This window comes from Xenorhabdus aichiensis, from assembly GCF_028598775.1.
Taxonomy (GTDB): Bacteria; Pseudomonadota; Gammaproteobacteria; order Enterobacterales; family Enterobacteriaceae; genus Xenorhabdus; species Xenorhabdus bovienii.
The window spans coordinates 1-44,766 of sequence record NZ_JAQRFO010000038.1; the positions used below are offsets into that span (position 1 = coordinate 1).

Consider the following 44,766-nt stretch of genomic DNA (forward strand, 5'->3'; position numbering starts at 1 on the left):
TTTAGTCTTGAAAAAAACCATCCTTATAGGGGTAGTTTTCTCAAGATTAAACAGTCCTAGTAAAACTGCTCAATCGTGGTAACAGGCTTGAACAGAAGCTGTCACCGAAAATATTCTTCTAATGCACCCTTAAAAATATTAATTATTTCAATCAGTTATTTTAGACTCACGACACGCATCTTGTACAAGCCTGTTACCGGGGCTGCTGCCAGTGGCGTTTCGTGTCTGTCGGAGTTGGGATCATGCGGCTAGTTACCTGACAAGGCGCAGCAGTCGGACTGAATGGGGGTTCGTGCATACAGGAGTCACTTGGGAAAACGGATAAAATAGCATGATAATATTTAAATAAACCTACATTTTCAATAAGTTATATGGACATAAAGAAGGTTCATTTCTTGCATAGAATACGTGTGTAATACATTGAACGAGCGTTAATGCTATTTTCAGCTCTCGACTCTTTCTCATTCTCTTTCAAATCCTTTTACGTATGTTAAGTAATTCCTTCAAAAAAACTGCAATAAATTGTTAATATTCCTTACTATCAACAAATAACATCTCTCCCTAGAATACCTGACATCAACTTATGATTAACAAATTGTGCTTTTTAGCTCACTTATTAGTCATTGAAAATATAAACAGACATTTTATTATCATTGCCTTCTGTATCTTGGAGACGTTCATGAAAAAATTTGAAGATAGTGGCCTGCTGACGGCACGCATTTTAATATCAGTCCTGTTCATTATCGCAGGATATGGGAAGCTGGGTGATGCTTATGCGGGGACACAGCAGTTCATGGAGGCAATGAAGGTTCCGGGAATTTTACTGCCACTCACTATCTTACTTGAACTGGGTGGTGGCCTTGCCGTACTGTTCGGCCTGCTGACGCGTACCACTGCGGTATTTACGTTTATTTTCTGTATTCTGACAGCACTTCTGTTCCATAACGATTTTTCAGATGGTATGAACCAAACGATGTTCCTGAAAAATATGGCTATCGGTGCAGGTTATCTGCTACTGGCGATGATGGGGCCCGGAAAATTCAGTATTGACCGCGTACTGAATAAAAACTGGTAATTACCGGCCATTTCAAAATTATCCTCTATTGCGAAAAGCCCCTGGCTGTCGATTATCAGTAAGGGGCTTCATTTCATTGATATTTTATTGCTTCATAAACAGTTTGGGTATTTCACGCAGGCACCATGACTTGGCCTCGCCCATACTATCGCGCCGCCATGCCATGATAATGTTGGTTTCATGGCTGTATTCCGAACCAATAACCCGTAGTCGTTTTTCGGCAATGTCCTGCTCTACCATCGGGTATGGCATCGTTGCTACCCCCAAACCCGCCAACAGTGCACGACGCTTGTCCTCCAGCGTACTGACAGTTAATCGCGCTTGTTTATCCAATAATTTCACTGTCAGCACAGGGCGCTCCCTTGCCGTATCAGCAACCGCTATTCCACGGTACTTGACCCGCGTGGCATCAGACAAAGGTTCGGGTTCATGGTGGATAGGATGATCCACACTGGCAACATAGACGTTATTTATGGAATAAAGCGTGCGTGAATTGATTTCCGCAGATGGCCTGAAATGGATATCTGGTGCGATAACAATATCAGCATACCCCGTTTCCAGCCGTTCCCAAGCCCCTGCCAGCACTTCCGTCATTAATGAGAGCTGTGTATTCGATTTTTTCGCCAGTTTATCCACAAGGGGGAACAGCGATACAACAGGAAACAACGCCTCACAGACGATAGTCAGGTGAGTTTCCCATCCACGGGCAAGGGCTTCTGCATCTGCCGTGAGCTTATCTGCGGCTTCGAGCAGTAACCGCCCTCGCTCCAGCAACATCCGGCCAACATTGGTAAATTTCGTGCGATGGCCCGATCGATCAAACAACACAACATCCAGCTCTTCTTCCAATTTCTGCATGGTATAGCTTAATGCAGAAGGCACGCGCCCTAATTCATCCGCCGCTGCCGCAAAACTTCCCCGTCGGTCTATCGCATCCATGACGCGCAGGGATTCCAATGTAAGCGCTCGTTCTTTACCCATCTTTTTCTCAATCAGTAATTTTGAATATAGCAACCAGATTAACTGGCTAACATTTCAACGTCCAGATAATTAAGATCAAGCAAAATTAGGTTTATATCCAATAGATTTCAAGCTGCAACTTGAAAGATGACGGGCGTATTGGCAAAGAGATGACGGTCATGATAATAACTAGAACAGCAAATCAATGCGGTAAAGCCGATTATGGCTGGCTAAAAGCGCGCTATACTTTTTCATTCGGACACTATTTCGACCCAAAATTTTTGAACTATGGCGCACTGCGTGTCCTTAATCAGGAAGTCCTTGCGCCTAAGGCTGAATTTCAGCCAAAAGCGTATCCCCACGTCGATATTCTGAATATTATCCTGCAAGGGGAAGCCCAATACCGTGACAGTGAGGGAACTCATATTCATGCACGCCAAGGAGACTGCCTGCTGTTTTCCGCCCGTCAGGGCATTCGCTACAGTGAGCATAATATCAGCGATGAAATCCCGCTGACACGCCTGCAACTCTGGCTCAATGCCTGCCCGGAACAGGAGCCACAACCGTTGCAACGCACAGTACTGCCAAACCGACCATTAACATTACTGGCCTCTCCCTCGTCAGAAAACAAGAGTATGTATCTGCGCCAACAGGTGTGGATAAGCTATCTGGTGATCAAAACCAGTGATACACAAACTCTACCTTTGCGGGGAAAAAATGCTTATCTGCAATCCATTCGTGGCAATGCAAAGATCAGCGGCAGCAATCATGCCAACGTGGAAATCAAATGTGGGGATGGGGTATTTATTCAGGAAGAACTGCTGCTAAAACTGCGGGCAGAAACACCATTTCAGGGGCTGCTAATCGATTTGGGTGGCTGATTTTCATACTCTGACAGCACATTTTCATCTGCCTTGAAAAAGAATAAGCCCTATAAAGCCAAAGCTCTATAGGGCTGAATCTGGTGGAGTTGACCGATAAGCCGGGTTCTGTCGTGGACAATCATTCATCTAGGCCAGAACTTGCGCGCTGGCTCAAGCAACCTACCCGGGTTCAGTACGGGCCGTACCATGTGAACCTCTATTTGGTCTTGCTCCGGGTGGAGTTTACCGTGCCACGGACTGTTGCCAGCCGCGCGGTGCGCTCTTACCGCACCCTTTCACCCTTACCTGATCCCACTCTTATTTTTGCAAATAAAAATGAGCCATCGGCGGTTTGCTCTCTGTTGCACTGGTCGTAGGCTTTCACCCCCCAGACGTTATCTGGCACCCTGCCCTGTGGAGCCCGGACTTTCCTCCCCTTTACTTCTCCCAAAAGAGAGCGGTAAAGCAGCGATTGTCTAGTCAACTCCGGCGCGGATTATAAGGGGTTTAATATCCGATGTATAGGTCTTTTCACGCACCTTCTTCGATTTGCTCAAGGGCATAGCGATACAGTGCGTTTTTCTTCACGCCATGAATCTCTGCCGCCAATGCCGCCGCCTTCTTCAAGGGCAGTTCTTTTTGCAGCAGGGCCAGTGTCCGTAAGGCTTCTGGCGGCAGGCAATCTTCCGCCGGTTTACGATACCCTTCAACAATCAGCACCATTTCTCCCCGGCGACGGGTTTCATCTTCTCTGATCCATGCCAAAAGCTCACCCACAGGCATGCCCTTAATGGATTCCCACGTTTTGGTCAGTTCCCGCGCCAGCACGACATAACGATCAGCGCCCCACACTTCCACAATATCTTCTAAACTGTCCAACAGACGATGTGTCGATTCATAGAAGATAAGTGTTCGCGGCTCCTGCGCCAAATCGCGCAGTGTATCTTGGCGCCCCTTACTTTTTGCCGGTAGAAAACCTTCGTAGCAAAAACGATCGGAAGGCAATCCGGCGGCAGACAGCGCTGTGATTGCCGCACAGGGGCCCGGCAATGGAACCACTTTAATTCCCGCTTCACGGCAACGGCGGACAACATGGTAGCCCGGATCGTTGATTAATGGTGTTCCTGCATCAGACACAAGAGCAATACTCAAACCTTGCTCTAATTTCGCAATTAATTGATCTGCTTTCTGCTGTTCATTATGATCATGAAGTGCGAACATGCGCGCATTAATGGCAAAATGTTGAAGCAATAGGCCTGTGTGTCGCGTATCTTCGGCTGCAATCAGATCGACATATTTAAGAACTTCAAGTGCGCGCTGGGTGATATCCCCAAGGTTTCCGATAGGGGTTGGCACAACATACAGCGTGGATGTCGTAACCACTGCTCGATTGGTTTGATTCATTGTTTCATCCGAATGACCGATTTAAAATTGAGCATCTTTGAAAAAAACATCACTGGATACAGTATGCTTCCCTCAATTTTTGTGCGTTTCAAAACTGGTTTAGTCTGCACAGCACTGCTGTCGACTATGATTATTGCAGGGTGTACCACGCCAGAACAGCAAGGGCAACCACCTTCTAAGCCACAGGACAACATCAGCGCAGAGATTAACCGCTATCAAGCCATTATTTATGCAGCCCATAATCAACCGTCTTTGGATGTTATCCGCGCTTATATTGCGCTGGAAACACATACCGCAGACGAAGCTGCCCACCAGAAAAACATTGATGATACATGGCAGGCACTGACGCATCTTTCCCCGCAACAATTGGGCGAACTGGTGATTAATGCCAATGAGTATACGCTTCAGGGCTGGCTCGACCTACTCAATGCCTATCATGTCAATAAACAAGATCTAGATAAGCTGCGTACTGCCATCAATGACTGGCGTATCCGCTATCCCGATAACCCGGCTATGCGCAGTTTGCCCACTTCGCTGCAACAAATGCTGCTCAAGCCAAAGGACAACCATGCCACTATCGGGCTATTCCTCCCCCTGAGCGGTCAGGCAAAAGTGTTCGGTGAGGCAATCCGCCAAGGCTTCCTTGATGCACAAAAAGGACTGCCACAGCCAACTTTACCTGTGAATGCTACCGATACAGCCAATACAAATTCTGCCAACACAATGGCGGCAAATATAGCGAATGCAGGCTCCGAAAACTCAGCCGTGAAAGCTACCACATCAGAGCCAGAAGCAGCAAATACGGCTGAAGCTGCACTATCATCTTCCCCAGCATCAGCCACTTCAATCTCTATTGCTGCTGTCCCCGTCAACGATCAGTCTGTGAAAGTCTATGACACCAACAGCCAGCCACTCTCTAACCTGCTGGCACAAGCTGAACAAGATGGTGTTACGCTGGTCGTTGGACCATTGCTAAAACCGAATGTGGAACAATTGGTACAAATTAATACGCCATTGAACATTCTTGCGCTCAACGAACTGGACGTATCACAATCGCGGCCCAATATCTGCTATTTCTCCCTGTCTCCCGAAGATGAAGCTAAAAATGCGGCTTTGCATCTCTGGCATCAGCAAAAACGCAATCCATTGGTATTAGTGCCACGTACCGAGCTAGGTAATCGGGTAACAAAAGCCTTTGCAGAAGAATGGCAGAAATTGGGCGGTAATGTGGCTTTGCAGCAGACTTTCGGAACACAGGATGAAATGAAGCAATCCATCAATCGTGGTATGGGCATTCGTCTATCTGGTACGCCAATTCCAGTCAGTGCATCACAGCCCAAAACGAACGAATCAGTGATCTCCACAAGCGCTCCCACAAGCTCTGCCGGTGGTGCTGTCGATGCCGTTTACATTGCCGCAACAACGGATGAATTGACCCTCATCAAGCCAATGATCGATATGGCAATCAGTTCCCGTAAAAAACCCGCACTCTATGCCAACTCACGCAGTAATAAGGCGGGTGTAGGGCCTGACTTCCGTCTGGAAATGGAAGGTATGCAGTTTAGTGATATTCCATTGCTGACAGGCGTCAATTTACCATTAATGCAGCAGGCCGCCAGCAAATTTGCCAATGACTATTCTCTGATGCGTCTCTATGCCATGGGCATAGATGCATGGTCACTGGCCAATCAGTTTACACAGCTACAGCAAGGCACCGAGTTCCACATGAAGGGTGCGTCGGGAGAGCTTTCCGTCACAAATAACTGTACAATATTACGCCAGCTAGCGTGGATGCAATTTAATAACGGACGCATCACTATCGAGAATAATGCGGCCAATAATATTGACGCCACTGTTGACAACACCGTTAACAAAAATACTGACAGCAGTAACGCAGTACAATTAATGCCATAAGTAACGTAAAAATGGGCGCGATCACTATTGCATGATGACGCGCCCTCAACGTCACTGGCTTGTTAGCTAATCAACATAATATTTTCGTTTTAATGGTCATTTCAGGATGAAAAAACCAAGCATCAATCGCTATGCGCAGGGACGCCATTACGAGCAGCAGGTTAAACAGTTTCTGCAACAACAGGGGCTTGTCTTTGTTGCGGAGAATGTGAAAATTCGGGGTGGGGAAATTGATCTGATTATGCGTGATAAACAGACATGGGTATTTGTCGAGGTTCGTTTCCGCCAAAACGCAACATATGGTGATGCCATTGCTACAATTACCCAGAGCAAGCGCAGAAAAATATTGTATACAGCTTCTGTCTGGCTGTATCAACGCAACGAGTGTCTGGAAACGGCCTCGTGTCGCTTTGATATTTGTGCAATTACAGGTCAGAAATTTGAATGGCTAAAAAATGCCTTCACCTGAATGAAAACCTATTGCTATACCCAATAGATTTCAAGTAGCAGCTTGAAAGATCAAGGGTATATAGGCTATCACTCTCTACATAAAACAGATTATCAATATATAGGTCATAACGTGCTGGATAGAATTAAAGTCTGCTTTACAGAAAGTATTCAAACTCAAATCGCAGCAGCAGAGGCATTGCCCGACGCAATATCACGCGCCGCAATGATGATGGTTCAATCACTGCTGAACGGCAACAAAATCCTTTGCTGTGGCAATGGTGGCTCTGCCGCGACAGCACAGCGTTTTGCTGCCAGTATGATAAACCGATTTGAGACAGAGCGGCCAAGCCTGCCAGCTCTGTCTCTGAATGCTGATAACGTGGTGATCACTTCCATCGCCAACAGTAAGCAGCCAGACGAAATCTACGCCAAACAGGTCAGAGCGCTGGGACATGCTGGAGACGTTCTGCTTGCCATCTCTACGCACGGAAACAGCCGGGATATCATCAAGGCGGTGGAAGCGGCTGTCACGCGCGATATGACGATTGTCGCACTGACCGGTTATGATGGTGGTGAACTAGCAGGCTTACTGGGACCACAGGATGTAGAAATCCGCATCCCTTCGCATCACAGTATCAGAATTCAAGAAGTTCATATGCTGACAATTAACTGTCTGTGCGACTTAATCGATAATACGTTATTTCCTCATCAGGATGACTAAGGAGCTAAATAATGCGGCTATTTTCTCTATTAATAGTATTTTGTAGTGCAATGTTATTACAGGGATGTATTGGTGCCGCCGTCGTGGGTTCTGCCGCGATTGCGACAAAAGCGGGTAGTGACCCCCGGTCAATTGGTCAACAGGTTGACGATGGCACGCTGGAAGCCCGCGTCAGCAATGCCATCAGCAAAGATCCGCAAATTAAGGCACAAGCCCGCATAATTGTGACTGTTTATCAGGGTAGAGTGCTGCTAACTGGACAAAGCCCGGATCTGCAACTGGCTGATCGGGCAAAACAGCTCGCCTCAAAGGTCGAAGGCACTGAAGTGGTATATAACGAAGTCCGTCAAGGTAATCCTGTTGACCTGGGTACGGCCTCTGTAGACACTTGGCTGACAACCAAAGTACGTTCCAAGATTTTAGCCAGTGATTCAGTGAAGTCATCGAATATCAAGGTCGTCACTGAAAATGGTGAAGTCTTTTTGTTTGGTATTGTCACCAGACAGGAAGGTACAGATGCTGCGAAGATAGCCAGTGAAACCAGCGGTGTTAAGCGCGTGACAACGGCATTCACTTATCTCAATTGAGATCCCGTTGAACATCAACTGTACGTATAGCGGCACAAGTCAGTGCCGCTTTTATTTGAGCATCTCATTGCTATCTCAATTTATTTTGTTTCAGATAACTTTCTCCCCCTAGCAGCCGCATTTGCCGCAAAATCCACTGCTGACGTTGCAACAAATAAGCTGAAGGCGCGTCAACTTTATAACGATGAGGATTGGGTAACACCGCTGCCAGTAATGCCGCTTCAGAGGCAGTCAAACGATTAGCCGATTTACCAAAGTAATGCCGTGCCGCCTCTTCCACACCAAAAATGCCATGACCAAATTCAGCAATATTGAGATAGACCGTCAAAATACGTTTCTTTGACCATAACAATTCCAAAACAACGGCCATCCCTGCTTCCAATCCCTTTCTCACCCAACTGCGCCCTTCCCACAAGAACAAATTCTTGGCGGTTTGCTGGGTAATAGTGGAAGCGCCACGTATCCGCTTCTGAAATTTTTTATTATGTGCCATCGCCGTTTCGATAGCCTCAAAATCCAATCCCCAATGTTTTGGAAACTTTTGATCTTCGGCCGCAATGACGGCTAATGTCATATAAGGTGAAATTTGATTCTGATCTATCCATGAGGAACGGGAAACATAAGATAAATTAATTGACATTAAGGCGCTGATTTGACGCTCTGCCATTACCATAGAAAACGGCACCGGCAGAAACGAAAACAAAATTACAGCAACGAACCACAGAATTGTGATCGCAAGCACAATTTTTTTCAACCAGGGCCACAATATTGAAAAAGGATTTTTCATCCGATTACTCAATCATTTCCAATATTTTGCGAACCAATTTATCAATTCCTTGTTCAGCCTGAGATAGAGATTCCGCAAGCATATAAGCTGGAGTTGTTACAATTTTGTTTTTAAAATCAATAACTATGTCATCGACTGGGCACTCAATGTGAATCCCTCCCATTGCCTCTATTTGTGCCGCAGTTTCTGGGTCATTACCGATGGTTACTTTTATCGGCCTGCCTAATATTTTAGCTACCATGACGGGAGCAATGCACATAAACCCCATAGGCTTGCCCTGCTGATGCATAGAACGCACTATACTTAATAAATATTTATTTATTTCACACTCTGACCCTTTAAATGCGAAATTACACAAATTCTTAGCGACGCCAAAACCACCCGGAATAATCAGCGCATCCAAGGCATTAGTATCAACCTGAGATAAAGGCTGGATATTTCCGCGTGTTATTCGAGCAGACTCCTGCATTATGTTGCGAGTTTCTTTTTGCTCCTCCCCATTAAGGTGATTAATTACATGATGTTGTACTTCATCAGGCGAAAAAAAAGACACTTTGGCACCCAAGCGACTCAAAGAGAGCATAGTCAGGACTGATTCGTGAATTTCACTTCCGTCATAGACTCCGCATCCACTTAATATAACTGCAACGCATTTCATATTTATCTCCATTTGTAGTAGATTAATGCTTAACCCCTTAGAGGGTTAAACACCAATCTTCATCACAGATTTTAATGAATCTTGTAACAAAAAATCTTATCTTTGCTATGTTGGTACCTGTGTTCAGTACGGAAGAATTTTTTAACTACTCGCGCCGAAAATAAATTTTAGATAAGCGGGTAGACAAGTTTCCCTGGTGTTGGCGCAGTATTCGCGCACCCCAACTTCGGTTGGGGTTATTTTTTTGTAGCGTCAGTTAACCAGTTTCTCAATGTTTCCGTATCACTTCTCCATTCCAATTTTAACTCATCCACCCATTCTTGAACGTTATCCCACCATGCAGGTAAATCAGGTGATTGAATCTGCTGTGCCAATTGCTGTAAGTGACGTAATCCAACAGAACCCGCCGCTCCCTTGATTTTATGGGCCTCCTCCGTGATCCCTTTCTGATCCCTCGCGGTCATATTTGAATCCAGCAAGGCAAGGTAACTTGGCATCATGGTTTCAAAAATTTTCAGGTTATCAGCAATCATTTTTGGCCCGACCAAATCGATATATTGATTGAGCATCTCTGTATCAAGTAAATCTTCGTTCTTCTTCACAACCTTTGTCTCCTGTAATGTCTGTTCAGGCTCAGGCGCCTTACCCCAGAATTTCTCCATCACGGCGGTCAGTTCCTTGATAGAGAGCGGCTTACTGAGCACATCATCCATTCCTACATCAAGATATTCTCTTTTATCCTTCAACACATTGGCAGTCAACGCAACCAACGGAGGAAGTGACTGGCTTGGATAGCGCTGGTGTAATTGGCGGGCAATATCCAACCCAGTCATATCCGGTAACTGAATATCGAGTAACACTAAGTCATATTCATCAGGATCAAACATCATCAATGCGTCATGCCCATTCATAGCAACATCGACACTATTTCCCAGTTTCTCCAGAACGGAGCGGGCAACAATGACGTTCAGTTCAATATCTTCAACCAACAGGATGTTGAGTGCAGGCAATGGCAATTCGCTCTCTTCCTGTCCTTCTGATTTTTCATCAACAGCAGGGGCAACAATAGACAATGTAAAACAGGAGCCTTGATCCACTGTGCTTTCCACGACAATATCTCCCCCCATGCTTTGGGCAAGGCGTTTAGAGACGGCAAGCCCGATACCGGTTCCGGTTGCCGGGCGCCCACCCGCACTGTCTGTTACCTGATAATACATGGCGAAAATTTTTTCCAACTCACTAGAAGGAATGCCAATTCCGGAATCGGTGACTTCAAATAACAGCCGCTCGCCTCCTTCACGCCAGATGCGAACCCGAATCTCGCCTTTCTGAGTAAATTTCACGGCATTGCCGATCAGGTTCCACAAGATTTGCCGCAAACGGGTACCATCAGTCAAGATTTTAGCTGGCAATGGTAATTCCGGTTCCAGTACAAACCGAATGCCTTTCGGCTGTGCCAGTAGCCCTGACAGATTTTCCAAATCAGCCATAAAGCCCGTGAAGTCAATCTGCTGGTTATCAAGCTGGACTTTACGGCGCTCAATTTTATCCAACTCAATAATATCATTGAAAATATTACCAAGAGTGATAGCACTGACATGGATAGTTTTCAGATATTTACACTGTTCTGGCGTCAGATCAGTGTCCATCAGGATGCGACTCAGACCAACAATGCCATTCAAAGGCGTACGAAGCTCATGGCTAATCGTTGAGATAAAGGTCGTCTTATCCCTGCTGGCATTCTCCAACGCGTCCTGATAGCGTTTACGTTCCGTTATATCGCGCCCAAACCCCATCAGACCGTGCCTTTTCCCAACGCGATCATAAAAAGGAACTTTTCTGAGTTCAAAACAGGCTTTACGCCCATCGGGATAAACCAACCACTGTTCGTAAGTCAACGATACATTGTGACGAAACACTTTTTCATCGGTTTCCATCACCTTACTGGCGACTTCTTTATCGTAAACCTCCGTCGGTGTCAGGCCGATAAGTTGTTTTTCACTTTTGCCCGTCAGCAGTTCCATCGCACGGTTACAACCGGAAAATTCATTGTCTTCATTACGGTAATAAACCAAGTCGGGAGAAGCATCAAGAAATGAACGCAGCAGAATCGATTGCTGCTCAAGTTCACTCTGAGTTTTTTCACGATGCTCCATTTCCGACTTTAATTTATCCAACAGTACCAAATGCGTTTTTTCTGCTTTTTCTCTGTCATTGATTTCATGATTTAATTGAGCAATATTTTCTTTAAGTTGCAGGTTCAATTTGGCATCACGCTGGCGCATTTCCTCCAGTTTTGCGACCAGGCTGGATAAACGCTGGCGGGATTCTTCAAGTTGCTCCACCACAATGGAAATAAAATAAACCGCCCAAGGCGTGATCAATAAACCAAAAAAGATAGAGCCAATTAAATCAGTTCGTTGTACTTCTCCACGCCAGTGTAAAGTGATCGCTATCTGTATCACCATCGCAAGGATAATGAGAACAGATGCAAGCAGTAACGAAAAACGCACAAGCCCTAATTTCATCATCAAATCGACATAATACTGGGCAAATCTCCTGATCCGCTTCATAACAACTCCAAGTAAAATCACCAGATTGAATCATAACGCAAAATAAACTCAACTTTATTGAGGGATATCACCCCAACACCCACAAGAATAAATAGTCATAAAAATAGAATATTTAATCGATATTTATTTTAAAAATTCTTTCAGAACAAAAAGCAATCAATTATTTATTCTCAGTCAACACAAAATACACAATTTAATTCCATTAAATAAAATAAAATAAGATTAAAATCTCGCAATAATGCACTTTAAAAGAATATTTAAAATAAATATTATGCAGTATTTAGTGATATAGCTCACAACATCTCAGATTAATGATTTCAGTCACAAAATACAAAACGACGATCATTTTTATTTTAATTCAAATGGATATGATTATTCTTGTTGCAAAAAACGCGATCTGGCACGATTTGACCTGCTCTATTTTTCTCGCTAAGTTGGGAATCCACTGAAAATCACCTGTCGGATAATTCTCCGACTCATATTTATGCAGTGTCCTTATGCAGTGACATAACATCATTTTGATTTACCGCTTGTTATTGCCAATAAAGCAAGTGGTGTTTAGCTGAGGGCGCAAATCAGACGCCTGTAGCAATAATATATACCTATATCACCTTGCGGGTGATGTGAGAGTCGGACAGACCTTGGGGAGCTCTACCATGTTGTATGATAAATTGCAGGAAAAAGATAACTGTGGCTTTGGATTAATTGCGCACATTGAAGGGGAGCAAAGCCACAAGGTCGTGCGCACAGCCATACATGCGCTGGCTCGGATGCAGCATCGTGGCGCAATTCTGGCAGATGGCAAAACGGGCGATGGCTGCGGCTTATTAATGCAAAAGCCAGATCGGTTTTTCCAGATGATCGCCAGCGATCAGTCATGGCGGCTCGCCAAAAACTACGCTGTCGGCATGCTGTTTTTAAGTCAGGATGCCAAAACTGCCCAATCATGTCGTGACATTGTCGAACAAGAATTACAAAACGAAACCCTGTCCATTGTGGGTTGGCGGGAAGTCCCCATCAACCGCGATATTTTGGGCGAGATTGCCCTGTCAAGCCTCCCTCATATTGAGCAGATTTTTGTCAATGCCCCGGCCGGATGGCGGGCGCAAGATCTGGAACGCCGCTTATTCGTTGCCCGACGCCGTATAGAGAAACGCATCACTGATGACGATTTTTATGTTTGCAGCCTGTCCAATCTCGTCACGATTTACAAAGGACTGTGCATGGCTGCTGATTTGCCGCGCTTCTACCTCGATTTGGCGGATTTGCGGATGGAATCTTCTATCTGCCTATTTCACCAAAGATTTTCAACCAATACGGTTCCTCGCTGGCCGCTGGCACAACCGTTTCGCTATCTCGCCCACAACGGGGAAATCAATACCATCACCGGCAATCGTGAATGGGCAAGAGCAAGGGCCTATAAATTCCGGACACCACTGATCCCCGACTTACAAACTGCCGCGCCTTTCGTCAATGAAACTGGCTCAGATTCCAGTTCACTGGACAATATGCTGGAATTGTTCCTCAATGGCGGCATGGATTTAATTCGGGCAATGCGCCTGCTGGTTCCTCCCGCATGGCAAAATAATCCTGATATGGATGATGACCTGCGTGCATTCTTCGACTTCAACTCCATGCACATGGAGCCGTGGGATGGGCCTGCTGGCATCGTGATTTCCGATGGACGCTATGCAGCCTGTAATTTGGATCGCAACGGCCTGCGCCCCGCCCGTTATGTGATTACCAAAGATAAGCTGATCACTTGTGCTTCCGAAGTGGGCATTTGGGACTACCAACCTGATGAAGTCGTAGAAAAAGGACGCGTTGGCCCAGGTGAATTAATGGTGATCGACACCTATGAAGGTCGCATTCTCCACTCCGCTGAAACCGATAATGATTTGAAAATCCGCCATCCTTACAAAGAGTGGCTGGAAAAGAACGTCAAGCAACTGACCCCATTTGAGAAGCTGCCGGAAGATCAAATCGGTCAGCGTGATTTAGATGATCGGATGCTGGCGACTTATCACAAACAATTTGCCTACAGTCATGAAGAGCTGGATCAAATTATCCGTGTGCTCGGTGAGAATGGGCAGGAAGCCACGGGCTCAATGGGGGATGATACGCCGTTTGCGGTACTTTCCAGCCGTCCACGCGTCATTTATGACTATTTTCGTCAGCAATTCGCCCAAGTCACCAATCCCCCCATCGATCCACTGCGTGAAGCTCATGTCATGTCGCTGGCGACCCGTATTGGGCGGGAAATGAACGTCTTTTGTGAAGCAGAAGGTCAGGCGCATCGGCTGAGTTTTGAGTCCCCTGTGCTGCTCTATTCTGATTTTGTGCAGCTCACGACACAGCAAGAATCCTACTATCACGCTGAAACACTGGATTTGACGTTTAATCCACAGGAAACCAACCTCAAAAGTGCTGTCGCAACGTTGTGCGGACAAGCTGAAGAACTGATCCGCAACGGGGCAGTATTGCTGGTTCTGTCTGACCGAAATATTTCACCAGAGAAATTACCTATTCCTGCACCCATGGCTGTCGGAGCTATCCAGCACTGTCTGGTTGAGAAAAGTCTCCGCTGTGATGCTAACCTGATCGTAGAAACCGCCAGCGCCCGCGATCCACACCATTTTGCCGTGCTATTGGGCTTTGGTGCCACTGCGGTTTACCCCTATCTGGCGTATGAGTCACTGGGAAAAATGGTGGACGATGGCACGATCAACACGCCATATGTCCGCGTTATGCTGAACTATCGCAACGGCATCAATAAAGGGCTATATAAGATTATGTCCAAAATGGGCATTTCCACTATTTCCTCTTATCGCTGCTCCAAATTATTCGAAGCCGTCGGCCTGCATTCCGATGTGACAGATCTTTGTTTCAATGGCGTTGTCAGCCGTATTGAAGGGGCAGATTTCAACGATTTTGAACAAGATCTGCGTAATCTCTCCAAACGGGCGTGGCTACATCGCCATACCATTGATCAAGGGGGATTGCTGAAATATGTCCATGATGGGGAATATCACGCTTATAACCCCGATATCGTCAATACATTGCAGGCTGCTGTTCACAGTGGCAAATACAGTGATTACCAGAAATATTCCCAGTTAGTGAACGGCCGCCCCGCCACGACACTGAGAGATCTGCTCGCCATTTCCTCTAAAGAAGAGTCCATCGCCATTGAGGAAGTCGAACCAGCCGAATCCCTGTTCAAACGTTTTGACACGGCGGCCATGTCAATTGGTGCTCTAAGCCCTGAAGCCCATGAAGCACTGGCTGAGGCGATGAATACGCTGGGCGGTTTTTCCAATTCCGGTGAAGGAGGGGAGGATCCTGCGCGTTATGGCACGAAGAAAGTGTCCCGCATTAAACAAGTCGCTTCCGGACGTTTCGGGGTAACACCCGCGTATCTGAGCAGTGCTGATGTGATCCAGATAAAAGTTGCCCAAGGAGCAAAACCAGGGGAAGGCGGCCAGTTGCCGGGGGATAAGGTGACGCCTTATATTGCCAAACTGCGCTATTCCGTGCCGGGTGTAACGCTGATTTCACCGCCGCCGCATCACGATATTTATTCTATCGAAGATTTGGCTCAGTTAATTTTCGACCTTAAGCAGGTCAATCCGAAAGCGCTGATTTCAGTCAAACTGGTTTCAGAACCGGGCGTAGGAACCATTGCCACGGGAGTGGCAAAAGCCTATGCGGATTTGATCACCATTGCCGGTTATGACGGAGGAACAGGCGCAAGCCCGCTGTCATCAGTGAAATATGCCGGCTGTCCGTGGGAGCTGGGTCTGGTAGAAACTCAACAGGCGCTAGTCGCCAATGGGCTACGCCATAAAATCCGCCTTCAGGTTGATGGTGGATTGAAAACAGGTGTGGATATCATTAAGGCCGCCATTTTAGGTGCGGAAAGTTTCGGCTTCGGCACGGGGCCAATGGTTGCCCTCGGGTGTAAATATCTGCGGATCTGTCATCTGAATAACTGTGCCACTGGCGTGGCAACGCAAGATGAAAAATTGCGCAAGTCTCACTATCATGGTCTGCCTGAGCGCGTGATCAATTACTTCCGTTTCATTGCGCAGGAGACACGTGAGCTCATGGCTCAACTGGGCATACGGGAATTAACAGATCTGATTGGCCGGACAGACTTACTTCAGATATTGGAAGGCATTTCTGCCAAGCAAAGTAAGCTCAACCTTGAGCCGCTGCTGGAAACAGCACAACCCCACGAAGGCAAGGATCTGCATTGCACTGAAGATAACCCGTCATTTGATCAGGGTATTTTGAATAAAGATATCATCAAGCAGGCTATGCCTTATGTGAAAAATTCACAGAGTAAAAAACTTTATTTTGATATCCAAAATACTGACCGTTCCGTCGGAGCCTCACTGTCAGGTGAAATCGCCGCGTTGCATGGTGATCAGGGGCTGGCAGCCGATCCCATAAAGTTATACTTCACAGGAACAGCCGGACAAAGTTTTGGCGTCTGGAATGCAGGTGGCGTCGAATTGACATTAACTGGCGATGCCAATGATTACGTCGGCAAGGGGATGGCGGGTGGTCAAATTGTCATTCGACCTCCGGTTGGTTCTGCATTCAGAAGTAACGAAGCGACCATCATCGGTAATACCTGTCTTTATGGTGCAACAGGCGGAAAACTGTTTGCCGCCGGAAATGCAGGCGAACGCTTTGCCGTACGCAACTCAGGTGCCATCACGGTTATCGAAGGCATCGGTGATAATGGCTGTGAATATATGACCGGTGGGATCGTCTGTGTTCTGGGCAGCACAGGGGTGAATTTTGGCGCTGGCATGACTGGCGGATTCGCTTACGTCCTCGATGAGTTTGATGATTTCCGCAAGCGAGTCAACCCAGAATTGGTCGAAGTACTCTCAATAGATACCTTGGCCATTCACAAAGAACACTTGCGTGGATTGATCACCGAACACGTCCGATTGACTGGCTCCCAGCATGGCGAAAGCATACTGGAAAACTGGTCACAATGGGTCAATAAATTCGCGCTGGTTAAACCTAAATCCAGTGATGTCAGTGCATTGTTGGGGCACCGCAGCCGTTCTTCCGCAGAATTACGGGTTCAGGCGCAGTAAGGAGTCAAAAATGAGTCAGAACGTTTATCAATTTATCGACTTACAACGTGTCGATCCTCCAAAAAAACCGTTGAAAATCCGCAGAATAGAATTTGTGGAAATTTATGAGCCTTTTTCTGAAATGCAAGTTGAGGCACAGGCAGATCGCTGCCTTTCATGTGGGAATCCCTATTGTGAGTGGAAATGCCCTGTGCACAACTATATTCCAAACTGGCTGAAACTCGCTAATGAAGGCCGGATTATTGAAGCGGCGGAACTCTCCCACCGAACGAACAGCCTGCCAGAAGTCTGCGGACGAGTTTGTCCGCAAGATCGCCTGTGTGAAGGTGCCTGTACGCTGAATGATGACTTTGGTGCTGTTACCATCGGCAATATTGAACGTTACATTAACGACACCGCCATTGCGATGGGCTGGAAGCCGGATATGTCAGACGTGATCCCGACAGGCAAACGCGTGGCCGTGATTGGAGCAGGCCCTGCGGGGCTGGCCTGTGCGGATGTCCTCACCCGCAACGGCGTACAAGCGGTAGTTTATGATCGCCACCCTGAAATTGGCGGCTTACTCACGTTTGGCATTCCTGCTTTCAAACTGGAAAAAGAGGTGATGATCCGTCGCCGTGAAATTTTCTCCGAAATGGGTATCGAATTCCGCTTAAACACGGAGATAGGCAAAGACATCACGCTTGCTGAACTCACCGAGCAATTTGATGCTGTGTTTCTGGGCGTGGGGACTTATCAGTCTATTCATGGCGGACTCAAGAACGAAGATGCTGACGGAGTCTATGACGCCCTGCCCTTCTTAATCGCCAATACCCGTCATTTAATGGGCTACCCCGCGTTACCGGAACAGCCTTATGTTGATATGAAAGATCAGCGTGTTCTGGTACTTGGAGGCGGTGATACAGCAATGGATTGCGTGCGCACTTCTGTTCGCCAAGGCGCAACCCATGTCATCTGTGCGTATCGGCGGGATGAAAGCAATATGCCAGGCTCCCGTCGTGAAGTGAAAAATGCCAAGGAAGAAGGTGTGGATTTTCAGTTTAACCTTCAGCCGCTCAGCATTGAGATCAATAGCGCAGGTCAAGTTTGTGGCGTCAAAGTCGCGAAAACACAACTTGGCGAAATGGATGAAAAAGGCCGCCGTCGAGCTGAAATCATTCAGGGCTCCGAATTTCTGATCGCAGCCGATGCCGTAATCACGGCGTTTGGTTTCAAACCTCACAACATGCACTGGCTGAATGCGCATCAGATCAATCTCGATCAGCAGGGACGTATTGTTGCTCCTGAAGCCAGCGATCTGCCCTTCCAAACCAGTAATCCTAAAATATTCGCAGGCGGGGACGCCGTTCGTGGATCCGATTTAGTGGTTACTGCGATTGCAGAAGGTAGAAAAGCGGCATCCGGTATTCTCGACTATCTTGAGGTTTAATCCCTAACCACTGTTTCTTCAATTATTTCTCCGGCCTTTTGACCGGAGAAAATTTCAAAAACTTAGCAACGAGTTCACTTTTATCTCTTCTTTACTCCCATATTAGTTGTATTTTTTTGCTTTATGCGACTATTCTTATACCCCAAAGGGAAATATTCCGATTTAATCTACTGTGTTAATACAGCAAAAAATCTTATTTCTTTTCTCAAAGAAAAGGCGGTTTTTTAGTGTAATTAGTTAAACGATGTCCAAACAAAGATTAAATAATAGTTAGTTAATTAATTAATTAATAACTATTAATTGACCATGACTGGAAGAAATAGATGCGCTTACTCACACAGATACTCTTATTCTCTTTCATATCCTTAATGAGCTCACCCTCAATTGCTCATTTATCGACACAAGAGGAGATCCTGCAACAAGTGCGAGAACGAGGCGTAAATGCCGTTGTTGCGGAATTAGGAGAAAGTAGAAAAAGAGACGAAATCGCCTATAACATTACAACAGGTGAAAGTCAGTGGCTGAGAGTTGCATTTACGCTATCCCCCAATATGCATTCCGAATTTTCGAAACAACTCCTTCGCTCTTTATCTTTTGCCTTAATTAATAACCCTGTAGAAGTCTTATCGCTGTCGAAAAAATATAATTCATTCTCATCAGATCAGATCTGCGATATACCGCCAACTTTAAAAGGCTTGGACGAAAGGACAAGTTTTATTGAAAAGCTGTCTAACAGCCTGAATGCAGCTAGAAAATCGAATTCCGGAAAAAATAAGGAAAATATAGAAAATTGCCTGTGGAGACTAGCTCAAACTTTATAGTACCTATTTTTGATTCCCAGGCGAGTGCCTCTATAAAAGCGGGTACGACTAAAAATAATAAAGGAGACCAAAATCTCCTTTATTTTTTATATTGTAACTGTACCTAGTTGCCTGTTTATTTTACAACACGCAAAGTTGGACGACCCTTTGGAGGTTGAGGGGGTTCGTCATCCGATGAACCATTATCACGAGCAATTTTAGCGTCACTGATAAGCACCAGATTATCCGCTACAGGAGCATCTGAATCTTCTGGCTTGAAGCCCACCTGATAGGCAGATTCTGGCTCAAACATCATTCCTGAGCCATTTTCACGACCATAAACCGCAATCACTGCCGCCATTGGAACAGAGACTTGACGCGCTACACCACCAAAACGGGCATTGAACCGAACTTCATCGTTAGTCAATTCCAGATTGCCAACAGCCCTCGGCGAAATATTCAGGATGATTTGCCCATCGTTCGCATATTCCATCGGGACATTCACCCCATACAGGGTAACATCCACGACAAGATGCGGAGTCATTTCATTATCCAGCAGCCATTCATAATGCGCCCTCAATAAATAAGGACGACGTGGAGACATTTGAATCATCTCCATAAATTAGCCCCGTGATGGTAAACGCATTTCACGTTCTGCTTCTGTCAGTGAAGCCAAAAATGCGTCACGTTCAAATACACGCTGCATATAGACCTGGATATCTTTTGCACCTGGCCCAGATAACTCTACACCTAATACAGGCAAACGCCACAGCAGCGGCGAAAGGTAGCAATCCACCAGACTGAACTCTTCACTCATGAAGAAAGGCATATCTCTGAAAACAGGTGCCATGGCCAGTAATTCTTCAGCAAGCTGTTTCCGGGCAGCATTGGCTTCCTGAGCATTCCCTCCCTGAATTTTATACATCAGGGAATACCAGTTTTTTTCAATTCTATGCATCATTAAACGGCTGGTACCACGTGCAACCGGATATACAGGCATGAGTGGTGGATGTGGAAAACGCTCATCCAGATATTCCATAATGATGCGAGAATCATACAGAGTTAATTCACGATCAACGAGAGTAGGAACTGTCTGATAAGGATTCAGATCAATTAAATCCTGAGGCAAATTGCCTGGTTCAACGATTTCAATCTCAACGCTGACCCCTTTTTCCGCCAGCACAATTCGCACTTGATGGCTAAAAATGTCGGTCGAGCCGGAAAACAGAGTCATTACCGAACGTTTGTTGGCAGCGACAGCCATGAAAACCTCCAAGTTTATCTAAACAAAGGAACGAACAGCCCTTCAGTGAAAAACGGCTATTCTCGCTCATATTCTCATCCTGTTTCGCACTTATTATCCGAGGGTATATTGAAACCCCTGCCAAATCAGGCTCATTCATGGATAAGGCAAAAAATTATCACTAGTCTACCAGATTTTGCACATTTTGTGAGGAAGTACATTGAGAATTAATGGTGAAATATCAGAATCTAGCCATTTATTTCTGTAATACGCTATTTTTTGGGAAAAAAGGTTATTCACCAAAGGAAGGAAAATCAGATAATAAAAAAACCCGCCATATAAATGACGGGTTTCAACTTTAACCCATCGCCACAGCAGTGGCAACAAATTAACGTTTGGAGAACTGTGGACGACGACGCGCTTTGCGCAGACCCACTTTTTTACGTTCAACTTCACGAGCATCGCGAGTAACGAAGCCAGCTTTGCGAAGATCAGAACGCAGAGTCTCGTCATAAGCCATCAGTGCACGGGTGATACCGTGACGGATTGCGCCTGCCTGACCAGAAATACCACCACCTTTAACAGTGATGTACAGATCCAGTTTGCCCAACATATCAACCAACTCCAGTGGTTGACGAACAACCATGCGTGCAGTTTCACGACCGAAGTAAACTTCGAGGCTGCGTTGGTTGATTACGATGTTACCGCTACCTGGCTTAATAAAGACACGAGCGGAGGAGCTTTTGCGGCGACCAGTGCCGTAGTATTGATTTTCAGCCATTGCCTATAATCCCGATTAAATGTCCAGAACTTGTGGTTGCTGTGCCGCGTGGTTGTGCTCGCTGCCCGCGTAAACTTTCAGTTTACGGTACATTGCACGACCCAGTGGCCCTTTTGGCAGCATGCCTTTAACCGCGATTTCAATGACACGCTCAGGACGGCGGGCAATCATCTCTTCAAAGGTCGCTTGCTTGATACCACCGATGTGGCCAGTGTGGTGATAGTAGATTTTGTCAGCACGTTTGTTGCCAGTTACAGCAACTTTTTCGGCGTTAACAATAATGATGTAATCACCAGTATCAACGTGCGGAGTATATTCCGCTTTATGCTTGCCGCGCAGGCGACTAGCGATTTCAGTTGCAAGACGGCCTAAAGTTTTGCCATCTGCGTCAACAACATACCAGTCGCGTTTTACGGTTTCTGGTTTAGCTGTAAAAGTTTTCATTAAAGCTTACCCAATTATAAGTTACACGTTGGTGAACACTCGATGTTCAGAAACTGTTTTTGAGGTTCACACGACTTTTGTCCAGCAAACCTACCCCTTCGAATAGCCTATGCCGGCACTAATGCAAGTTTTTTGGGAAAAAAAATCTTGCTGTAACGTGGGGTCGCAAGATTATAGAGAAGTCATCATAAAAAATCGACCCCCAATTCAATAATTATCCTGTCAGATAACGACAATCTCGATTTTTCTTACTGATCAAAGCCAGATATCAGGGCAAATGAGGAAGTTTCAAATACTCCTCACTCTGCATCTCCTGCAAGCGGGACAGGCAACGCCGATATTCAAATGTCAGCAATTCCCCTTGATAAATCCGCTCCATCGGCGCTTCAGCATTGATGATGAGTTTTACATGACGCTCATAGAATTCATCCACCAATGCAAGAAAACGCCGGGCTGCGCTTTCATCCAATGCAGTCAGAGCTGGCGTATCATGCAGCAGGACAGAATGATAAAGCTTCGACAACGCAATGTAATCCAACGGACTGCGGGGATCTTCACACAAGGTTTTAAAATTGATGGCCAGCACCCCGTCAACACTGCTGATGGCAGGCATACTGCGATGGTTAATCTCCAATACCGGATTCGGTTCTCCTTCCCGTCCCGCCAGACGCTGGAACATGCGATGCATTTCCTGTCGGTTATCTTCCGACAAGGGCGTGAGATAAAGATGCGCCTGAGTCAGCGTGCGCAACCGATAATCGATACCCGCATCCACATTCATCACATCGCAGTATTTTTTAATTTGCTCAATGGCTGGCAGGAACCGCGCGCGCTGCAAGCCATTTCGGTACAATTCATCAGGTGGAATATTTGATGTCGCCACCAAGGCAATTCCTCGCTTAAACAGAGCTTCCAGCAAGGTACCGAGGATCATGGCATCTGTAATGTCCGAAACAAAAAACTCATCGAAGCAGAGCACATCAGTCTGCGCCTTGAAGCCATCCGCTATCACATCCAGGGGATTTTCGTGCCCCTGTAAAACGGTTAATTCTTCATGTACCCGCAACATAAAACGATGAAAATGAAGGCGTAGTTTTCGGTCGGTTAGCAGGCTCTGGAAAAACATATCCATCAACCATGTTTTCCCACGCCCGGCACCGCCCCACATATAAAGCCCCTGAACCGGCCTCTGCTGCTCTGTTGATAAGCCGCCAAATAACCTGCCCAGTAGGCTTTTCAGTCCACTTGAAGGTAAAACCTGCTCCGGAGAACGATTACCGAGATCGTGATGAATGATATCCAGGCGGGCAACGGTATTACGCTGCACTTCATCAGGTTGGTATTGGCCTTCTGACAGTGCAGATTGATAGAGAGACGAAGGTGTAATCGGTAACATCAAAATGACAATCCTTAAAAATTTTTGTTCTCAGCACGATTCATTGTACTGGTAAAAATCGCGCTCATCTTTTCTGTTTGAGTTCGTTATATTTGTTCCCATTTTTCATACTTTTTTCCATATCCTCTCTCAATTTTGCCAATAACTCACGACGTATCATCGCAAATTTGTATAAAATTGACACATCAAGTGGTATATAAATTAATTAATAATCAATATTCCACTCTGACTTAATTAGCGGTTATAGTGATAGCAATGGTATTGAGACATTGTGGAACACTATTGCCGAACACTGAAGTTAATAAAGGGGTTGCCATGACTTGGGAATATGCACTGATTGGGTTAGTTATTGGTTTTATCGTTGGCGCACTGGCTGTCCGCTTTGGCAGTTCAAAACTGCGTCAGCAAAATGCGGCACAGGCCGAACTGGAGAAGAATCGAGCAGAGTTGGAAGAATATCGTAAGGAGTTGGTCAGCCATTTTGCCCACAGTGCTGAATTACTTGATAATATGGCACGCGATTATCGCCAGCTGTATCAGCACATGGCCAAAAGTTCCAACGAACTGATGCCAAACATGCCAATACAGGATAATCCCTTCAATTATCGCCTGACTGAATCTGAAGCCGATAAACGTAAAGTCACCGCCAATATGCCTCCACGGGACTATTCTGAGGGTGCATCCGGCCTATTCCGCCCAGTTCAAGATAAAAAACAGTAAATTCTCCTGCCGTGGTAACCTATTGATACCACGGCTCATTGGTTTTCCTGGCATTAAAGAGTTTTGTTTTTTAATTTTAATTCACGTAAATACCTGTAAAGAAACACGGTAAAACGACATTGTTAGTGAACTTTGCTGAATAATTGAGAGTCATAACAGCATCGAAACAATTATGCTTAAAACCTATCCCAATAAGCGTAATTCCCAAGGAAAATGAAATTTCCTGACAGGATAGGTCTTTTAAGTACGATTTCCCTTTCTGGCTTAGGTATTAAGAGAACGTATTCAATGAAAAGAAAAAACACATTGCTCAGCGCACTTGCGATCAGTATTGGATTATCTTTGGCTTCAGTTCCAATGGTAGGTAACGCAGCTTTACCTGCCGCAGTGGCTTCTCAGGAATTACCGAGCCTCGCACCAATGCTGGAGAAAGTTCTTCCTTCCGTAGTGACTGTGCATGTCTCAGGCACAGAAGTTCAAAATCAGCAGCAGCTTCAGCTACCAGAAGACTTTCAATTTTTCTTTGGGCCAGGTTTTCCTCCACAGGAGCAAAGAAGCCGTCCATTCAAAGGATTAGGCTCTGGGGTTATTATCAATGCCAATAAAGGGTATGTGCTGACCAATAGCCATGTTATCGAGAAAGCTAATAAAATCCGGGTTCAATTAAACGATGGCCGTGAATATTCCGCAAAACTCATCGGGCGTGACCTACAGACTGACATTGCACTTTTACAGCTGCAAGATGCCAAGAACCTGACAGCCATTAAATTCGCCGATTCTGATCAACTGCGTGTAGGGGATTATTCCGTCGCCATCGGCAACCCATTCGGGCTGGGGCAGACCGTAACATCGGGGATCATCTCTGCCCTTGGCCGCAGTGGTCTGAATCTGGAAGGTTTGGAAAACTTCATCCAGACCGATGCCTCCATCAACCGAGGTAACTCAGGTGGAGCATTGATCAACCTGAAAGGGGAATTGATCGGCATTAACACTGCGATCCTCGCTCCCGGCGGCGGTAACATCGGCATTGGTTTTGCCATCCCAAGTAACATGGCCAGCAACCTTGCAGACCAACTCATTGCCCACGGTGAAGTCAAACGCGGCCTACTCGGTATCAAGGGAACCGAGATGACAGCAGATGTCGCCAAGGCACTCAACGTTGATGCTCAACAAGGTGCATTCGTCAGCGAAGTCATTCCTAAATCGGCTGCGGCTAAAGCTGACATCAAGCCAGGGGATGTACTGGTCTCCGTTGACGGCAAAAAAATCACCAGCTTCGCTGAATTGCGTGCGAAGGTTGGTACAACCGCTCCTGGTAAAGCAATCAAAATTGGCCTTCTGCGTAAAGGAAGGCCAATGGAAGTGACCGTAACACTAGAAAATAATGTATCTCAAGAAACCAAGGCTGAAAACTTGAGCGTTGCCCTGCAAGGTGCAATTCTGAGCAACAGCACAGTGAAAAACACACAAGGTGTAAAAGTAGATAAAATTACCCAGAATTCACCTGCTGCAATGTCTGGCTTACAGAATGATGATTTGATTATAGGAGCCAATAACGAGCGAATTCGGAATATCAGCGAGCTGCGTAAACTGCTTGAGGTAAAACCACCTGTTATTGCCCTGAACATTTTACGTGGTGATGATAATATCTACTTGTTACTGCGTAATTAATTGAAGATAAAAAACGCGATCTAGTATTACTGACAGACACAGCATAAGCTGTGTCTGTTCGCTTCTATGCTATGCTTCTTTCACTTATTTATTACTGAATAATGCCATGCTGATCAAGTTATTGCGCTCCATATCGATAGGACTACTCATTGCTGCAATCTTATTGGTTACCATACCTTCACTACGCCCCAATGGGTTAAAACATCTCCTGAGTGACAATAGTCGCAACGGCAAACCATACAGTTTCAATCAAGGAGTTCGTCGAGCGGCTCCCGCTGTTGTCAATATCTACAGCAGTAATCTGGGTAGTTTTTCTCATGAAGGCCGGGAACTTCGCCCTTTGGGTTCTGGCGTCATCATGAATGAACAGGGCTATATCCTCACTAACAAACATGTCATCAATAAAGCCGACTCTATTATTGTTGCATTACAAGATGGTCGATTCTATGAGGCGCTGCTGGCCGGCTCGGATGCGCCAACCGATCTGGCTGTCTTAAAGGTCAATGGTAAAAATCTCCCCGTGATCCCGATCAATCACAATCGAGTTGCCCATGTAGGAGATATCGTGCTGGCAATCGGCAATCCTTACAATTTAGGGCAAACCATCACTCAAGGTATTATCAGTGCGACAGGGCGTGTTAGCCTCAGCCCTACACGCCGCCAGAATTTTCTGCAAACAGATGCTTCAATTAATCAGGGAAGCTCCGGCGGTGCACTGGTCAATACGCTGGGGGAATTAGTCGGGATCAATACGCTGACGTTTGATAAGTCAGAATTTGGTGTCACGCCTGAAGGCTTGGGGTTTGCCATTCCTACTGAACTTGCCACGAAAATCATGCATAAACTCATCCGCGATGGGCGGGTCATCAGGGGATATATTGGTATCACAGTCCAAGATTTGCCCCGTATTCGCTCGTCAGACAGCAATATCAACCAAATGCCGGGGTTGCGGGTTTTTGAAGTTGCACCGAGAAGCCCGGCTCAAAAAGTGGGGATCAAAGTGGGAGATATCATTACTAATTTCAATCACCAACCCGCGATTTCTCCGGCAGAGACGATGGATCAAGTCACTGATATCCGCCCTGGCAGTATGGTTCCCATCACCGTGCTACGTGATGGTCAATCTCTCACCTTCAAGGTTATGGTTGAAGAATTTGAAGGCTGAAGAATTTAGCATTTAACGCCTGCGGCAGCTTGCAAGATGAAGAGTATAGCCGACAACTCCGCTGCTTTTCGCTTATTCAATCCTTCGCCCAGTTCGGGCGAAGGATGATATGAGTTCAATTTAATCAGTCGACTTAATACGCTCGATATTCGCACCTAAACCACGCAGTTTATCTTCGATATGCTCGTAGCCTCGGTCAATATGATAAATACGATCGACTACCGTGGTGCCTTCAGCAATACAGCCAGCCAATACCAAGCTCGCAGAAGCACGCAAATCAGTCGCCATAACCTGAGCGCCAGATAAATTTTCAACACCGTGACAAACCACCGTATTACTCTCGATTTCTGCACGTGCGCCCATGCGAATCAACTCCGGAATGTGCATGAAGCGATTTTCAAAGATAGTTTCAGTGATCATGCCAACACCTTCGGCAACCATGTTCAACAAGCTGAATTGGGCCTGCATATCCGTCGGGAAGCCCGGATGCGGGGCTGTGCGGAATGTAACCGCCTTTGGTCGCTTACCGTGCATATCAAGGCTAATCCAATCCTCTCCCACCTGAATGTCTGCCCCAGCTTCACGCAGTTTGGACAAAACAGCATCCAATGTATCCGGCTTGGCATTACGACAAATCACCTTGCCACGGGAAATAGCACCAGCGACAAGGAACGTTCCTGTTTCGATACGATCAGGTAGCACACGATAAACACCACCTCCCAGACGTTCTACACCTTCAATCACAATGCGATCGGTGCCTGCCCCGGTAATTTTCGCGCCCAGTGTATTCAGAAAATCGGCAGTATCTTCGATTTCAGGCTCACGAGCTGCGTTTTCAATGATGGTTGTCCCTTCCGCCAGTGTCGCTGCGGTCATGATGGTGACAGTCGCACCCACACTGACTTTATCCATGACAATACTGGCACCTTTCAAGCGACCATCGACGGAAGCCTTGACGTAACCTTCATTGAGAACAATTTTCGCACCGAGCTGTTCCAGCCCAGAAATGTGCAGATCAACAGGGCGAGCGCCAATGGCACAGCCACCCGGCAGTGATACCTGCCCTTGACCGAAACGCGCGACCAGCGGCCCCAAGGCCCAAATGGAAGCCCGCATCGTTTTGACCAGTTCATAAGGTGCGCAGTATTCGTTAACGTTACTGGCATCAACAAAAACAGAGCCATTGCGTTTTACTTTGGTTCCCAAGCGGTTGAGTAGTTTGATGGTGGTATCAATATCTTTTAATTCAGGTACATTCTGTAATTCAACTGGCTCTTCCGCCAGCAGCGCTGCGAACAGAATGGGTAATGCGGCATTTTTTGCCCCGGAAATAGTAACCTCACCCGATAAGCAGGTAGGCCCTTTCACTCGAAATTTATCCATCTTAATTCTCTTGTTCAATTCAAAGTGTGCTGTTCGCGGCGAGGCAAACAACCTCAAAATCCCTGAAGTTTGCGGTCACGCTGCCACTTTGCAGGTGTATAAGTCTTAATCGACACGGCATGAATACGATTATCAGCAATGTATTCCATCAGAGGGGCGTAAACAGCCTGCTGTTGTTTGACACGGCTCAGGCCATCAAAAAACTCGCCAACGGCAATTACCTGAAAATGGCTGCCATCACCGCTAACAATAGCGTCATCAAGTGCCAGTGCTTTCATCAGCACTTCTTTAATTTCATTAGTATCCATAATTTGCTCACACTCGTCGTTAAAAATAATAATAGTCGCCTATCCTAATGGAAACCAGACGACTCTTAAACCAAGAAAAACGCCCTTGTAAGAGGATGACTTACAAGGGCGATAATTATGGGAAAAGGGAATTACATGTCAGGCATATCAGCATCAAAGAGACTTTGCAGGCCATAAAGTGCTATCAGTGTCTCCAGGCGTTCACTTATGCCAGAAAATGTTAACCGTTTGCCACGTTGCTGCATGTCTCCTTTTAGGCGGACAAACAACGCCAGCCCCGTGGAGTCCACATGCTCAAGCCGAGAAACATCAATATTTTTGATCTCAGCCAGAACGCTGTCTTTTTGCTGCCAAAGCGGAAGTAAACTGTCACGATCCAGTGTACCGTGAAGAAATAGTGTACTTCCCGTTTGTTCCCAACTTATCTTTCCGTCATCAGACGTTTGGCTTATTTCCCGGTTTTTCATGTCACTTTTTCTTTTCTAAAGTGATTGGCGTTTTCGCGCTGATTTTCAACTGTTCTGTCAGAGCATCAATCCCTTTCTGGCGCAGGATATCTGCCCATTCATTCTGCTTGGTCGTGATCATGCTTACGCCTTCCGCAATCATGTCATAAGCCTGCCAGTAACCTGTCTTGCTATTTTTACGCCACTGGAAATCCAAGCGAACAGGCGGCTGACCATTTTCATCAGTAATAGTGACCCGGATAGCCGCTATCGTCTTGCCCTCCAATGGCTGTTCTGGCGCAATCTGGTAGTTCTGGCCATGATACATCGCCAGAGCCTGACCATATGCCTGCTCTAAATAAGATTCAAACGCCTTGAAATAGGCTTCGCGCTGTTCAGGCGTCGCCTGCCCGTAGTAAGTTCCAAGAACCAGTGCCCCTGCATATTTTACCTGCACATAAGGCAACAGTTCTTCACGCACAATCTGACGCAGAACTTCTGGGTTTGCCTGAACTTGAGGCTGATCATTCTTCAAACGGGTGAAGGTTTTTTCTGCTGCATCTTTCATCAATGCGTAAGGGTTGGTTTGATCAACTGCGCTGGCCAATGGTGCAACCACCAACAGCGCAACCATAAGTAATCGCTTAAACATAAATGCTATCTCTCCTAAGCCGTGGATTGCAGATTAATGTGCCGGAGCTGAATCAGATTTTGCCTGACCACCGTCACCGCTTTTATATAAGAACTGACCGATCAAATCTTCAAGCACCATTGCAGATTTAGTGTCCTCAATACGATCTCCCCCTTTCAACATGGATACCCCCATATCAGGGTCATAAAAACCCACATTCATTGCAACATATTGCTCGCCCAATAGCCCTGATGTCCGAATAGAAAGCGAGCTGGTACTTGGAATATTGTCGTACTGAGTAAAAAGATCCAGTTCAACCTGTGGAGTATAGGTTTTTTGATCCAGCCAGATTCGCTCTACACGACCAATCACAACCCCACCAATTTTTACGGGTGAACGCACTTTCAGTCCACCAATATTGTCAAATGCAGCAGATACGCGATAGGTTGTCTGGCTACCAAATGACCGAACATCAGCTACTTTCAAACATAAAAAGACGATTGCAACCAGTGCAATCAAGACAAAACACCCAACCCAAATTTCATTTTTCTTGTTTTGCATCGATTTAGTTCCCAAACATCAGTGCTGTCAGCACAAAATCCAAACCCAATACTGCCAAAGACGCATGAACTACTGTGCGCGTCGTCGCCCTGCTGATCCCTTCTGATGTTGGGATAGCATCATAACCATTGAACAGTGCAATCCATGTGACCGTAATGGCAAAAGCTACGCTCTTAAGAAAACAGTTAAGCAAGTCTTTTTGCCAATCCACCGCCGATTGCATCGAAGACCAGAAAAAACCAGCATCAATGCCTTTCCAATCCACACCTACTATCGCGCCTCCGATGATTCCAACGGCGACAAAGATCAGCGACAGTAAAGGCATACTGATAAAACCAGCCCAAAAACGCGGAGCAATTACCCGACGCAGCGGATCAATCGCCATCATTTCCAAGCTGGAAATCTGCTCCGTGGCTTTCATCAAACCAATTTCTGCGGTCAAAGCTGAACCCGCCCGACCCGCAAACAACAGCGCCGTGACGACTGGCCCCAATTCACGCAGCAGTGACAAAGCCACCATCATGCCCAGGCTACCCTCAGCACTGAATGTCGTTAAAACCAGATAGCCCTGTAAACTCAGAACCATACCGATAAACAAACCGGAAACCACGATGATCAGCAGTGACTGAACACCGACGCTATACAGCTGCTGACATAATAATTTCCATTGTTTGGCGGGTTCTGGCTTACCAATGATTGCACTGAAAAGCATAAAGCCAGCACGGCCGAATGAGGCCGCAACCTCGATCGCTCGTTTGCCCAGCGCAGCCAGTGCCCGTGTTAACATCAACATTCCATTATCCTAATAACTCAGTTTTGTAATCCCCCGCAGGGAAACGGAAAGGCACCGGCCCATCAGCAATGCCATCAAGGAATTGCCGTACCCGATGATCCTGATTCATTCTTAACTGCTCCGGTGTACCTTCTGCAATGACCGTCTTCTCAGCCACAATGTAAGCATAATCAGCAATACTCAATACTTCAGGTACATCGTGGGAAACCACAACACAGGTGACACCGAGCGCATGGTTAAGCTCATCAATTAATTTGACGAGAATGCCCATCGTGATAGGGTCCTGACCAACAAAAGGTTCATCGAACATAATGAGATCGGGATCGAGTGCTATCGCCCTCGCCAATGCAGCCCGCCTAGCCATGCCGCCAGACAATTCCGATGGCATCAAGTGCGCAGCCCCACGCAGCCCGACGGCCTCCAATTTCATCATCACCGTGGTGTGAATCAACTCCTCGGGCAATTGAGTATGCTCACGCAAAGGAAAGGCGACATTGTCAAAGACATTCAGATCCGTAAACAGCGCACCTGACTGAAATAACATGCTCATTTTCTTACGGGCAGCATAGAGACGTTGGCGGGACAATGCCGGAATATTATCGCCATCAAACCAGATCTCGCCGCGTTCAGGGCGGATCTGCCCACCAATCAGGCGCAGCAGGGTAGTTTTCCCTATGCCTGAAGGCCCCATGATGGCAGTCACTTTTCCTTTTGGAACGGTCAGATTAATATCAGAAAAAATCGGGCGTTGACCACGAGTGAAATACATGCCGCAGATCTCAATAAGATTTGCTGTTTGTTGACTCATTATTTGATAGCCCCTAACCGTTAATAAAACTTGTTTCTTACTGTTTTTAAATAATCAGTCATGCATACTACAAAAAAATTGCCAAATTTGCGTTAGCAAAGTTATGACAAATTTTACTTTTTACCGCTTGACCGTCAGAATATATAAGTCTAGCTGAATAAACATTTCATGTTTAAAAATCAACCATTATTAGCATTATGTTCGGAATAAATTTTATTTAAGGAACACCCCATGTTTCTGACTATTGCCCTGCTCATTACCGGGTTGATTTTACTGGTGTATGGCTCTGATAGATTAGTATATGGTGCTGCGGTTTTTGCCCGCTCACTGAAAATACCCCCCTATATCGTCGGTTTGACAATCATGGGAATCGGAACTTCACTGCCAGAATTGATGGTGTCTATCACAGCCGCTCAAGATGGGCTACCGAACATGGCTGTAGGCAATGCCATTGGTTCCAATATTACCAATCTGCTACTGATTACTGGCGCTGCATCACTCATTCGACCGATCACGGTGAAATCAGATATCCTGCGGCGGGAGTTGCCGCTGATGTTGCTGATTACTGCATTTGTAGGCTATATTCTGGCCGACAACTACCTGAGCCGCCTAGATGGTATCGTCCTATTACTCACCGCCTTGTTCTTTATCTCCCTAATGATCAAAATGACAACGATTTCCCAAGACGATGGCCTAGACAGCTATACACAGGAACGAGATGCAGAATTACCCGTCGAAGGCAACAAAGGCATCGCACTTCTCTGGGTTGTTTTAGGATTGATTATCCTCCCCATTTCTACCCGCATGGTGATTGACAATGCGGCTGTGGTTGCACGTATTTATGGCATCAGTGAGCTGATTATTGGCCTGACAATTCTGGCGGTAGGAACCAGCCTGCCTGAACTTGCCACTTCGATTGCGGCGGCCATTAAAGGCGAGAATGATATGGCGATGGGCAATATCATCGGCTCAAATGTTTTCAACATCACCCTCGTATTGGGTATCCCCGGTATACTTTCACCCAGCGCCATTTCACCTCAGGCCTTTTCCCGAGACTTCTGGGTCATGATGGCTGCCAGTGTGTTATTCACGATATTCTGTCTGGGGAGAAAGCATCGATTGAACCGATTAAACGGCGTCCTGTTACTGGGCTGTTTTATCGCTTATTTTGTCGTACTTTTTGTTTCTAATTATTACGGTACTGATTAATTGCCGATGACGTGGGAAGTAAAAATGTCTAAGATCGATTTTCAACAAGCAGGTAAAAAAGTATTACAGGTCGAACTCGACGGATTGGCAGAACTGGAACAATACATTAATGAAGATTTCAGCCGGGCCTGTGAGTTGATGTTTAGCTGTGAAGGAAAAGTCATTGTCATGGGGATGGGCAAATCCGGTCATATTGGACGGAAAATTGCCGCCACATTTGCCAGTACGGGTACGCCCTCTTTCTTTGTCCACCCCGGTGAAGCCAGCCACGGCGATCTCGGTATGGTGACGTCAAAAGACCTCGTGCTGACAATCTCCAATTCCGGTGAATCCAATGAAATCCTTGCCCTGATCCCCGTCCTCAAGCGGCAAAAAGTTCCACTCATCTGCATGACAAACAACCCAAACAGTAGCATGGGGAAAGCTGCCGATATCCATCTGTGCATCAAAACGCCACAGGAAGCCTGCCCGCTTGGGCTGGCGCCCACCACCAGCACGACGGCGACACTTGTCATGGGGGATGCTCTGGCCGTTGCGCTCTTACAGGCCCGTGGCTTTACCGCTGAAGATTTTGCCCTTTCCCATCCGGGCGGCACACTGGGACGCAAACTTCTATTACTGACCAGTGATTTAATGACCACCGGCGATGATATTCCCCGTGTTCCTTATACCGCGACACTACGTGAAGCCTTGGTTGAAATCACCCGCAAGAAACTGGGAATGACCGTCATCTGCGATGACGATATGCAGATCAAAGGGATTTTCACTGACGGGGATTTGCGCCGTGTTTTCGATATGGGAACCGATTTAAACCATGCAAACATCTCTGATGTTATGACTGCCGGCGGTGTCCGCATCAAGCCCCATACACTGGCCGTTGATGCCCTGAACCTGATGCAGTCACGCCACATCACTTCCCTTCTGGTCACTGACGGTGACAAATTGCTCGGCGTACTGCATATGCACGACCTCTTGCAGGCGGGGGTAGTATAAGGTCGGTATATACCCAGCAGAGAAAGATGAAGGGTTAGAGTATGTATAAAGCACAGGCAATGGTATAAGCAGCTGTGGTATAAACCTTAAGAGAATTCCTGAATGAGTCAAAAAACGTATCTGGACACCTGTTATGGCCCAGTCAACGAAGAAATTATCGAAAAAGCCAGTAAAATCCGTCTACTGATTTGTGATGTTGATGGTGTGATGTCAGATGGCCTGATATATATGGGCAATCAGGGTGAAGAACTGAAAGCCTTTAACGTTCGTGATGGTTACGGCATCCGTTGTCTGATTACCTCAGGTATTGAAGTCGCTATCATTACTGGCCGTAACGCTAAATTGCTGGAAGATCGCGCACAAACACTGGGTATTACACATCTTTACCAAGGACAGAGTGATAAGGTTTTGGCGTATAAGGAACTGTTAGATAAACTAACGTTACAGCCAGAACAAGTCGCTTATATTGGTGATGATCTTATCGACTGGCCTGTAATGGCACAAGTTGGGTTATCTGCTGCGGTTTCTGATGCCCATCCTCTGCTGCTGCCAAGAGCGGATTATGTGACTCGGATTGCAGGTGGCCGTGGTGCAGTCAGGGAACTTTGTGATTTGGTGCTTTTCGCTCAGAATAAGCTGGAAGGTGCCAAAGGGTTATCAATATAAGACTAAAATTGAAAAGAGAATGAGCAGAATTCAATCCTGGCTGATCGGAACACTGGCATTGATCGCGCTTGCGCTGATTGGCTGGAACTTATCCAATTTAAATGAAAACGCTTCATCGCCGATTGTGGATGATGGGCATCCCACTTATCAAACACAGGAAGCCACTTCTTTTGTCTATGATCCCGAGGGCAAGCTGGCTTACAAACTGGTGGCAGATGATGTACAGAACTATACGGAAACCAAACTGACTTGGTTTACCAAACCCATATTGACAACCTTTGCCCCCAATAGCACTGCCGAAACACCGACATGGACAGTACGCGCAAATAAAGCAAAGCTGACCAACGATAACATGCTCTATCTGTACGGCTATGTCCAGCTGGATAGCCTGACCGATGCATCACAACTGCAACGGATCACGACAGAAAATGCGACCGTCAATCTGGTGTCTCAAGATGTCTTATCCGACGACCAAGTCACTCTGATTGGTGTCGGCCTGAAATCTGTTGGCATGAAAATGCGTGGCAATCTGCGAAACAAAACTGCTGAATTGATTGAAAAGGTGACGACTCACTATGAGATCCCAAATGAACAACCTAATCCGTAATACCGTTATTGCCAGTACCCTGTTTGCAGTCAGCCTGCCCGTACTGGCATTGAAAGAAGATACGAAACAGCCCATTACCCTTAATTCTGACAGGCAATCTTTGGATTTAACGGGGAACGTAGCCACATTTACGGATAATGTTAGCGTAAAACAAGGCTCAATCGACATTCATGCGGATAAAGTCGTTGTCACTCGCCCAGAAGGGGATGCGAAAAAAACCGTTATTGAAGCCTACGGTAATCCGGCGACTTTCTATCAGTTACAAGATGACGGCAAACCCATCAAAGGGCATGCCTCAAAAATGCGCTATGAGATGGATAAAGAGCTGATGACGCTGACAGGTAATGCCTATCTTGAACAACTCGACAGTAACATCAAAGGCGATAAAATCACCTATCTGGTGCCAACACAGCAAATGGAAGCCTTTAGTGACAAAGGTAAACGTGTTACTACCGTCCTGTTGCCTTCCCAGCTACAGGAAAAAGGTTCCAGTGTTAACAACAAGAGTAAATAACGACGTATGGCAATTTTAAACGCAGAAAATCTGGCAAAGGCTTATAAGGGTCGCAGGGTCGTTGAGGACGTCAGTCTGACCGTCAAATCAGGCGAAATCGTGGGTTTGCTTGGCCCCAATGGTGCAGGTAAAACCACGACCTTCTACATGGTGGTCGGCATTGTGCCACGTGATACTGGCACCATCACCATCGATGATGAAGACATCAGCCTTCTGCCGCTACATGAACGCGCCCGCCGAGGGATAGGCTATTTACCGCAAGAGCCTTCCATTTTCCGTCGTCTGAGCGTATTTGACAATTTGATGGCAGTCTTGGAGATCCGCAAGGATATTACACAAGAACAACGAAAAGAGCGGGCAGAAGAATTGATGGAAGAGTTTCACATCGCCCATCTGCGTGACAATCTGGGACAGTCACTTTCCGGTGGTGAACGCCGTCGTGTGGAAATTGCCCGTGCTCTGGCCGCCAACCCGAAATTCATTCTTCTGGATGAACCTTTTGCTGGCGTCGATCCCATCTCCGTACTCGATATCAAAAAGATCATTCAACATCTGCGGGACTATGGGCTGGGAGTTCTGATTACAGACCACAATGTCCGTGAAACACTGGATGTCTGCGAACGCGCCTATATCGTCAGCCAAGGGCAGTTGATTGCCCACGGCTCCCCGGAAGAGATTCTCAACAACGAGCAGGTCAAACGCGTTTATCTGGGTGAGGGTTTCCGTCTTTAATCCTGATTCTGTCAGGCGTCATTCAGGAGAGATTCCAGAGAAATTCAGGAGAAAGTGGTAACGCTATGAAGCAAAGTTTGCAACTCAGGCTCAGTCAGCAACTGGCGATGACGCCACAGCTCCAACAAGCTATCCGTTTGTTGCAACTTTCTACGCTTGAGCTTCAACAAGAGATTCAGCAGGCTTTGGAAGCTAACCCACTGCTTGAACAGGATGATCTGCATGAGGAAATTGACAGTCAGGAATCCCCTGATGCGGCAACTGAGGTGATGGATACCCGCGAAGCGCTTGAACAGAAGGATATACCGGAAGAACTGCCATTGGATGCCAGTTGGGATGAAATTTACACGGCTGGCACCCCTTCGGGGACAAACAGCGATTACAGTGCTGAGGATTTTCCCGTCTATCAGGGTGAAACCACTCAAACACTGCAAGACTATCTGATGTGGCAGGCAGGATTGACGCCGTTTACTGAAACGGATTCTGCCATCGCCACCTCCATCATTGATGCGATTGATGATTCCGGCTATCTGACAGTTTCAATCGAAGAGATCCTTGCCAGCATTGGCGATGATGAGCTGATGCTGGAAGAAGTGGAAATCGTACTCAAACGCATACAGCATTTCGATCCGATTGGTATTGCCGCCCGCGATTTACGTGAATGCCTGCTTATTCAACTTTCAGTGCTGTCAACAGAAACACCTTACCTGAACGAAGCCAAACTGGTTGTCAGCAAATACCTTGAACTATTGGGCAATCGAGACTTTCGTAATTTGTTACGTCAGAGCAAATTAAAGGAAAACGCCCTGAAAGAAGCCATCGATATTATTCAATCATTGGAACCCAAACCCGGATTAGTGGTCAATACAGGTGAATCCGAGTATGTTATTCCTGATGTGCTTGCTCATAAAGAAAATGAAAGCTGGCAAGTCAAACTGAATACCGATAGCATCCCCCGTCTGCGCATCAATCAACACTACGCAGCGTTGGGGCAACAGTCCCATAGTGAAAGCGACAGTCTGTTCATTCGCAATAACCTGCAAGAGGCCAAGTGGCTGATAAAAAGCCTCGAAAGCCGTAATGACACATTATTGAAAGTTGCCAGCTGTATTGTTGAGCGGCAACAGGATTTTTTTGAATATGGTGCAGAGCACATGAAACCGCTAGTACTGGCAGATATCGCCTATCAGGTTGAAATGCACGAATCCACCATTTCCCGTGTGACAACACAGAAATATCTGTATAGCCCACGGGGCATTTTTGAATTGAAATATTTTTTCTCCAGCCATGTCAATACCGATAGCGGAGGTGAAGCCTCTTCTACTGCGATACGGGCACTGGTGAAAAAACTGGTCGCGGCAGAAAACCCGGCCAAGCCACTGAGTGACAGCAAATTGACCAGCATACTGGCCGAACAAGGCATTCAAGTAGCGCGTCGAACTGTCGCAAAATATAGAGAGTCGTTATCCATCCCGCCTTCAAACCAACGCAAAAAACTGGTTTGAACAACACAGAGAAGGAAAACACTATGCAACTCAATGTCACAGGCCACAATATTGAAATCACCGATGCATTACGCAACATTGTGAATACAAAATGCGGCAAACTGGATCAATATTTCGATAAAATTAACCTCATTCAGGTCATACTCCGAGTGGAAAAAGTGCAGAAAATCGCTGAAGCCACGGTGTATATCAATGGAGGTGAGTTGCATGCAAGCTCAGAGCATGAAGACATGTATGCGGCAATTGATGCGCTGGCAGATAAGCTGGCACGTCAATTGACCAAACACAAAAGTAAATTGAGACAACATTAACAGCTTTCTGGCAACGGGGCTGTCATAAACTCATCACTGTTCTACCTACATACCCAATAGATTTCAGATGAAAGGTATAAGTATAAACAGTGCATCAATACCGGGTGCCTCCAGTCAGGCATCCGGTATTACAGGCCCTAAGTGAATAAAGAAATGAACAACGAAACAGATTTACCACTAAGCTCGGTGCTTTCGCCCGAATGTACACGCAACAACGTACCTTGTTCGAGTAAAAAGCGCGCCTTAGAGATTATCAGTGAACTGGCATCAAAACAGCTTGGATTACCGGAAAATACCGTATTCGAGGCCATTCTTTCCCGCGAAAAAGTGGGCACCACAGGTATCGGCAACGGGATTGCCATTCCTCACGGCAAACTGGATAAAGAGTGCTCACACAATGCCGTTGGCGTGTTTCTGAATCTGGAACAGCCTATTGCCTTCGATGCCATCGATAATCAGCCTGTTGACTTGCTATTTGCTTTATTGGTGCCGTCTGACCAGTGTCAGACCCATTTACATTCACTATCATTGATTGCAAAGCGTCTTGCAGATAAGAATCTCTGCCGCCGCCTGCGTTCAGCACAAAGTGACGAAGAGCTATATAAAATCATAACTGAATAAATAGCGATTAAAATTATTGGGAAGCAACAAAACAGCAGCGGTTCATTAGAACCGCTGAGATATTAAAGGGGAGTCATCTCATGGTGCTGATGATAGTCAGCGGTCGTTCCGGCTCCGGTAAATCCGTTGCCCTGCGTGCGCTGGAAGATATGGGGTTCTATTGTGTCGATAACCTGCCAGTGGTCTTATTGCCGGAACTGGCAGGCACACTGGCTGAACGCGCTATTTCAGCGGCGGTTAGCATAGACGTGAGAAATATGCCGGAGTCGCCAGAAATTTTCGAAGAAGCTCTGACGAAACTGCCGGACACGTTCTCGCCACAATTGCTGTTTCTTGATGCGGATCGCAACACCCTGATCCGCCGCTACAGTGACACGCGTCGCCTGCATCCACTATCAAGCAAAAATCTGTCGCTGGAAAGCGCTATTGATCAAGAAAGTGACCTACTGGAACCCCTGCGTTCACGGGCAGACTTGATCATCGACACCTCTGAAATGTCCGTGCATGAATTGGCAGAAATGCTCAGAACACGTTTACTGGGCAAACGCGAACGCGAACTGACGATGGTGTTTGAGTCTTTCGGCTTTAAACATGGCATTCCGATTGATGCCGATTATGTTTTCGATGTGCGTTTCCTGCCGAACCCACACTGGGACCCTAAACTGCGGCCAATGACCGGTTTGGATCGTCCTGTGGCTGCCTTTTTGGATCGCCACACAGAAGTACACAATTTTATTTACCAGACTCGCAGCTATCTTGAACTCTGGCTGCCGATGCTCGAAACCAATAACCGCAGCTATCTCACCGTGGCAATTGGTTGTACGGGTGGTAAACACCGTTCCGTCTACGTCGCTGAACAATTGGCGGACTACTTCCGTTCCCGTGGCAAAAACGTGCAATCACGTCACCGCACACTGGAAAAACGTAAATAATATAATAACGGCAGAGCATGACAGTCAAAAAACGGCTTGAAATTAAAAATCGGCTTGGTATGCACGCCCGACCTGCAATGAAACTGCATGACCTTGTGCAGCAGTTTCAATCGCAGGTCATTCTGCGCAACAGCAGCAATATTCAAGCCGAAGCCCACAGCGTGATTGCCATGCTTATGCTGGATTCCGAACAAGGCAGTTACATTGAAGTCGAAGCGACGGGGTCGGATGAGCAGCAGGCACTGGCCGCCATTATTGAGTTATTTAATGCCGGATTTGATGAAGAATAAACACTTTCCTACTCTTCCCTACCCTTTTCTTCCTTTTAAACACTGAATCATCTCACTATAAAATGCCATTTCTTAAGCGAAATATCGTTTTTTCGCAGTTCCTACCATTTACGACTATATATCGTTCAAATAATACCATTGTCGAATAAGCAAACAATTATAAATATTCAACAATGGATACCAAGTGTAAAAATCAACCCAGAATCACGCCATATTCCTCTCATTATTCCCTCTGCCAGCCATCATCCATAGAAGATCATTAACATTTTAAAGTATAAATTTAGCTTATAGTATTGCCTATTTACAAATAGTATTCCTATTACAATCAAAGTTCCCCCCATAAAGCTTAACCATATGAAATTAATTAATAAAAAATTTATCATTAAGGGGTATTCACACTCGGAGCATTTTACAGTTCAAATATTAAACCGGAGATTACTTCATGCGTTTTAATAAAACCACACTGGCAATCCTTCTTGGCCTGACCCTGTGCCAAGGCACTGCTCAAGCCGCCCCTACGCTTTCTTTAGACAATACTCAGGCAGAACACGTTGCAGCTACTAACAACGCTTGGGTTGAAATCAACACGACGACTTTCGAAAATAATATCCACACACTACAAAGCAAACTGACAAAAGACACCAAAGTGTGTGCGGTTCTGAAAGGTGATGCCTACGGTCATGGTATCGATTTACTGATGCCCTCTATCATCAAAACAGGCCTACCTTGTGTAGGAATTACCAGTAATGAAGAAGCTCGCATCGTGCGCGAAAGCGGCTTCAAAGGGCAATTAATGCGCATCCGTGCGGCGGCCGCGACTGAAATTGAAAGTACGCTGGGCTACGACATGGAAGAAATCGTTGGCGATCTAGAACATGCTAAAACCATTGATGCCCTTGCCAAAAAACACGGCAAAACAATCCGTGTCCATTTGGCTCTGAACACTGGACGTATGAGCCGTAACGGGCTGGAAATGAAAACTGAGCAGGGTAAACAAGAAGCGCTGAAAATCACTCAGTTGCCTAACCTGAAACTGGTCGGCATGATGAGCCATTATGCCCTCAAAGATCTGGATGCGATCCGCGAAGGTGTGAAAGATTTCAAAGAACAAACGGCTTGGTTGATCAAAGCCGCCAATCTGAAGAGAGACGAAATCACTCTGCACGCTTCAAGCTCTTATGCGTCAATCCGCGTACCGGAAGCACAATTCGATATGGTGCGGGTCGGCAGTGCACTGTACGGCGTTCTGACCCCTGAGTACCCAGAATTCAAGCCGCTGATTCAGGTAAAAACCCGTGTTGCTTCTGTTAAACCCTATCCTAAAGGTAATGGTGTCAGCTACGACAACACCTACATCCTGAAACGTGATTCCAAACTGGCTAACCTGCCTGTTGGCTTCTCTGACGGTTTCAGCTCCAGCCTGTCCAACAAAGCGTTTGTTCTGATCAACGGTCACCGCGCTCCTGTTGTCGGCCTCGTTTCCATGAACACTGTCATGGTCGATGTGACTGACTTGCCTGATGTGAAGAGTGGCGATGAAGTGGTCATCTTCGGTAAACAAGGCAAAGAAGAAATCACTCAGTCTGACATTCAAAAATGGGGCGGAATGCATCTTGTTGAGTTATCTTCCATTTGGGGAGAAACTAACCCAAGGATCGCCACTACAGGCGCATAATCCACGGTTTAAAATGATATCGGGCTGTTCTTCCGCTCTGTGTAAATTGACCCAGTTCCATTAACAACACAAAACAGTTCGTGATCATGATCTCTTTATTTTCACGACAGAACAGCCTAATATCAATTTAATTACTTTTAAAATAACACCCCCCTCCTTGTGATGCGGGGTGTTATTTTGTATTGAGCCTAATTTGGAGCGTGGTATGAAAAAACCAAAAATTATTATTAACGAACTCGATGCGGAACGTTTAGATTCGCTGTTGGAACAACCTGCCTTTGCCAATACCAGCATTGCAGAGGCACTGAATGAAGAATTGGATCGAGCTGAAATTGTGTCTCCGGTTGAAATTCCGCCGGATGTTGTCACAATGAACAGTGAAATTCGTTTTATTGATTTGGGTAGCAATGAAGAGCGTGTACGCACTCTCGTTTATCCGGCTTCCCTACAGGATAGTACCAAACACCTGTCTGTCATGGCACCTTTAGGAGCCGCCCTTTTGGGTCTGCGGGTGAATGATGAGATCACCTGGGAACTGCCAAACAGTGAAAAAACCCGGATTAAAGTATTAGAAATTATTTATCAACCCGAAGCCGCGGGTGAATATCATCGCTAGCTCACAGCCAGTCCAGTAGGCCCCAGACTGGCTGTTGTTGATTGAGTATCCCTATTGACCGGCGATACTCATTTCCGGCAGCAGTACCGAACCACACTGAATATTACTGCGTGTTTCGATATCATCACCGACGGTCACCATATTCGCCCACATATCTTTCAAATTGCCTGCGATGGTGATTTCACTGACCGGATACTGGATCTCGCCATTCTCAACCCAGAAACCAGATGCACCACGGGAATAATCGCCAGTAACCGCACTGACACCTTGCCCCATCAGCTCAGTAACAATCAGGCCCGTTCCCATTTCACGTAACAAAGCTGCAAAATCCAGCCCTTGACCCGCAATGCGCCAGTTATGAATACCCCCTGCATGCCCCGTATTCACCATGCCCAGTTTACGGGCTGAATAGGAAGTCAGCAGCCACGTCTGCAACACACCCTCTTTGATAATATCACGTGGTGTAGTACGCACACCTTCACTGTCAAAAGGTGTTGAAGCCAGACCTCTGAGCAAATGCGGCTGCTCTTCAATCGTCAGCCACGAAGGTAAAATCTGCTTGCCCAAGCTATCCAGCAGGAAAGAAGATTTGCGGTAAATGCTACTGCCGCTGATCGCCCCGACCAAATGACCGAACAGTCCCGTAGCCACTTCCGCAGAAAAGATGACAGGCGCTTTCATGGTCGGTAACTTACGTGCACCCAGACGAGAAAGAGTACGGCGAGCACACTCCTGCCCAACCCATTCCGGTGATTGCAATTCGTCAAAACGGCGGCCGACGGTATAAGCATAATCACGTTCCATATTGCCATCTTGTTCAGCAATCACACAGCTAGACAGAGAATGGCGGCTTGAACAGTAGCTTTGCAGCATACCGTGACTGTTGCCAAATATCCGTATACCATAATGGCTGTTAAAACTGCCGCCTTCGGTATTGGTGATACGTTGATCTGCCTGCAATGAGGCTTGTTCCGCACGGGCAGCCAGTTCGATGGCAGTATCCGTATCCAAATCAGCCGGGTGGAAGAGATCCAGATCTGGGGCTGCGAATGCCAACAGATCTTTATCCGCCGGGCCAGCATAAGGATCAGGTGAAGTATAGCGAGCGATATCAATCGCGGCCTGCACGGTGCGGGCTATTGCCTCTGGACTGAGATCGGTTGAAGACGCGCTGCCTTTGCGCTGCTGATGATAAACCGTGATCCCCAGCGCCCCATCGCTGTTAAACTCAACATTTTCGACTTCACTGAAACGGGTGCTGACGCTAATCCCCGTCGTTTTATTGACCGCGACTTCCGCAGCATCAGAACCGGCCTTCGCTAATTCGAGTGCGTGGGAGACCGCATCTTCCAATTGCTTGCGCTGTTCCGCGATATGTTGATTAGTGACTATCATTAATTAACCGTAATCCAATGAATTAAAGAGATAATTTATCAGGAAAAGCGCCTCACATTCGTCCACAACGTTAATGCCGAGTGGTAATCAGGCAATTTTCCCAGTTACAATACACAATATTAGGATGTTAACACCCACCGGACGATTGGTCATGTTCCAAAATGCACCTTATCCGGCCTTTTTAGAAGGAAAAAAATTATGGTAAAGCAGCCTGAAGATTGGCTTGACAATTATCCTGCTGAAGAGGAAGACGAAGAGATAATCTGGGTCAGTAAAAGTGAAATTAAGCGAGATGCTGAAGCACTGAAAAAACTGGGAATGGAGCTGGTTGAGCTCAGTAAAAACGCACTGGAACGCATTCCTCTGGATGGTGACCTGCTGGCAGCCATTGAGCTGGCGCAGAAAATCAAGCGTGAAGGCCGTCGCCGCCAGCTGCAGTTGATTGGCAAAATGTTGCGTTCCCGCGATCCAGAACCGATTACTATTGCACTGGATAAACTGAATAACCGTCACAACCAGCAGGTAGTGCTGTTCCACAAGCTGGAAGAATTACGTGACAGACTGCTTGAAGATTCAGATGGTGCCCTGGCAGAAGTGGTTACATTGTATCCACAAGTGGATCGCCAGCAACTGCGGACGATGGTTCGCAACGCCAAAAAAGAGAAGGAGGCTAACAAGCCACCAAAATCCTACCGTCAGATTTTCCAATATCTGAAAGAGCTGTCTGAATCAGCTTAATATGTTTCCACCGCCAGTTCTTTAAGGACTGGCGGTATTCTCTTTCCTCTCCGCCATTTCATCTTCATCACCTCTATGAGGTCACAAAACCAAGCATCCATGTTCATGATTAGTTGCATTAAATTAATTTATGTTAATAGTTTAAGTCTAAATAAATATAAAACTAATAAAGAATAAATAAACTCAAAAATATAAAATATAAAATATAAAATATAAAATATAAAATATAAAATATAAAATATAAAATATAAAATATAGAATATAGAATATAGAATAT

44 protein-coding genes and 1 other RNA gene are annotated in these 44,766 nt (G+C 46.3%); 26 read left to right on the forward strand and 19 right to left on the reverse strand.

The window, feature by feature from the left end; translation table 11 throughout:
- Positions 1-679: 679 nt before the first annotated feature.
- Positions 680-1,075, forward strand: a complete 396-nt coding sequence (locus PSI22_RS15405; protein ID WP_254851559.1) for a DoxX family protein — start codon at positions 680-682, stop codon at positions 1,073-1,075.
- Positions 1,076-1,159: 84 nt separating this feature from the next.
- Here the strand turns inward: PSI22_RS15405 and PSI22_RS15410 are convergent, their stop codons facing one another.
- Positions 1,160-2,056 (reverse strand): LysR family transcriptional regulator, encoded by an 897-nt coding sequence (locus PSI22_RS15410; protein ID WP_273580512.1) that lies wholly within the window; start codon positions 2,054-2,056, stop codon positions 1,160-1,162.
- Between the two features lie 158 nt (positions 2,057-2,214).
- Between PSI22_RS15410 and PSI22_RS15415 the strand changes: the two genes are divergently transcribed.
- Complete coding sequence (locus PSI22_RS15415; protein WP_273580513.1) at positions 2,215-2,916, forward strand: pirin family protein; 702 nt, start codon at positions 2,215-2,217, stop codon at positions 2,914-2,916.
- An 81-nt stretch (positions 2,917-2,997) separates the two neighbouring features.
- On the opposite strand, the gene rnpB is transcribed toward PSI22_RS15415, so the two are convergent.
- Positions 2,998-3,386, reverse strand: an RNA gene (gene rnpB / locus PSI22_RS15420) — RNase P RNA component class A.
- 43 nt (positions 3,387-3,429) lie between these two features.
- A complete protein-coding gene (gene rsmI / locus PSI22_RS15425) occupies positions 3,430-4,302 on the reverse strand; it encodes a 16S rRNA (cytidine(1402)-2'-O)-methyltransferase (RefSeq protein WP_273580514.1) in 873 nt (290 codons plus the stop codon).
- Positions 4,303-4,365: 63 nt separating this feature from the next.
- On the opposite strand from rsmI, the gene PSI22_RS15430 reads away from it, so the two are divergent.
- From PSI22_RS15430 to dolP, 4 genes are all read left to right on the forward strand, one after another.
- Complete coding sequence (locus PSI22_RS15430; protein ID WP_273580515.1) at positions 4,366-6,216, forward strand: penicillin-binding protein activator; 1,851 nt, start codon at positions 4,366-4,368, stop codon at positions 6,214-6,216.
- Between the two features lie 106 nt (positions 6,217-6,322).
- On the forward strand, positions 6,323-6,685 hold the full coding sequence (locus PSI22_RS15435; RefSeq protein ID WP_273580516.1) for a YraN family protein: 363 nt from the start codon (positions 6,323-6,325) through the stop codon (positions 6,683-6,685).
- A 111-nt stretch (positions 6,686-6,796) separates the two neighbouring features.
- A complete protein-coding gene (gene diaA, locus PSI22_RS15440; protein WP_012990161.1) occupies positions 6,797-7,387 on the forward strand; it encodes a DnaA initiator-associating protein DiaA in 591 nt (196 codons plus the stop codon).
- Positions 7,388-7,398: 11 nt separating this feature from the next.
- Positions 7,399-7,974, forward strand: a complete 576-nt coding sequence (gene dolP / locus PSI22_RS15445; RefSeq protein WP_238098658.1) for a division/outer membrane stress-associated lipid-binding lipoprotein — start codon at positions 7,399-7,401, stop codon at positions 7,972-7,974.
- A gap of 70 nt (positions 7,975-8,044) precedes the next feature.
- On the opposite strand, the gene mtgA is transcribed toward dolP, so the two are convergent.
- From mtgA to arcB, 3 genes are all read right to left on the reverse strand, one after another.
- On the reverse strand, positions 8,045-8,761 hold the full coding sequence (mtgA, locus tag PSI22_RS15450) for a monofunctional biosynthetic peptidoglycan transglycosylase (protein WP_273580517.1): 717 nt from the start codon (positions 8,759-8,761) through the stop codon (positions 8,045-8,047).
- Between the two features lie 4 nt (positions 8,762-8,765).
- Positions 8,766-9,419 carry an isoprenoid biosynthesis glyoxalase ElbB gene (gene elbB, locus PSI22_RS15455; protein ID WP_273580518.1) on the reverse strand — a complete coding sequence of 218 codons (654 nt, stop codon included), beginning with the start codon at positions 9,417-9,419 and terminating at the stop codon, positions 8,766-8,768.
- A 236-nt stretch (positions 9,420-9,655) separates the two neighbouring features.
- Positions 9,656-11,992 carry an aerobic respiration two-component sensor histidine kinase ArcB gene (arcB, locus tag PSI22_RS15460; protein WP_273580519.1) on the reverse strand — a complete coding sequence of 779 codons (2,337 nt, stop codon included), beginning with the start codon at positions 11,990-11,992 and terminating at the stop codon, positions 9,656-9,658.
- Positions 11,993-12,648: 656 nt separating this feature from the next.
- On the opposite strand from arcB, the gene gltB reads away from it, so the two are divergent.
- From gltB to PSI22_RS15475, 3 genes are all read left to right on the forward strand, one after another.
- Positions 12,649-17,106 (forward strand): glutamate synthase large subunit, encoded by a 4,458-nt coding sequence (gene gltB / locus PSI22_RS15465; protein ID WP_273580520.1) that lies wholly within the window; start codon positions 12,649-12,651, stop codon positions 17,104-17,106.
- Between the two features lie 10 nt (positions 17,107-17,116).
- Positions 17,117-18,535: a glutamate synthase small subunit gene (locus PSI22_RS15470; protein ID WP_273580521.1), complete on the forward strand. Its 1,419-nt coding sequence runs from the start codon at positions 17,117-17,119 to the stop codon at positions 18,533-18,535.
- A 323-nt stretch (positions 18,536-18,858) separates the two neighbouring features.
- Positions 18,859-19,356, forward strand: coding sequence for a hypothetical protein (locus PSI22_RS15475; protein ID WP_273580522.1), 498 nt, complete (start codon positions 18,859-18,861; stop codon positions 19,354-19,356).
- Between the two features lie 115 nt (positions 19,357-19,471).
- Here the strand turns inward: PSI22_RS15475 and sspB are convergent, their stop codons facing one another.
- From sspB to zapE, 5 genes are all read right to left on the reverse strand, one after another.
- Positions 19,472-19,954: a ClpXP protease specificity-enhancing factor gene (gene sspB / locus PSI22_RS15480; RefSeq protein WP_273580523.1), complete on the reverse strand. Its 483-nt coding sequence runs from the start codon at positions 19,952-19,954 to the stop codon at positions 19,472-19,474.
- A gap of 3 nt (positions 19,955-19,957) precedes the next feature.
- Entirely contained in the window at positions 19,958-20,599 is a 642-nt protein-coding gene (gene sspA, locus PSI22_RS15485) for a stringent starvation protein SspA (RefSeq protein WP_273580524.1), read from the reverse strand.
- 367 nt (positions 20,600-20,966) lie between these two features.
- On the reverse strand, positions 20,967-21,359 hold the full coding sequence (gene rpsI / locus PSI22_RS15490; RefSeq protein ID WP_012990148.1) for a 30S ribosomal protein S9: 393 nt from the start codon (positions 21,357-21,359) through the stop codon (positions 20,967-20,969).
- Between the two features lie 15 nt (positions 21,360-21,374).
- Positions 21,375-21,803, reverse strand: coding sequence for a 50S ribosomal protein L13 (gene rplM / locus PSI22_RS15495; protein WP_012990147.1), 429 nt, complete (start codon positions 21,801-21,803; stop codon positions 21,375-21,377).
- A gap of 268 nt (positions 21,804-22,071) precedes the next feature.
- The gene (gene zapE, locus PSI22_RS15500) at positions 22,072-23,199 is read right to left on the reverse strand and encodes a cell division protein ZapE (RefSeq protein WP_273580525.1); all 1,128 of its coding nucleotides are present in this window, start codon (positions 23,197-23,199) and stop codon (positions 22,072-22,074) included.
- 315 nt (positions 23,200-23,514) lie between these two features.
- Between zapE and zapG the strand changes: the two genes are divergently transcribed.
- The 3 genes from zapG (at position 23,515) to degS (ending at position 26,755) form a co-directional block, all read left to right on the forward strand.
- Entirely contained in the window at positions 23,515-23,919 is a 405-nt protein-coding gene (gene zapG / locus PSI22_RS15505; RefSeq protein ID WP_273580526.1) for a Z-ring associated protein ZapG, read from the forward strand.
- Positions 23,920-24,207: 288 nt separating this feature from the next.
- Positions 24,208-25,590, forward strand: coding sequence for a serine endoprotease DegQ (gene degQ, locus PSI22_RS15510; protein WP_273580527.1), 1,383 nt, complete (start codon positions 24,208-24,210; stop codon positions 25,588-25,590).
- Between the two features lie 106 nt (positions 25,591-25,696).
- Complete coding sequence (gene degS / locus PSI22_RS15515) at positions 25,697-26,755, forward strand: outer membrane-stress sensor serine endopeptidase DegS (RefSeq protein ID WP_273580528.1); 1,059 nt, start codon at positions 25,697-25,699, stop codon at positions 26,753-26,755.
- A 120-nt stretch (positions 26,756-26,875) separates the two neighbouring features.
- Here the strand turns inward: degS and murA are convergent, their stop codons facing one another.
- From murA to mlaF, 7 genes are all read right to left on the reverse strand, one after another.
- Positions 26,876-28,138 carry a UDP-N-acetylglucosamine 1-carboxyvinyltransferase gene (gene murA, locus PSI22_RS15520; protein WP_273580529.1) on the reverse strand — a complete coding sequence of 421 codons (1,263 nt, stop codon included), beginning with the start codon at positions 28,136-28,138 and terminating at the stop codon, positions 26,876-26,878.
- A gap of 53 nt (positions 28,139-28,191) precedes the next feature.
- A complete protein-coding gene (gene ibaG / locus PSI22_RS15525) occupies positions 28,192-28,446 on the reverse strand; it encodes a BolA family iron metabolism protein IbaG (protein WP_273580530.1) in 255 nt (84 codons plus the stop codon).
- Positions 28,447-28,577: 131 nt separating this feature from the next.
- Positions 28,578-28,913: a lipid asymmetry maintenance protein MlaB gene (gene mlaB / locus PSI22_RS15530; protein ID WP_273580531.1), complete on the reverse strand. Its 336-nt coding sequence runs from the start codon at positions 28,911-28,913 to the stop codon at positions 28,578-28,580.
- A 1-nt stretch (position 28,914) separates the two neighbouring features.
- Complete coding sequence (gene mlaC / locus PSI22_RS15535; protein WP_038201392.1) at positions 28,915-29,544, reverse strand: phospholipid-binding protein MlaC; 630 nt, start codon at positions 29,542-29,544, stop codon at positions 28,915-28,917.
- A 33-nt stretch (positions 29,545-29,577) separates the two neighbouring features.
- Positions 29,578-30,084: an outer membrane lipid asymmetry maintenance protein MlaD gene (gene mlaD, locus PSI22_RS15540; RefSeq protein ID WP_273580532.1), complete on the reverse strand. Its 507-nt coding sequence runs from the start codon at positions 30,082-30,084 to the stop codon at positions 29,578-29,580.
- A gap of 4 nt (positions 30,085-30,088) precedes the next feature.
- A complete protein-coding gene (gene mlaE / locus PSI22_RS15545; protein ID WP_038186623.1) occupies positions 30,089-30,871 on the reverse strand; it encodes a lipid asymmetry maintenance ABC transporter permease subunit MlaE in 783 nt (260 codons plus the stop codon).
- A 10-nt stretch (positions 30,872-30,881) separates the two neighbouring features.
- Positions 30,882-31,685 (reverse strand): phospholipid ABC transporter ATP-binding protein MlaF, encoded by an 804-nt coding sequence (mlaF, locus tag PSI22_RS15550; RefSeq protein WP_273580533.1) that lies wholly within the window; start codon positions 31,683-31,685, stop codon positions 30,882-30,884.
- Between the two features lie 231 nt (positions 31,686-31,916).
- Here mlaF and PSI22_RS15555 point away from each other — a divergent pair, with 231 nt between their 5' ends.
- The 13 genes from PSI22_RS15555 (at position 31,917) to rnk (ending at position 42,356) form a co-directional block, all read left to right on the forward strand.
- Positions 31,917-32,894, forward strand: coding sequence for a calcium/sodium antiporter (locus PSI22_RS15555; protein WP_273580534.1), 978 nt, complete (start codon positions 31,917-31,919; stop codon positions 32,892-32,894).
- A 24-nt stretch (positions 32,895-32,918) separates the two neighbouring features.
- Positions 32,919-33,887 (forward strand): arabinose-5-phosphate isomerase KdsD, encoded by a 969-nt coding sequence (kdsD, locus tag PSI22_RS15560; protein ID WP_273580535.1) that lies wholly within the window; start codon positions 32,919-32,921, stop codon positions 33,885-33,887.
- Between the two features lie 102 nt (positions 33,888-33,989).
- Entirely contained in the window at positions 33,990-34,553 is a 564-nt protein-coding gene (kdsC, locus tag PSI22_RS15565) for a 3-deoxy-manno-octulosonate-8-phosphatase KdsC (protein WP_273580536.1), read from the forward strand.
- A gap of 19 nt (positions 34,554-34,572) precedes the next feature.
- Positions 34,573-35,160, forward strand: coding sequence for an LPS export ABC transporter periplasmic protein LptC (gene lptC / locus PSI22_RS15570; RefSeq protein WP_273580537.1), 588 nt, complete (start codon positions 34,573-34,575; stop codon positions 35,158-35,160).
- Entirely contained in the window at positions 35,141-35,674 is a 534-nt protein-coding gene (lptA, locus tag PSI22_RS15575) for a lipopolysaccharide ABC transporter substrate-binding protein LptA (RefSeq protein ID WP_273580538.1), read from the forward strand. Before lptC ends, lptA begins: the two co-directional genes overlap by 20 nt.
- A 6-nt stretch (positions 35,675-35,680) precedes the next feature.
- Positions 35,681-36,406 (forward strand): LPS export ABC transporter ATP-binding protein, encoded by a 726-nt coding sequence (gene lptB / locus PSI22_RS15580; protein ID WP_273580540.1) that lies wholly within the window; start codon positions 35,681-35,683, stop codon positions 36,404-36,406.
- A gap of 65 nt (positions 36,407-36,471) precedes the next feature.
- Positions 36,472-37,911 (forward strand): RNA polymerase factor sigma-54, encoded by a 1,440-nt coding sequence (rpoN, locus tag PSI22_RS15585; RefSeq protein WP_273580541.1) that lies wholly within the window; start codon positions 36,472-36,474, stop codon positions 37,909-37,911.
- Between the two features lie 23 nt (positions 37,912-37,934).
- Positions 37,935-38,222 (forward strand): ribosome hibernation promoting factor, encoded by a 288-nt coding sequence (gene hpf / locus PSI22_RS15590; RefSeq protein WP_273580542.1) that lies wholly within the window; start codon positions 37,935-37,937, stop codon positions 38,220-38,222.
- A gap of 153 nt (positions 38,223-38,375) precedes the next feature.
- Positions 38,376-38,843 carry a PTS IIA-like nitrogen regulatory protein PtsN gene (gene ptsN, locus PSI22_RS15595; RefSeq protein ID WP_038192519.1) on the forward strand — a complete coding sequence of 156 codons (468 nt, stop codon included), beginning with the start codon at positions 38,376-38,378 and terminating at the stop codon, positions 38,841-38,843.
- An 80-nt stretch (positions 38,844-38,923) separates the two neighbouring features.
- Positions 38,924-39,775 (forward strand): RNase adapter RapZ, encoded by an 852-nt coding sequence (gene rapZ / locus PSI22_RS15600; protein WP_038252669.1) that lies wholly within the window; start codon positions 38,924-38,926, stop codon positions 39,773-39,775.
- A gap of 17 nt (positions 39,776-39,792) precedes the next feature.
- Positions 39,793-40,065 (forward strand): PTS phosphocarrier protein NPr, encoded by a 273-nt coding sequence (npr, locus tag PSI22_RS15605; protein WP_038186548.1) that lies wholly within the window; start codon positions 39,793-39,795, stop codon positions 40,063-40,065.
- 442 nt (positions 40,066-40,507) lie between these two features.
- Positions 40,508-41,740, forward strand: coding sequence for an alanine racemase (gene alr, locus PSI22_RS15610; RefSeq protein ID WP_273580543.1), 1,233 nt, complete (start codon positions 40,508-40,510; stop codon positions 41,738-41,740).
- Between the two features lie 205 nt (positions 41,741-41,945).
- Positions 41,946-42,356, forward strand: coding sequence for a nucleoside diphosphate kinase regulator (gene rnk / locus PSI22_RS15615; RefSeq protein WP_273580544.1), 411 nt, complete (start codon positions 41,946-41,948; stop codon positions 42,354-42,356).
- Positions 42,357-42,407: 51 nt separating this feature from the next.
- Here the strand turns inward: rnk and pmbA are convergent, their stop codons facing one another.
- Positions 42,408-43,751 (reverse strand): metalloprotease PmbA, encoded by a 1,344-nt coding sequence (gene pmbA / locus PSI22_RS15620; RefSeq protein ID WP_273580545.1) that lies wholly within the window; start codon positions 43,749-43,751, stop codon positions 42,408-42,410.
- Between the two features lie 198 nt (positions 43,752-43,949).
- Between pmbA and yjgA the strand changes: the two genes are divergently transcribed.
- Positions 43,950-44,489, forward strand: a complete 540-nt coding sequence (gene yjgA, locus PSI22_RS15625; RefSeq protein ID WP_273580546.1) for a ribosome biogenesis factor YjgA — start codon at positions 43,950-43,952, stop codon at positions 44,487-44,489.
- Positions 44,490-44,766: the final 277 nt, after the last annotated feature.

Excerpts from the sequence above, each read along its gene's own strand:
- arcB (WP_273580519.1), bottom strand. The coding sequence starts at position 11,992 with ATGAAGCGGATCAGGAGATTTGCCCAGTATTATGTCGATTTGATGATG.
- ibaG (WP_273580530.1), bottom strand. The coding sequence starts at position 28,446 with ATGGATACTAATGAAATTAAAGAAGTGCTGATGAAAGCACTGGCACTT.
- kdsD (WP_273580535.1), top strand. The coding sequence starts at position 32,919 with ATGTCTAAGATCGATTTTCAACAAGCAGGTAAAAAAGTATTACAGGTC.
- PSI22_RS15475 (WP_273580522.1), top strand. The coding sequence starts at position 18,859 with ATGCGCTTACTCACACAGATACTCTTATTCTCTTTCATATCCTTAATG.
- alr (WP_273580543.1), top strand. The coding sequence starts at position 40,508 with ATGCGTTTTAATAAAACCACACTGGCAATCCTTCTTGGCCTGACCCTG.
- mlaD (WP_273580532.1), bottom strand. The coding sequence starts at position 30,084 with ATGCAAAACAAGAAAAATGAAATTTGGGTTGGGTGTTTTGTCTTGATT.
- dolP (WP_238098658.1), top strand. The coding sequence starts at position 7,399 with ATGCGGCTATTTTCTCTATTAATAGTATTTTGTAGTGCAATGTTATTA.
- PSI22_RS15410 (WP_273580512.1), bottom strand. The coding sequence starts at position 2,056 with ATGGGTAAAGAACGAGCGCTTACATTGGAATCCCTGCGCGTCATGGAT.
- lptB (WP_273580540.1), top strand. The coding sequence starts at position 35,681 with ATGGCAATTTTAAACGCAGAAAATCTGGCAAAGGCTTATAAGGGTCGC.
- ptsN (WP_038192519.1), top strand. The coding sequence starts at position 38,376 with ATGAACAACGAAACAGATTTACCACTAAGCTCGGTGCTTTCGCCCGAA.
- lptC (WP_273580537.1), top strand. The coding sequence starts at position 34,573 with ATGAGCAGAATTCAATCCTGGCTGATCGGAACACTGGCATTGATCGCG.
- PSI22_RS15435 (WP_273580516.1), top strand. The coding sequence starts at position 6,323 with ATGAAAAAACCAAGCATCAATCGCTATGCGCAGGGACGCCATTACGAG.
- mlaF (WP_273580533.1), bottom strand. The coding sequence starts at position 31,685 with ATGAGTCAACAAACAGCAAATCTTATTGAGATCTGCGGCATGTATTTC.
- zapE (WP_273580525.1), bottom strand. The coding sequence starts at position 23,199 with ATGTTACCGATTACACCTTCGTCTCTCTATCAATCTGCACTGTCAGAA.
- sspA (WP_273580524.1), bottom strand. The coding sequence starts at position 20,599 with ATGGCTGTCGCTGCCAACAAACGTTCGGTAATGACTCTGTTTTCCGGC.
- elbB (WP_273580518.1), bottom strand. The coding sequence starts at position 9,419 with ATGAAATGCGTTGCAGTTATATTAAGTGGATGCGGAGTCTATGACGGA.
- murA (WP_273580529.1), bottom strand. The coding sequence starts at position 28,138 with ATGGATAAATTTCGAGTGAAAGGGCCTACCTGCTTATCGGGTGAGGTT.
- rsmI (WP_273580514.1), bottom strand. The coding sequence starts at position 4,302 with ATGAATCAAACCAATCGAGCAGTGGTTACGACATCCACGCTGTATGTT.
- PSI22_RS15470 (WP_273580521.1), top strand. The coding sequence starts at position 17,117 with ATGAGTCAGAACGTTTATCAATTTATCGACTTACAACGTGTCGATCCT.
- rpoN (WP_273580541.1), top strand. The coding sequence starts at position 36,472 with ATGAAGCAAAGTTTGCAACTCAGGCTCAGTCAGCAACTGGCGATGACG.
- mlaB (WP_273580531.1), bottom strand. The coding sequence starts at position 28,913 with ATGAAAAACCGGGAAATAAGCCAAACGTCTGATGACGGAAAGATAAGT.
- mlaE (WP_038186623.1), bottom strand. The coding sequence starts at position 30,871 with ATGTTAACACGGGCACTGGCTGCGCTGGGCAAACGAGCGATCGAGGTT.
- yjgA (WP_273580546.1), top strand. The coding sequence starts at position 43,950 with ATGGTAAAGCAGCCTGAAGATTGGCTTGACAATTATCCTGCTGAAGAG.
- PSI22_RS15405 (WP_254851559.1), top strand. The coding sequence starts at position 680 with ATGAAAAAATTTGAAGATAGTGGCCTGCTGACGGCACGCATTTTAATA.
- lptA (WP_273580538.1), top strand. The coding sequence starts at position 35,141 with ATGAACAACCTAATCCGTAATACCGTTATTGCCAGTACCCTGTTTGCA.
- PSI22_RS15555 (WP_273580534.1), top strand. The coding sequence starts at position 31,917 with ATGTTTCTGACTATTGCCCTGCTCATTACCGGGTTGATTTTACTGGTG.
- kdsC (WP_273580536.1), top strand. The coding sequence starts at position 33,990 with ATGAGTCAAAAAACGTATCTGGACACCTGTTATGGCCCAGTCAACGAA.
- rpsI (WP_012990148.1), bottom strand. The coding sequence starts at position 21,359 with ATGGCTGAAAATCAATACTACGGCACTGGTCGCCGCAAAAGCTCCTCC.
- PSI22_RS15415 (WP_273580513.1), top strand. The coding sequence starts at position 2,215 with ATGATAATAACTAGAACAGCAAATCAATGCGGTAAAGCCGATTATGGC.
- gltB (WP_273580520.1), top strand. The coding sequence starts at position 12,649 with ATGTTGTATGATAAATTGCAGGAAAAAGATAACTGTGGCTTTGGATTA.
- degS (WP_273580528.1), top strand. The coding sequence starts at position 25,697 with ATGCTGATCAAGTTATTGCGCTCCATATCGATAGGACTACTCATTGCT.
- npr (WP_038186548.1), top strand. The coding sequence starts at position 39,793 with ATGACAGTCAAAAAACGGCTTGAAATTAAAAATCGGCTTGGTATGCAC.
- hpf (WP_273580542.1), top strand. The coding sequence starts at position 37,935 with ATGCAACTCAATGTCACAGGCCACAATATTGAAATCACCGATGCATTA.
- pmbA (WP_273580545.1), bottom strand. The coding sequence starts at position 43,751 with ATGATAGTCACTAATCAACATATCGCGGAACAGCGCAAGCAATTGGAA.
- rnk (WP_273580544.1), top strand. The coding sequence starts at position 41,946 with ATGAAAAAACCAAAAATTATTATTAACGAACTCGATGCGGAACGTTTA.
- mlaC (WP_038201392.1), bottom strand. The coding sequence starts at position 29,544 with ATGTTTAAGCGATTACTTATGGTTGCGCTGTTGGTGGTTGCACCATTG.
- zapG (WP_273580526.1), top strand. The coding sequence starts at position 23,515 with ATGACTTGGGAATATGCACTGATTGGGTTAGTTATTGGTTTTATCGTT.
- rplM (WP_012990147.1), bottom strand. The coding sequence starts at position 21,803 with ATGAAAACTTTTACAGCTAAACCAGAAACCGTAAAACGCGACTGGTAT.
- rapZ (WP_038252669.1), top strand. The coding sequence starts at position 38,924 with ATGGTGCTGATGATAGTCAGCGGTCGTTCCGGCTCCGGTAAATCCGTT.
- PSI22_RS15430 (WP_273580515.1), top strand. The coding sequence starts at position 4,366 with ATGCTTCCCTCAATTTTTGTGCGTTTCAAAACTGGTTTAGTCTGCACA.
- mtgA (WP_273580517.1), bottom strand. The coding sequence starts at position 8,761 with ATGAAAAATCCTTTTTCAATATTGTGGCCCTGGTTGAAAAAAATTGTG.
- degQ (WP_273580527.1), top strand. The coding sequence starts at position 24,208 with ATGAAAAGAAAAAACACATTGCTCAGCGCACTTGCGATCAGTATTGGA.
- sspB (WP_273580523.1), bottom strand. The coding sequence starts at position 19,954 with ATGGAGATGATTCAAATGTCTCCACGTCGTCCTTATTTATTGAGGGCG.